General features: G+C 41.8%; 51 protein-coding genes, 2 tRNA genes and 1 pseudogene (2 of these 54 running past the window's edge). 19 read left to right on the top strand and 35 right to left on the bottom strand.

The window, feature by feature from the left end:
- From ACQY3F_RS23155 to ACQY3F_RS23130, 6 genes are all read right to left on the bottom strand, one after another.
- Positions 1-371, bottom strand: partial view of an SAM-dependent methyltransferase gene (locus ACQY3F_RS23155; protein ID WP_428357531.1) — the 5' end (the start) only. It extends 535 nt beyond the left edge of the window; only the first 371 of its 906 coding nucleotides appear in the window; its start codon is at positions 369-371; its stop codon lies beyond the left edge, outside the window.
- A gap of 95 nt (positions 372-466) precedes the next feature.
- Positions 467-1,240 (bottom strand): hypothetical protein, encoded by a 774-nt coding sequence (locus ACQY3F_RS23150; protein ID WP_428357530.1) that lies wholly within the window; start codon positions 1,238-1,240, stop codon positions 467-469.
- A 493-nt stretch (positions 1,241-1,733) separates the two neighbouring features.
- On the bottom strand, positions 1,734-2,147 hold the full coding sequence (locus ACQY3F_RS23145; protein ID WP_428357528.1) for a YqaA family protein: 414 nt from the start codon (positions 2,145-2,147) through the stop codon (positions 1,734-1,736).
- Positions 2,148-2,246: 99 nt separating this feature from the next.
- Positions 2,247-3,095 carry a copper oxidase gene (locus tag ACQY3F_RS23140; protein WP_428357527.1) on the bottom strand — a complete coding sequence of 283 codons (849 nt, stop codon included), beginning with the start codon at positions 3,093-3,095 and terminating at the stop codon, positions 2,247-2,249.
- Positions 3,088-4,824, bottom strand: coding sequence for a multicopper oxidase domain-containing protein (locus ACQY3F_RS23135; protein WP_428357525.1), 1,737 nt, complete (start codon positions 4,822-4,824; stop codon positions 3,088-3,090). The genes ACQY3F_RS23140 and ACQY3F_RS23135 overlap by 8 nt, the downstream gene beginning before the upstream one ends.
- A 29-nt stretch (positions 4,825-4,853) precedes the next feature.
- Positions 4,854-5,447, bottom strand: coding sequence for a hypothetical protein (locus tag ACQY3F_RS23130; RefSeq protein WP_428357524.1), 594 nt, complete (start codon positions 5,445-5,447; stop codon positions 4,854-4,856).
- Positions 5,448-5,707: 260 nt separating this feature from the next.
- On the opposite strand from ACQY3F_RS23130, the gene pgi reads away from it, so the two are divergent.
- From pgi to ACQY3F_RS23115, 3 genes are all read left to right on the top strand, one after another.
- Complete coding sequence (gene pgi, locus ACQY3F_RS23125; protein WP_428357522.1) at positions 5,708-7,333, top strand: glucose-6-phosphate isomerase; 1,626 nt, start codon at positions 5,708-5,710, stop codon at positions 7,331-7,333.
- Positions 7,334-7,362: 29 nt separating this feature from the next.
- Positions 7,363-8,937, top strand: a complete 1,575-nt coding sequence (mltF, locus tag ACQY3F_RS23120; protein WP_428357520.1) for a membrane-bound lytic murein transglycosylase MltF — start codon at positions 7,363-7,365, stop codon at positions 8,935-8,937.
- 279 nt (positions 8,938-9,216) lie between these two features.
- Positions 9,217-9,420 (top strand): cold-shock protein, encoded by a 204-nt coding sequence (locus tag ACQY3F_RS23115; RefSeq protein WP_428357519.1) that lies wholly within the window; start codon positions 9,217-9,219, stop codon positions 9,418-9,420.
- 27 nt (positions 9,421-9,447) lie between these two features.
- Here ACQY3F_RS23115 and ACQY3F_RS23110 read toward each other — a convergent pair whose 3' ends face one another.
- Positions 9,448-10,932: a cobyric acid synthase gene (locus ACQY3F_RS23110; RefSeq protein WP_428357517.1), complete on the bottom strand. Its 1,485-nt coding sequence runs from the start codon at positions 10,930-10,932 to the stop codon at positions 9,448-9,450.
- Between the two features lie 55 nt (positions 10,933-10,987).
- On the opposite strand from ACQY3F_RS23110, the gene cbiB reads away from it, so the two are divergent.
- Positions 10,988-11,905, top strand: a complete 918-nt coding sequence (gene cbiB / locus ACQY3F_RS23105) for an adenosylcobinamide-phosphate synthase CbiB (protein WP_428357515.1) — start codon at positions 10,988-10,990, stop codon at positions 11,903-11,905.
- The gene (gene cobD, locus ACQY3F_RS23100; protein WP_428357514.1) at positions 11,898-12,890 is read left to right on the top strand and encodes a threonine-phosphate decarboxylase CobD; all 993 of its coding nucleotides are present in this window, start codon (positions 11,898-11,900) and stop codon (positions 12,888-12,890) included. The genes cbiB and cobD overlap by 8 nt, the downstream gene beginning before the upstream one ends.
- A gap of 516 nt (positions 12,891-13,406) precedes the next feature.
- Here cobD and ACQY3F_RS23095 read toward each other — a convergent pair.
- The 6 genes from ACQY3F_RS23095 to ACQY3F_RS23070 all read right to left on the bottom strand — a co-directional run bounded on the left by ACQY3F_RS23095 (position 13,407) and on the right by ACQY3F_RS23070 (position 16,302).
- Complete coding sequence (locus ACQY3F_RS23095; protein ID WP_428357513.1) at positions 13,407-13,871, bottom strand: hypothetical protein; 465 nt, start codon at positions 13,869-13,871, stop codon at positions 13,407-13,409.
- A 295-nt stretch (positions 13,872-14,166) separates the two neighbouring features.
- Positions 14,167-14,421 (bottom strand): BrnA antitoxin family protein, encoded by a 255-nt coding sequence (locus ACQY3F_RS23090; RefSeq protein ID WP_428357512.1) that lies wholly within the window; start codon positions 14,419-14,421, stop codon positions 14,167-14,169.
- Positions 14,396-14,581 carry a BrnT family toxin gene (locus ACQY3F_RS23085; protein ID WP_428357800.1) on the bottom strand — a complete coding sequence of 62 codons (186 nt, stop codon included), beginning with the start codon at positions 14,579-14,581 and terminating at the stop codon, positions 14,396-14,398. The genes ACQY3F_RS23090 and ACQY3F_RS23085 overlap by 26 nt, the downstream gene beginning before the upstream one ends.
- A 69-nt stretch (positions 14,582-14,650) precedes the next feature.
- A complete protein-coding gene (locus ACQY3F_RS23080; RefSeq protein WP_428357510.1) occupies positions 14,651-14,842 on the bottom strand; it encodes a BrnT family toxin in 192 nt (63 codons plus the stop codon).
- 88 nt (positions 14,843-14,930) lie between these two features.
- Positions 14,931-15,353 carry a VOC family protein gene (locus tag ACQY3F_RS23075; protein WP_428357508.1) on the bottom strand — a complete coding sequence of 141 codons (423 nt, stop codon included), beginning with the start codon at positions 15,351-15,353 and terminating at the stop codon, positions 14,931-14,933.
- 13 nt (positions 15,354-15,366) lie between these two features.
- Positions 15,367-16,302: a response regulator gene (locus tag ACQY3F_RS23070; RefSeq protein WP_428357506.1), complete on the bottom strand. Its 936-nt coding sequence runs from the start codon at positions 16,300-16,302 to the stop codon at positions 15,367-15,369.
- Between the two features lie 177 nt (positions 16,303-16,479).
- Here ACQY3F_RS23070 and ACQY3F_RS23065 point away from each other — a divergent pair, with 177 nt between their 5' ends.
- The 3 genes from ACQY3F_RS23065 to ACQY3F_RS23055 all read left to right on the top strand — a co-directional run bounded on the left by ACQY3F_RS23065 (position 16,480) and on the right by ACQY3F_RS23055 (position 21,468).
- Entirely contained in the window at positions 16,480-17,796 is a 1,317-nt protein-coding gene (locus ACQY3F_RS23065; protein ID WP_428357504.1) for a CHASE domain-containing protein, read from the top strand.
- Between the two features lie 172 nt (positions 17,797-17,968).
- Positions 17,969-19,165 carry an ISAzo13 family transposase gene (locus ACQY3F_RS23060; RefSeq protein ID WP_428352931.1) on the top strand — a complete coding sequence of 399 codons (1,197 nt, stop codon included), beginning with the start codon at positions 17,969-17,971 and terminating at the stop codon, positions 19,163-19,165.
- Between the two features lie 71 nt (positions 19,166-19,236).
- The gene (locus ACQY3F_RS23055) at positions 19,237-21,468 is read left to right on the top strand and encodes an IS4 family transposase (protein WP_428357502.1); all 2,232 of its coding nucleotides are present in this window, start codon (positions 19,237-19,239) and stop codon (positions 21,466-21,468) included.
- 66 nt (positions 21,469-21,534) lie between these two features.
- Here ACQY3F_RS23055 and ACQY3F_RS23050 read toward each other — a convergent pair whose 3' ends face one another.
- The gene (locus ACQY3F_RS23050) at positions 21,535-22,269 is read right to left on the bottom strand and encodes a hypothetical protein (RefSeq protein ID WP_428357501.1); all 735 of its coding nucleotides are present in this window, start codon (positions 22,267-22,269) and stop codon (positions 21,535-21,537) included.
- A gap of 78 nt (positions 22,270-22,347) precedes the next feature.
- Between ACQY3F_RS23050 and ACQY3F_RS23045 the strand changes: the two genes are divergently transcribed.
- From ACQY3F_RS23045 to ACQY3F_RS23035, 3 genes are all read left to right on the top strand, one after another.
- Positions 22,348-22,599, top strand: a complete 252-nt coding sequence (locus tag ACQY3F_RS23045) for a PIN domain-containing protein (RefSeq protein WP_428357798.1) — start codon at positions 22,348-22,350, stop codon at positions 22,597-22,599.
- Positions 22,600-22,701: 102 nt separating this feature from the next.
- Complete coding sequence (locus tag ACQY3F_RS23040; protein WP_428353685.1) at positions 22,702-23,898, top strand: ISAzo13 family transposase; 1,197 nt, start codon at positions 22,702-22,704, stop codon at positions 23,896-23,898.
- Between the two features lie 21 nt (positions 23,899-23,919).
- Positions 23,920-24,138 carry a hypothetical protein gene (locus ACQY3F_RS23035; protein ID WP_428357499.1) on the top strand — a complete coding sequence of 73 codons (219 nt, stop codon included), beginning with the start codon at positions 23,920-23,922 and terminating at the stop codon, positions 24,136-24,138.
- Between the two features lie 331 nt (positions 24,139-24,469).
- Here ACQY3F_RS23035 and ACQY3F_RS23030 read toward each other — a convergent pair whose 3' ends face one another.
- Complete coding sequence (locus ACQY3F_RS23030; protein WP_428357498.1) at positions 24,470-24,829, bottom strand: MarR family transcriptional regulator; 360 nt, start codon at positions 24,827-24,829, stop codon at positions 24,470-24,472.
- 201 nt (positions 24,830-25,030) lie between these two features.
- Here ACQY3F_RS23030 and ACQY3F_RS23025 point away from each other — a divergent pair.
- Positions 25,031-26,226 (top strand): ISAzo13 family transposase gene (locus ACQY3F_RS23025; RefSeq protein WP_428352995.1). Its coding sequence is split into 2 segments (ribosomal slippage): positions 25,031-25,838 and positions 25,838-26,226, totalling 1,197 coding nucleotides; the frame shifts between segments, so codons are not numbered across the junction.
- 284 nt (positions 26,227-26,510) lie between these two features.
- Here ACQY3F_RS23025 and ACQY3F_RS23020 read toward each other — a convergent pair.
- The 6 genes from ACQY3F_RS23020 to ACQY3F_RS22995 form a co-directional block, all read right to left on the bottom strand.
- A complete protein-coding gene (locus ACQY3F_RS23020) occupies positions 26,511-26,927 on the bottom strand; it encodes a PIN domain-containing protein (RefSeq protein ID WP_428357496.1) in 417 nt (138 codons plus the stop codon).
- Complete coding sequence (locus ACQY3F_RS23015; protein ID WP_428357495.1) at positions 26,924-27,160, bottom strand: DUF6364 family protein; 237 nt, start codon at positions 27,158-27,160, stop codon at positions 26,924-26,926. Before ACQY3F_RS23015 ends, ACQY3F_RS23020 begins: the two co-directional genes overlap by 4 nt.
- 26 nt (positions 27,161-27,186) lie before the next feature.
- Positions 27,187-27,963, bottom strand: coding sequence for an IS110 family transposase (locus ACQY3F_RS23010; protein WP_428357493.1), 777 nt, complete (start codon positions 27,961-27,963; stop codon positions 27,187-27,189).
- 34 nt (positions 27,964-27,997) lie between these two features.
- Positions 27,998-29,731 (bottom strand): putative transposase, encoded by a 1,734-nt coding sequence (locus ACQY3F_RS23005; protein WP_428357491.1) that lies wholly within the window; start codon positions 29,729-29,731, stop codon positions 27,998-28,000.
- A gap of 59 nt (positions 29,732-29,790) precedes the next feature.
- Positions 29,791-30,255 (bottom strand): hypothetical protein, encoded by a 465-nt coding sequence (locus ACQY3F_RS23000; protein ID WP_428353027.1) that lies wholly within the window; start codon positions 30,253-30,255, stop codon positions 29,791-29,793.
- 182 nt (positions 30,256-30,437) lie between these two features.
- On the bottom strand, positions 30,438-32,669 hold the full coding sequence (locus tag ACQY3F_RS22995; RefSeq protein WP_428357490.1) for an IS4 family transposase: 2,232 nt from the start codon (positions 32,667-32,669) through the stop codon (positions 30,438-30,440).
- 152 nt (positions 32,670-32,821) lie between these two features.
- Here ACQY3F_RS22995 and tnpC (ACQY3F_RS22990) point away from each other — a divergent pair, with 152 nt between their 5' ends.
- Both tnpC (ACQY3F_RS22990) and ACQY3F_RS22985 read left to right on the top strand, forming a co-directional pair.
- A complete protein-coding gene (gene tnpC, locus ACQY3F_RS22990; RefSeq protein WP_428357488.1) occupies positions 32,822-33,844 on the top strand; it encodes an IS66 family transposase in 1,023 nt (340 codons plus the stop codon).
- Positions 33,841-34,698: pseudogene (locus ACQY3F_RS22985) on the top strand (Druantia anti-phage system protein DruA). The gene tnpC (ACQY3F_RS22990) and the pseudogene ACQY3F_RS22985 overlap by 4 nt, the downstream one beginning before the upstream one ends.
- A 114-nt stretch (positions 34,699-34,812) precedes the next feature.
- Here the strand turns inward: ACQY3F_RS22985 and tnpC (ACQY3F_RS22980) are convergent.
- Positions 34,813-36,222, bottom strand: a complete 1,410-nt coding sequence (tnpC, locus tag ACQY3F_RS22980; protein WP_428357487.1) for an IS66 family transposase — start codon at positions 36,220-36,222, stop codon at positions 34,813-34,815.
- 414 nt (positions 36,223-36,636) lie between these two features.
- On the opposite strand from tnpC (ACQY3F_RS22980), the gene ACQY3F_RS22975 reads away from it, so the two are divergent.
- The 3 genes from ACQY3F_RS22975 to ACQY3F_RS22965 all read left to right on the top strand — a co-directional run bounded on the left by ACQY3F_RS22975 (position 36,637) and on the right by ACQY3F_RS22965 (position 38,138).
- On the top strand, positions 36,637-37,338 hold the full coding sequence (locus ACQY3F_RS22975; protein ID WP_428357486.1) for an AraC family transcriptional regulator ligand-binding domain-containing protein: 702 nt from the start codon (positions 36,637-36,639) through the stop codon (positions 37,336-37,338).
- A gap of 268 nt (positions 37,339-37,606) precedes the next feature.
- Positions 37,607-37,834 carry a hypothetical protein gene (locus ACQY3F_RS22970; RefSeq protein WP_428357484.1) on the top strand — a complete coding sequence of 76 codons (228 nt, stop codon included), beginning with the start codon at positions 37,607-37,609 and terminating at the stop codon, positions 37,832-37,834.
- A complete protein-coding gene (locus tag ACQY3F_RS22965) occupies positions 37,821-38,138 on the top strand; it encodes a type II toxin-antitoxin system VapC family toxin (protein WP_428357482.1) in 318 nt (105 codons plus the stop codon). The genes ACQY3F_RS22970 and ACQY3F_RS22965 overlap by 14 nt, the downstream gene beginning before the upstream one ends.
- 233 nt (positions 38,139-38,371) lie before the next feature.
- Here ACQY3F_RS22965 and ACQY3F_RS22960 read toward each other — a convergent pair.
- From ACQY3F_RS22960 to smc, 11 genes are all read right to left on the bottom strand, one after another.
- A tRNA-Val gene (locus tag ACQY3F_RS22960) sits at positions 38,372-38,448 on the bottom strand.
- 24 nt (positions 38,449-38,472) lie between these two features.
- A tRNA-Val gene (locus tag ACQY3F_RS22955) sits at positions 38,473-38,549 on the bottom strand.
- Positions 38,550-38,613: 64 nt separating this feature from the next.
- Positions 38,614-40,617, bottom strand: coding sequence for an excinuclease ABC subunit UvrB (uvrB, locus tag ACQY3F_RS22950; RefSeq protein WP_428357481.1), 2,004 nt, complete (start codon positions 40,615-40,617; stop codon positions 38,614-38,616).
- Positions 40,614-41,069 carry a hypothetical protein gene (locus ACQY3F_RS22945; RefSeq protein WP_428357480.1) on the bottom strand — a complete coding sequence of 152 codons (456 nt, stop codon included), beginning with the start codon at positions 41,067-41,069 and terminating at the stop codon, positions 40,614-40,616. The genes uvrB and ACQY3F_RS22945 overlap by 4 nt, the downstream gene beginning before the upstream one ends.
- Entirely contained in the window at positions 41,066-41,350 is a 285-nt protein-coding gene (locus ACQY3F_RS22940) for a nucleotidyltransferase domain-containing protein (RefSeq protein ID WP_428357479.1), read from the bottom strand. The genes ACQY3F_RS22945 and ACQY3F_RS22940 overlap by 4 nt, the downstream gene beginning before the upstream one ends.
- Positions 41,351-41,445: 95 nt before the next feature.
- A complete protein-coding gene (acnB, locus tag ACQY3F_RS22935; protein WP_428357478.1) occupies positions 41,446-44,040 on the bottom strand; it encodes a bifunctional aconitate hydratase 2/2-methylisocitrate dehydratase in 2,595 nt (864 codons plus the stop codon).
- Positions 44,041-44,100: 60 nt separating this feature from the next.
- On the bottom strand, positions 44,101-44,790 hold the full coding sequence (locus ACQY3F_RS22930) for a DUF4276 family protein (RefSeq protein ID WP_428357477.1): 690 nt from the start codon (positions 44,788-44,790) through the stop codon (positions 44,101-44,103).
- Positions 44,783-45,865, bottom strand: a complete 1,083-nt coding sequence (locus tag ACQY3F_RS22925) for an AAA family ATPase (RefSeq protein WP_428357475.1) — start codon at positions 45,863-45,865, stop codon at positions 44,783-44,785. Before ACQY3F_RS22925 ends, ACQY3F_RS22930 begins: the two co-directional genes overlap by 8 nt.
- Positions 45,866-45,888: 23 nt before the next feature.
- Positions 45,889-50,058: a DEAD/DEAH box helicase gene (locus tag ACQY3F_RS22920; RefSeq protein WP_428357473.1), complete on the bottom strand. Its 4,170-nt coding sequence runs from the start codon at positions 50,056-50,058 to the stop codon at positions 45,889-45,891.
- 441 nt (positions 50,059-50,499) lie between these two features.
- Positions 50,500-51,219 (bottom strand): cell division protein ZipA C-terminal FtsZ-binding domain-containing protein, encoded by a 720-nt coding sequence (locus ACQY3F_RS22915; RefSeq protein WP_428357472.1) that lies wholly within the window; start codon positions 51,217-51,219, stop codon positions 50,500-50,502.
- A 2-nt stretch (positions 51,220-51,221) separates the two neighbouring features.
- Complete coding sequence (gene smc / locus ACQY3F_RS22910) at positions 51,222-54,731, bottom strand: chromosome segregation protein SMC (protein WP_428357470.1); 3,510 nt, start codon at positions 54,729-54,731, stop codon at positions 51,222-51,224.
- A gap of 93 nt (positions 54,732-54,824) precedes the next feature.
- Here smc and queF point away from each other — a divergent pair, with 93 nt between their 5' ends.
- Complete coding sequence (gene queF / locus ACQY3F_RS22905; RefSeq protein ID WP_428357468.1) at positions 54,825-55,214, top strand: preQ(1) synthase; 390 nt, start codon at positions 54,825-54,827, stop codon at positions 55,212-55,214.
- Between the two features lie 143 nt (positions 55,215-55,357).
- On the top strand, positions 55,358-56,227 hold the full coding sequence (asd, locus tag ACQY3F_RS22900) for an archaetidylserine decarboxylase (protein ID WP_428357467.1): 870 nt from the start codon (positions 55,358-55,360) through the stop codon (positions 56,225-56,227).
- Between the two features lie 908 nt (positions 56,228-57,135).
- Here asd and ACQY3F_RS22895 read toward each other — a convergent pair.
- Both ACQY3F_RS22895 and dbpA read right to left on the bottom strand, forming a co-directional pair.
- Positions 57,136-57,483, bottom strand: coding sequence for a YgiW/YdeI family stress tolerance OB fold protein (locus ACQY3F_RS22895; RefSeq protein ID WP_428357465.1), 348 nt, complete (start codon positions 57,481-57,483; stop codon positions 57,136-57,138).
- 17 nt (positions 57,484-57,500) lie between these two features.
- A protein-coding gene (gene dbpA / locus ACQY3F_RS22890; protein WP_428357464.1) for an ATP-dependent RNA helicase DbpA crosses the window boundary here: on the bottom strand, positions 57,501-57,671 show its 3' end. Its footprint extends 1,218 nt past the window's final position; the window shows 171 of its 1,389 coding nt (coding positions 1,219-1,389); its start codon lies off the right edge, out of view; its stop codon occupies positions 57,501-57,503.

The raw sequence follows: 57,671 nt of genomic DNA, 5'->3' as shown, positions 1-57,671 counted from the left end.
GCATGCTGCCCAGCATAGTAAGCTTGTTTTGCGCTAATGGTAATGGCTTTTAAATGGTTAGCATGATTTTTTGCCATCCAGATTGAGCTTCCCCCAATACCACAACCTGCATCCAGAACATAATCACCAGACTGGATATCAGCAGCCTCATAGAGCTTCTGGTTTTTATTTAATAATGACTCGCTATGTGAGCTTGTGTTTTCATCCCAGTAACCATAATGCAGCGCTAAATCGTTGCGGCTACTCCAGGCAAACAGGTAATCCCAATAGCAGGCATCATAATGTTTTATTGCGGCTTCTCGTAATGCATCTGCAGAGACATTTTCAGTGCTTTGGGAACGATAATCCTGATTGGGTTGTATATAGTGCATATTTATTTAATTTTCGATGATAAGGGAGCTGGTAATTAATAATCATCCAATATTGGGTAGAATTTTTGTTTCCATTTCCCTAAGTCTTGCGTCTATTATTTACTACTCACTCGGGCAAATTGTTTAAACTGCACTATACGAGTATTGATTTTTTGTATTAGGTGCAATGCCGGAGCAGCGCCTGCCATAGCAACAGCATCTACCAGACAATACCAGGCAGCGACGCCGCTAGGTGGATTGCCCTGAGTAAGCCCGGATGCAGGATCAACTGTCGCCCATGCCCAAGTGCCCGCAGTGGTGCCTACAAGTTCCAGCCAGGTAGTGATAAAAAAAGCGCCAAGATAAACCATGGGCGACTTCCCCTTAAACAGATAGAGCAAATACACACAAAACAGGATGGCTCCAATTTGATCGCTACGTTGCGCATAAGGAGTTAATCCCCAGACAGACCAAAGCCCACAGGCTATTACGGTAAACCAAGCAATACGACGCGCATGGCGCATAAAGAAACCTGAGCGGCCTAATACTACGGCCGTTAAATAAACCATGCCATGCCCCGCAGGAACATAAGGTGGCACGCTACCAAAGCGGTATATATAACCTTCCATATAGGGTGAAGCAAAAATTTCACCGGCTGTTGCAAATAGCAAAGCAACAACCACCTGCATACGTAGTAAGCTGGATTCCCCCGCCAATAGAACCACCAGAAAAGCATAGCCACAAAAGGCCAGTAGCCATTGCATTTCGCGACTACCGCTACCATCTATGGTCAAGCAAATAGCTGTGGCAACAAAAGTAAACGCTGCAATACTATAATCGCGCTTGTGGTCTGGGTATGCTATGCCTGCTACTGGAAAGTAACGTAACATTCTATTAATTCTCCTGATCAACTGTATTCAGTTTGTCGCTCTTTGCTTGCTGCATAAATTATTATTGGGTGTGGCTTCCGTGGTATTAAAAGCATCTAATAATACGTCTATACAACAGGTTTCGTACATTGGAGGGGCTTGGGAACTCAAACAATCAGGCATTTAAGTGACTTCAATTGTTGGGTTTCGTTCCTCTACCCAACCTACTCCTTACATCGTAAACTATATATACCTGTATGGGCCAATGCTGTTGACTTAAGTCCTCTCTTGCTGGAGAGGGTTGGGTGAGGAGGATAAAATCATGCATTTAAACCCCCTCATCCCAACCTTCTCCCTCTGGAGAAGGAGTTTATTCTCATTGCCTGTAGGGCGTGGCTTTAGCCCGCCTGCATCACTTTACGTATTTGGCGGGCTAAAGCCACACCCTACAAAGCCTTTTAGAAAAACCGAACGACGAATGCGCAACATTTTATCACAGCATGCCGTACTTATCTTATACAAACCAATAAGCAACAAATAGATAACGTAATAACTTACCGATAGCTATCAATATTGTTGATAAAAACAAGGGCAACTTCAACCATCCACCCGCGAAACATAAACCATCACCGACAACGGGTAACCACGAAAACAACAAACTCCAGTAACCCCAGTGCTGTACCCAGCGCAGAGCTTTTTGCTTGTTCTTATCCAGAAGGTGTTCGGCTGGAAATTTTTTTGCTGTTAAGCTGCCTAGCCACCAAGTGGTTAATGCGCCCAGTGTATTACCTATTGTGGCAACAATAACCAGTAACATAACCGGCTGCACCTTCTCAGCAACTAAATAAGCGAGTACCGCTTCAGAGCCTCCTGGCGCAATGGTTGATGATATAAAGGCGCTAACAAATAGTCCCCATAACTCTAACACTATAATCCTCTCTTAATTTTACGCATAAAAAAGCCCCTAATAACGAATCATCAGGGGCTTTAAGCTAGTGCAACACTAGCCAGCTTTAAACTTCTGCTGTTATTTTTTCACTAAACCAATTAACCAGCTAATGACTTTAACAATGACATCCACTACTTGTTTGACCAAGTCAAAGATATAAGTGATAACCTCTGTTGGGGTCATACCCTTAAATCTACGCGCTAACAAAGGCGCGAGTATCAAGCCTATGGCTAAACCAATAACGGTAAGTCCTGAAAAGAAAGAGTTATTACCGATAACCTGCTTTTTCATTTCAGTAATTTCGGCAACAACCGTATCAGTAATTGATTTATCAGCAGTGCTATCTGAATAATCATCCTGAATAACATACGCTGTTACCCCGGGAATACTGGGTAAATCACCATCACCTTTACCGATTTTCAGCTGCCCTTTCATTCCTTTTTCCATGTGCTGCGCGATATCGCAATGCACTAGATAGGTTTTATCACCCGGTGGAAAGATCAAAGTACCTGAAATTTTTCCAGGTCCTGTAAGTTCCATGTGGAACATACCTTTTGGATAAAGATATCTAGGTAAGCCATGCATCATCCACTGGTGACGCACATCATCATCATTGACAAAATTAACGGTTAATTTAGTACAAGGTTCGAATTGATATTCCTGCACATCAAAGGCAAACATCCGACCTGGAAATTTCTCCGCATATTTATGCCCTGCATGCACGGTAATTTCTTTAGTCGCGGCGATACGATCGCAACCACCGGGCAAAATATCAGTATTTTGCCCCATCACCATACCCCCGGTCATATCCATTAAATGGCCATCACCGTGGTCCATCATATTGTTATGATCCTCAAACTCTTTTTCAGCAAAAACAGGAGCGGATAATGCTAATGCTAGCGCTGCGATTGATAATTGTTTAAACATTATCTTTGCCTCCTTTAAATGCTGAAATCAAGGCAATAAGGTTTGCTCTATATATAATTAATAAATAGGCCATGATACCTAAAAACAGACCAAACATAAGATTTCTAAACGAATTGTCTACAGGTACTGGAATATCTGCTGAACCTGGCGTTACATCAGCTGCAGCGGGAACGCTCGCAGGAGGCGGGGTATATCCAGAAGCATCCACTTCACCCAGACTATTCCAGCTATCAATATTTTGCCAGACTGGCAACTTTCTATCCTGAAATTTCTTAGTAAATAAAGGAACAATACTCTCACCAATCGTTTTTGGCAAACCAATCTCGTTCAGGTATTTCTTATAAACCAAAGCACTGACATTACCACCAGGGTTTTGACCATTGGTTGTAATCCCTTTTTCTCTATGATCATGAAAAATCCATGCGCCTTGCCCATAACTATGCAAGCCATCATCGGTAGTATTAATTTTTAAGTCATTTCGCTGTGCAGGTGCAATATCATAAACATCACGCATAATCTGCGCGACGGGGTTATGTAATACTCCATCATAATGCGTAATAGTGGCTTTATGTCCATGAGTATGCAAAGCTAATTGCTCTCCGGCACTATTAAATACCCTTAATTTAATATTTTGATCAGGCTCAGCAACAATGATCGATTCCCTTAAAGTAAAAGGGAATGAGCGACCATTCAACGTAAAATAATCTTCCGTGGAATTATTCATCTCATATTCACGATTCATTTTCTTCGCGATTAAGCGAGGGTCATTAAATTCCTGAATAATACTATGTAATTCCTTATCTATCGCATGATAATGTAAATCATATTCACTATCATACTCTTCTAAAATTGCTTTCGAAGGGTGTCTGACTTGTCCTGCACCGACATTAAATGTCTGCACCCAGTTATTAGGACGATTTTCTTCTACCACAAACATCCCCACCAGGCCCATTGCTAAATGCACATGAGTTTGTACATGACAATGGTAAACGAACGTACCCGGCTGTCTTGGACGTATTTCATAAGTTTTAGTTTGTCCGGGCAAAACAAACTTATCACTGGTTTGTGGTACACCATCATTACCTTCACCCGAACTATCTACCCAGGGGTGATCCACTCCATGTAAATGAATCGTATGTGGGAAATAATGGGTATTTTCTAACTGTATCCAGATAATATCGCCTTGTTCCACACGAATAACCGGTGAAGGCGCTCTTAATAATGGATTAGCATCAGTACCAACAAAGCTGCTGGTTGCCATACCACGTGACTTCGGTGCGAATACCCACATACCAGGCTGTATGCCCGGCGCTATATCAAAAGTTGGTACAAACCCTGCAAAATCAGGTGAATGACCATTTAGTTCGGCAACTTCAAGTTTAATGATAATTAAATCAGGGTCGCCATCACCATCCATATCATTTTTTTTAATAATGCTATCCATTGCATAATGGGTATTCATCAATGTTTCCATTGATACATTATTTGTTCCTTTGACTTCTATTGCAATATTGTATGGGTTGTCAGGGCTGCAGCGTAGCGACTCCTGCATTTTGACACCCTCAATCGTTTGTGCCTTACGCCACTCTGGATCATTCTGATTACAAACCGGTTCTACTTCACCACGGTCTACTTCAACTGTTTTAGGCAAGCCTACTACAGCTGACGCCGAAAACGGCATCAGCATGACAGCAGCACCCAATAGCATTCCTAAAGGATTTTTCTGCATTATTTAGTATCCTAAATATTAGATTTAACTTACGCGTCTTTATCTTTCTTTAACAACCCATCCACTTTTTCTTTAAAGCCTGCGTGAGATAGATATAAAACATATAAACCCCCTAAGCCAAATAAGAAATACATAAATAAGGTAATCTTACTTGTTACCATACCTTTACCAGCCACAAAACTCATATGTGCATCTAGATTTTCAGCTTCAGTCGCCCCTTTAAGAGTGATATGAATTAAGTATTTACCCGGCTCTGGTACACCATTAGCTAACTTTAAAACAACCGTTCCTGATTTATGTTTTTTTGCTGCCTGAAAAAATACACGCTTGCCTTCAGGCTCTTTTGTTACTTCAAACTCTACCGCTCTATTACGATATCTAACATCTTGATAGTCAAAAACTAACTGTGTTAATGTATCGGTATTGGGAAGGTTTCCACAAAATTCTTCAGCTGGAAATGCCATCGGTTGATAAGCCGTGTAATGAATCCAATGCTCTGGCTCTAGTTCAAACTTACACTGATCGGTATCTGTACCTGCCGCCCCACCATGCGCCCAAAGTGTTGCAGAAAATAACATACCTAACACAGCGATAAAACCTTTTCTCATAGTATTATTTGTCATTGCTTCTTCCTCTTTCAGTTTATTTATTATAATTGTAAATGTTTCTCTCTCGTTACTGACTCAACGATACTCTAAAACAACCACAAACTTTATCATATTGAATTAGACAAAGATAGAATAACTCTATATTAGGCCAATAACTTCATGTCATTATATTATAATTTTCTAATATTGCTATTGCTATCGCGCGTCTATTTCCGTAAAATTTTGCATTTTGATGCATTACACTTCAACACACAACACACATCAAGGCTTTCAATATGTCTAATCTGATTAACTCTCCTGAATGGTTAACGCTAAAAAAACACCAGAAACGTATAGACCAACTTGATATAAGAGACTTATTTGAAGCAAACCCTAACCGGTTTACCAACTATACAATTCAGTTTGAAGATCTATTATTTGATTATTCAAAAAATAGAATTACTGATGAAACCATTGTCTTATTGCTAAACCTGGCAAAATCGCGCGGCTTGAAGTCGCATATTGAAGACATGTTTACCGGTAAGCGTATTAATAAAACTGAAAACCGGGCCGTATTACATACCGCGCTGCGTAATCGTAGCAATGAACCCGTTTATGTTGATGGTGTCGATGTTATGCCTGGGATTAATCAAGCCTTAGAAAAAATGCGCAAGTTTTGTGATCGCGTGCATTCCGGTGAACTAACTGGTTACACAGGCAAAGCCATTACCGATATTGTCAATATTGGCATAGGCGGCTCTGATTTAGGACCAAAAATGGTCACTAGGGCGTTAACACCTTATGCAATCAAGGGCATAGGCGTGCATTATGTCTCTAATATTGACCGTACCGATTTAAACGAAACACTGGAGCAATTGTCCCCTGAAACGACGCTATTCTTAGTCGCTTCAAAAACCTTTAGCACTCAGGAAACCATGGTAAATGCCAGAGCAGCACGAGCCTGGTTACTGGAACAAGCCAAAGATGATTCAGCTGTAGCCAGGCACTTTGTAGCGTTATCGACACATAAACAAAATGTCACTGAGTTTGGTATAGACCCTGACAATATGTTTGAGTTCTGGGACTGGGTCGGTGGCCGCTATTCACTTTGGTCTTCGATAGGCTTATCTATCGCCTTATATATTGGTATGGATAATTTTGAACAATTGCTCGAAGGCGCTCACGAAGCGGATAAACACTTTCGCCACGAACATTTCGCTACCAATATTCCGGTGATCATGGCATTGTTAGGTATCTGGTATAACAATTTCTATTATTCCGACTCGCATGCCTTACTTCCTTATGATCATCATCTGGAATTCTTTTCTGCCTATTTCCAGCAAGGCGATATGGAGAGTAATGGTAAGAGCGTTGATATGAACGCCTCTCGCACGGATTATAGCACTGGCCCTATCATCTGGGGAGAACCTGGTACTAATGGACAGCATGCTTTTTATCAACTGATTCATCAGGGAACCAAGGTTATTCCATGTGACTTTATTGCCCCGGCAAAAAGTCACCATGAAGATACTGACTGCCATGATATTTTGATTTCCAATTTCCTTGCCCAGACAGAAGCATTAATGACCGGCAAAACTGAAGACGAAGTCAAAGCTGACTTAGGCGATGATGCAAGCAAGTTGCTGGTTGCATCTAAAATCTTTTCTGGCAACAGACCAACAAATTCTTTTCTGTTTGAAAAGCTCTGTCCCTATTCTCTCGGACGTTTAATTGCTTTTTATGAACACAAAATATTTGTCCAGGGAAAGATATGGAATATTAACAGCTATGACCAGATGGGTGTGGAATTAGGTAAAGTGTTAGCTCAGGTGATCATTCCTGAGCTTAAAGGTGATCAACAGATTAGCTCACACGACAGCTCAACCAATGGCTTAATAAATTATTATAAGAGTTTACGCTAAGAGACCAGGATTTAATAATACCCGAAAGTATGACGCAGGATTTTGGCTGTACAGGCGTGCTAGAAACACATGCGCATAGTAAGCGACACAACTGTTTTTCTGGCGCGGCTGTACAGCCAAAAGACAAGTCAGACTCGGGTAGTATTGAATTCTCGTTCCTAACTTGGTATTTTTTCCAGCGACTTTTTCTCGGGTTTCTGCTTGCCTGCCTGAGTGCTTGTGACTCGCAAACTCAGCAGCCCCAGCGATCAGCCGAAAAAGTCGCTACCTATAAAAATCAACTGGAACGCATTAAAAAGTCCGGGGTATTAACGGTATTAACCCGCTACGACCCAACGACTTATTATGAATCCGCCAATGGTTTTTCCGGGCTGGAATATGACCTGGTACAATTATTTGCCCGACATTTGCAGGTAAAAAGTAAATTTATTGTACCCGATACTTTTGCAGCTATTCTGCAAAAAACTCAAGCTGGAATTGCTGACTTTGCCGCAGCAGGTATTAGCATTACCGAAGAACGTAAGCAACAGTTCTTATTCGCCCCAGCCTATCAAGAAATCTCCGAACAACTGATCTTTCGCTCAGGAACCAAGCGCCCCAGAGACGTCAATGACCTGACTAATGGCATCTTAGAAGTTGTCAAAGGTACCAGTCATGCGGAAAGCCTATTAAAACTACAACAAAAAAATCCACAGCTAGAATGGCTCACAAACGATAAGCTGAATACTGATGGCCTGCTATATTTAGTTAATCAAAGATTAATTGACTACACTATCGCAGATTCAAATCAAATGACTTTAATGCGTCGCTTCTACCCTAAATTAAATATCGCATTCAATATCAGCCCTAGCCGCCACCTTGCCTGGGCATTTAAAAAATCAGAGGATTTAAGCCTGTATAATGAAGCGCTCGTGTTTTTTAATAAAATAAAAAAAAATAAACAATTAGAACAATTAATTGAGCGACATTATGGTCATACCAGCAATATCAAATATGTCGGCAATTGCACTTTTCGCCTGCATCTTCGAAGTCACTTACCACAGTATCAAACATTATTTCAGGATGCTGCTGACACACATGCATTTGACTGGCGCTTATTAGCCGCCATTAGCTATCAGGAGTCACACTGGAACAAACATGCAGTTTCCCCTACTGGCGTAAAAGGGCTGATGATGCTGACTCAGGCAACAGCCAGTCAGGTTAAGGTTAAAGATCGCACTGACCCAAAAGAAAGTATATTTGGTGGTGCTTTATATCTAAAACAGCGTCTGAAGAAAATTCCTGCTCGTATCCCGGAACCTGACCGCACCTGGTTTGCACTTGCATCTTATAATATCGGTTTCGGTCATTTGGAGGATGCGCGGATTATTACCCAAAAACTCGGTAAAAATCCTGATAAATGGGTCGATGTTAAGCAATCCCTGCCCCTGCTAACTCAACAAGAGTGGTTTTCCAAAACAAAACATGGCTATGCGCGCGGCAAAGAGCCGGTTATTTATGTCGATAATGTGCGCAGTTATCTGGATTTATTAATCTGGTATACCAGCAATAAAGAAATCAATGAGAACTCAGCCATGCAGCCTATGGTTACTGCCGTGGAATAAGTATTATCAGGCAACCCAGAGTAGCTGATGGAGAATAATTAGCCTCCAGGGTTGTCATTTAGGCGAATTTATTTTCTTTGTCAGGGAAAACTCAAACATTGAAAAACTCAATTAATGCAATTTATGCCAGCTAATTAAGCAGTATTGATAGCATCTTTCACTAAATAGCGGTAAAATTCGCAATATCAGAAAGCAGTGTTTGAACTAGTGACCAAGTTCCTTGTTATCAGGTGTTATTCTGTTATCGCCATATATTTTTATTTTTTAAGGAGTTTTACAATGGCAACGGGTAAAGTAAAGTGGTTTAACAACACAAAAGGCTTCGGTTTTATTGAGCAGTCTGACGGCGGCGATGATGTTTTTGTACATCACTCAGTAATCCAGGGTGATGGATTTAAGACCCTAGAACCTAACCAAACAGTTACGTATGATGTAGAAACTGGCGAAAAAGGTTTATCAGCGGTTAACGTAAGTGCACAGTAACAAACAGCAGTTAAGAAAAAGGCTCCTTTAAGGGGCCTTTTTTTTGCCTGCAAGAAACGCCTGACACTTCTCTTCCAGCAGTGGCATGCGCATATATCGCTTAACAGTTGCCGCCATCAACTCGATGCCCTGTTCACTTAACACTTCAAAATCAACCACCTGAACATTAGTTGCACCCGCCCAATTCAATAAGGCAGTGCAGGTATCAGGCGTATCAAACAAGCCATGCAAATAAGTACCTAAGATTTGTTGATCTTGCGACAAGCACCCTTCCAGCTCTCCATTTTCCAGCTTAATCAGGGGATTTAACAAGGCCTGGCCTGTTGAAATACCGGCATGTATTTCATAGCCTTTAATAACTGAGTCAGTCATTAAAAGCCTGCCTGTGACCTGTTTCAACTGTTTCTCGTTAGTTAAAGTGGTTTGCAGCTCTAGCAACCCCAACCCCCTGCTTGACCCTGGCGTTCCTTCAACACCATCCCGATCATCAATCAAAGTCCCCAGCATTTGATAACCGCCACACAAACCAATAAGTTTCCCCCCATAACGCAAATGTCGCAGGATAACGGCTTCCCAGCCATTTTCTCTTAGCCATTCTAGATCATCGCGCACTGACTTACTTCCAGGTAAAATAATCAGGTCTGTATTATGTAGTGCATTGGGGTTGCTTAAAAACTGTATATCCACCGCTGTATTCAAACGTAATACATCAAAATCGGTATGATTACTCATCCTTGGTAATCGCGGCACGACAATATTAAAGGTATCTCTCTGTACTTTAGGCTGCTGCTGTACTACGCTATCTTCCGACTGCAGATATAAATCATGTAAATAAGGCAATACGCCGAACACCGGCTTCCCGGTTCTTTGCTCCAACCAGTCTATGCCAGGTTGTAAAATTTCTAAATCCCCACGAAAGCGATTAATCACAAACCCCAGAATACGCTGCTGCTCAGACTCACTTAATAATTCCAGAGTTCCCACTAAATGTGCAAACACCCCACCTCGATCGATATCTGCAACTAAAATAACAGGGCAATCCACCGCTTCGGCAAAGCCCATATTAGCAACATCACCCTCGCGTAAATTAATTTCCGCCGGACTACCTGCGCCTTCGACAATAATACGTTGATACTTCCCCTGCAATCTATAAAAAGAATCCAGCACGACCGGCATCGCTTGAGTTTTGTAGGCGTGATAAGCCTTAGCACCTAAATTCTTGAGCACCTTGCCCTGCATAATGACTTGTGCAGTTTTATCTGAATTAGGTTTAAGTAACACTGGGTTCATATCGGTATGCGCACTCAATCCACAAGCCTGAGCCTGTACTGCCTGCGCCCTGCCTATCTCTCCGCCTGCTGCTGTGACCGCACTGTTTAAGGACATATTTTGCGGTTTAAACGGTGCAACCAAATCACCTCGCTGCTTATAATAACGGCACAGTCCGGTTACCAACGCGCTTTTCCCTGCATCAGACGTTGTGCCTTGTACCATTAATGTTATTGCTTGCATTTATTGTCCTTTAGTGGCATTGTTGCTGCCTTTTTACTCTTAATACTCGAGGCTAATGACTGTTGCACTTGCCGTATTTATAGCTTTAATACTAGACGCGCTTTTAGGCGAACCTAAAAAAGCACACCCACTGGTGATATTTGGCCGCTGGGCTAGCACTTTAGAAAAGTGGCTTATTTTACCTAGGGACAGGGCAAATAGACATCAAAAGATAAATGGGCTACTCGCCTTAATACTCAGTGTGTTACCCATTTGTCTATGCATCTTTTACTTAACTCGGTTACCCGTATTCAATGATCTATTAAGCCCCGTAATTCTATATCTGTGTATTGCACCTAAAAGTTTATTACAACATACCCTAGCCATTTACCAGCCGTTACAAAAAGGTAATTTGGCCCAGGCGCGCCAGGCTATTGCGATGATTGTCAGCCGGGAAGCTGGGCAAATGGATACTCAGGCAATCCGTAAAGCAACGATAGAAAGCACACTGGAAAATGGTGCCGATGCGATTTTTGCGCCTATTTTCTGGTTTGTTATAGCAGGTCCTACAGGTGCGGTATTCTACCGTTTAAGCAATACTCTGGATGCGATGTGGGGCTATAAAAATCAGCGTTACACTCATTTTGGTTTCGCCGCCGCACGCTTAGACGATATTCTCAACTGGGTTCCAGCTCGTTTAACCGCCTTAAGCTATCTGTTACTCGGCGACATGCATCATGCATGGAGCAGCTACCGCCTACAAAGCCCGCTGTGCGAAAGTCCCAATGCAGGCATCGTCATGAGTACAGGTGCAGGATGCTTAAATGTAAACCTGGGGGGCGCAGCGATTTATCATGGTCAGCATAAAATCAAACCTACCTTAGGTACAGAGCGCAGAGCCACAAACCAGGATATACAGCGCGCCAACCTGTTAATTATACTCACTACCCTGCTCTGGCTTACTGTAATTGCATTAGGAGAATCGCTTGCTTAAACATGGCGGGCGCTTACTTGAAGCAGCACAACAATATCAAATCCCCTTACCTGAATGGTTAGACCTTTCCACCGGAATCAATCCCAATGGCTACCCCATTCCCGCTATTCCAGATGCCGTCTGGCAACGCCTACCGGAAGAGCAAGATGAGTTGATTGCCAGTGCTCAGGAATATTATCAATGCCAATCCATATTGGCTGTTGCCGGCTCACAGGCAGCGATTCAAAGCTTACCTTTGTTACGCTCGCCCGCCACAGTCGGCATAGTCACGCCTTCTTATGCCGAACATGCATACGCCTGGACAAAAGCCGGACATACAATACTACCTATTGCTAGCAACGAGATTGATCAATATATTAATCAGTTAGACACTTTGATTTTAGTTAACCCCAATAACCCGACTGCCTGTACATTTACCCAGCAACAATGCCAGGCCTGGCTAGAGAACTTAAATCAAAGACAAGGCTGGCTAATTATTGATGAGGCGTTTATCGATTGCACTCCGGAATTGAGTTTAAGCAAACTAGCGCCGTTAAAAGGCTTAATTATTCTACGTTCGGTAGGTAAATTTTTTGGATTGGCGGGGCTAAGAGCGGGCTTTGTTTTAGCTGAAGCTACTGTGTTAAATAGCTTGAATGAATTACTAGGCCCCTGGGCATTAAGTAACCCCAGCCGTTTTGTTTGCGCTCGCGCTTTACAGGATAAAGTCTGGCAAACTCAGACCAGACAGCACACACAACAGAAAAGCCAGCGCTTAAACGCGTTACTGAGTAAGTATCAGCTAGAGCCCACCGGATCCACACAACTGTTCCAATGGGTACAAACAGAACAGGCCGAACAGCGACACCAACAACTAGCTAATCTAGCCGTCTTTACCCGGCTTTTCAAGCGACCTAACAGTCTGCGTTTTGGTTTACCCGGCAATGAACCGGAATGGCAACATTTAGAATCTGCACTGCAACAGATTGTTATTGCAGAGCTTTAGGCACCTGGAAACAAATAACCACCCAACTTTTCTGGTCTTTTTGTCCGTCATTAGCACTGTAGCAATAGTTACGTAGCCAGCTATGCGCCTACTGCTACAGCACTAATGACAAACAAAAATCCTGCCCAAATATTGGACGCTTATTTATTTTCCAGGTGCCTTAGTATTTAAGCGGTTACAGAATCTTAGCTCCCGGATCAATGCTGTTGACTTAAGAATAAAGCTTTAAACATTTGCATGTTAAAAACCTCGTCATTCCCGAAGTCCTTTTATCGGGAATCTATGCTTCTCCGGCTAGATTCCTGCTTCAAGTATGCTGGAATGACAACGTATAGCTGAGGGTTATGAGTCATCAGGTAAAAGTTTAACGATTACATTTTTCTCTAGCACGTTCACGAGCCGTGGCTCTTTGCGGACCAAAGGGTAGACTTTCAACCTTAGCCCAGGCTTGAGCACAAGTTTGTCCCTGCGGATGTTTAGAATAACTCTCTGTTCCGGCAGACTGTCCACAGACCATCATTTCGCGTAATAACGCACGATGGCGCCCCAACCCAGGAGGCCAGGACATCGATTCTTTTCGCGCTTGTTGAGACAGGTGGCGCTAATGGCACCGTGGGCTTTGAGCGTACTTTTATGAGGCACCACTGCTGTCGTCGAATTAGCACACTGCTGGGATTCAGCGCGAGCCAGTGTTGTGCCCTTACCTTTGCCGACCACGGCGACACAATCACCCACCAGAAATGAAACATTCAAGCTATCAATTTCCAGACGACTGGAAAACTGTACCAACGAAACGATATAAGCCATTCCAGACGTTTTTCCCATCCCAAACAGGCCACCGCTAATCTCTGTCGGATGCCGCCCCTCAATCATACCGTAACGGACTTCTTTAACGTCATCACCCAAAGCAGGTAATGGCAAGCCAGATCCAGCAAATAAGACGACTAAAAACAAGCACCCGTTAAGGAACCGTCTATGCAAAATGTTATTCATTCATCCTCTCCAAAATTTAGCGGCTAATGAGTAAGGGATTGTAAGGTGCATTGATAAAACTGCAAAGTACTGTTTTCAATTAATCTGAATTCAGGCAAGATAAATGAGAAAAGGAGTCAAAGGGAATCGAGAGATCACCCTGAGCCTTCTATTTCTCTATGCAATTGCAACCGGGTGTAATTAAAAGTTAAGTAAATATAAATTACATTGTTGTAGAGCGGACTTCACTTTTAATCACACCCCTTGCAATCCGGAATAATAGTTAAACGCTAAGAAGATGATGTTATACTTCATGTTTATGTGCTTCATAGAAGCTTTTTAAAACAGCATTCATTCGGGTTTGATAACCTTTTCCCTGTTGCTTGAACCATTGCACAACGTCAGCATCAAAACGCACCGTTAAACGTTCTTTTTTGCCAGGATGTACAAGTACCGCATTACTCCAAAATGACTCATCAAGCTCTGGAATATCACTGAAATCAATATCTTTCTCCTTAATTGCATTGATTTCTTTAATGCGCTGTTTTGATATGTTCATGATATATTCCCCTTTCTTTTCTATTAGCCGTTCTTGCTGAAATAATACGTGTCGTATCATTCGCATCGGTATGAGCAACAACAATTATAAGTTTCTCACCTAGCATTCCTATGCTTATTTCCCTCGTTTCCTTATAATTTCTTCGCTTAGGAGCGAGAATTCAATAATACCCGAGTCTGACTTGTCTTTTGGCACCACAATCGCACTAGAAAAACAGTTGCGTAGCCTGCTATGCGCCAGTTTTCCTAGCACGACTGTGATGCCAAAATACTGCGTCATACTTGCGGATATTATTAAATCCTCGCTCCTTATCAATCCATGTCAAAACATCTCGATCGAAAATATGGCTGGCTTCTTCAAAACTAAGCCCGTGCTTTTCAATATTTGTTTTATTCTTCTCAACATTCCATTCAAAGCCCATAAGTTATACGTACAATACGTACATACATCTGTCAACAAAAAAACTATCCGAAAATACAATCTTGCAACACCTGGACTCCTCTATCTCCCTATTCCTCAAAGTAATTTTCATGCCAGACTATTTCCCACAAATTACCCTCGGGGTCTTTAAAATAGCCACAGTATCCACCCCATTCCGGCTGAAAAGGTTGACGGGTAATCTTTGCTCCTAATGATGCTGCCAGATCCAAAGTAACGCCTACCTGATTTTTATCTGCAACATTTAATGACAGTGACATTGCCGTATTTTGACCTGAAATGATGCAATCGGCCTGCTTAGCTAATAAGCTTTGCGGATATAAAGCCAGTATCACATCACCCATAGAAAACATTGCAAAGGGGTGTTCAGGGTTCTTACTCAACTTATGCACGGGAAAGCCAACGGACTGATAGAAAGTAAACATCAGGCTGAAATCAGTCACCGCTAAAGTAATATAGGAGAGTCTTAGTCTTAGTGTTATTGCTTCACTCATGTCCTTTTAGCGATTAGTGCTTACTATCCTCACGCTGATCAAGATAGGCAATGACTTCGCTGGGTTTAAGCTGGTTAGTGCCGTTACCGGTGCGTACATAAAATATCTCGTCATTATCACGACGAAAAAACACCGGTTTTGATGAACGCAAACATTGCACTAATAAAATACGCTGACCACCCAGGTCATTGATCTGTGAACGAATAAGCTGCATAAATTCCACACCTAGATGTGTTTTTATCAGGCTGTTCCAATGCAATAGCAGCTTGTCTTCATTGGCAAAACCGTCTTGCTTCAGCCCTAATACATGCCCATTATCATCAACGCCGACCAGTAATACCCCGCTATCACTATTTAGAAAAGCTGCGACTGTTTTAAGACAGGCATTTTCTATTTTTTTATCGGCTTTATCAGTATGCAGATTCCAGCGTAGTGTTGATTTAAATTCAGTTCCATCACTTTCACCGACTTGCAGGATACTGACGATTTCCGGTTCTATATACTCACTAAATTCACTCGCAATACGGTGTTTTAATTCTTTGTTTTCAGCGTGTAATATTCGCTGTTGCGCATATAATTCTAAATGTGTGCGCACTCGGGATTTGACTATATCAGGATTGAATGGCTTGGTGACATAATCCACAGCCCCTAATGCAAACCCTTGTTGCTCGTCTTCCGCCCCGGTTTTCGCGGTAATAAAAATAACCGGTATTCCCGCTGTGAGCGGTGAAGACTTAAGTTGTCTGCAAACTTCATAGCCATCCATTGCTGGCATCATAATATCCAGCAAGATAATATCGGGTTGCGGCTCTGTACGCGCAATTTTAAGCGCCTTTTCGCCATTAGTCGCAGCTTTCACCTTATATTGTTCACGTAGCATGCTGTTTAATAGTTGAATATTTGTTGGTGTGTCATCCACTATTAATACAGTCGTTTGTACGTCATTCATAATGCCATTCCTGGTTGCGGTTAACATTATTGCACTGCGGCTTATCTTTGATATTTAAGACAGTCATATTAGAATAGATTTAGATTTTACTGATCGGGCTTTTCCCAATGCGTCGATTATAACCTGCCAACTGTTTAGATATAAACAATCAGGACTGAATAAAGGTATTTGATACATATGCAAACAAAACTACCGCCCCAATCTTTTTCGTTTTTCTGTGTACTACTATCAAGCGCCCTTTCCTTGCTGCTAGGCCTGGTTGTTCTGACCGGGTGGTACATGCATAACATCGATTTAATCCAGGTTAACCCCGCTTTTGTACCTATGCAGTATAACACCGCTCTGGGTTTTGTTATGGCGGGATTCGGACTGCTTGCTCTGGCATACACCCGCCTTATTATTGGAGTCCTAACCGGGTCATTAACACTATTACTTGGCCTGGCAACACTCTTTCAATATATAACAGGCGTAGATTTATCCATAGACCAGATATTTATGCAGCACTATGTCAATGTCGAAACCTCTACCCCGGGGCGCATGGCTCCTAATACTGCATTATGCTTTTCTTTAACAGGTCTGAGTATTTTGCTAGCCAGCTTTATTAAATTGAAAAAACACACCCACGGTGCAATAGGTTCTTTGGGAGTCATAATACTGGGTTTAGGCATTGTTGCTTTTACCGGCTACTTTGCAGGTATGGAAACAGCTTATGGCTGGGGACATTTAACCAAGATGGCCATCCATACCGCACTGGGATTTATCATTCTTGGCCTGGGATTTTTTGCCTTTGCCTGGCATCAGGAACAACAATTTTATCAGGGCACGCCAAAATGGCTTTATTTACCGATTGGTATTGCGGCAACGACAATAACCCTGGCTTTTTGGCAAGCGTTGGTTGCCCAGCAACAGGCTCAGATGTCATTCACAGATTACAGCTCCCTGGCTGATGAGAGTGTACTTTTATTTGGCACCCTGCTTTCCCTTATTTTAGTCTATGTAAGCCGTTCAATTCTCCTCAAAGATAGTTACAAAAAATCATCCACATTAACCTATGCTCCCCTGATCGCAGTAGCGACAGGACTTTTCCTTGGGCTTTCGTTATTTAGCGTGTTACACCATAATTTTCAGGAAACCGTCTATACCAAATTCAAGGCAGCAGTACAAAGCCATGTAAAATCCATCGAATACGGGATTACACCTTACCTGGAATCTTTATACAGTATCCGTGCGGGGTTTGACGCTTCCAGTTTTATAGACAGGGGGGAATTTCATAATCTGGTGGCACGGTTAACCCGTCAATATCCCGGCATCATAGCTCTGCAGTGGGTACCTAGAGTAGCCAAAAGCCAGCGCGCACAGTTTGAAAAAAACGCAACTGATACACTGCAAATGGATTTCTCATTTGTCGAGCAGAATAAACAAGGGGAAATTATAAGCGCACAGCCACAGGACCAATGTCATTCACTTAAATACAAAAATAACAAAAAAAAATAAAGTGATTAATACTCATAAGCTTAAGCAACGCTTTCCTCAGTTACTTTTTGCCTTGACTATATCCATCTAAGGGAGATGGAAAGAAATAATCATCCAAACGAAGTAAGCTTGTGTCTCAATAATTTATAATAATGAATTCTGAATTTATTCTCACACTAGGCAGATAAGCTTGTTGATATTAACAGATAGCATTATAGGTTGGATTATAAATACAGCCCATCGTTTAAAAGGCTCGGTACGTCGTATATTCATGGCTGAAACGGTGGAGCTACTAGGCTCAGGTGGTGCAAGTATTGCTGAAGAAAAACTAGGATGGAATAGAGGCACTATCCGAAAAGGACAATATGAACTTGAAACTCAGCCCATAGAAGATAATTTTTCAGCGAGAGGGCGTAATAAAAGTGAAGAGCATTTTCCTCATCTACTTGATGACATAAAAAAAATTGCTGAACCGGAGTGTCAAACGGATCCCTCTTTTAATTCCTGTCGATTATATACCCGGCTAACGGCTAAAGAAGTTAGAAAACGTTTACTGGAGATTGATTATTACGATGAAAAAACATTACCTTGCTCAAAAACTATCAATACAAAATTAAATGACCTGAGTTACCATCCAAAAAAGGTACAAAAAACAAAGCCTCATAAGAAAATCAAGGAAACGGATGCAATTTTTGAACAAGTTCATTCAGTCAATGGAATGGCAGATATCAACCCAAAAGAGATTCGTATATCAATTGATGCCAAAGCAAGAATGAATATAGGAAATTTTTCACGGGGAGGACGAAATCGGGTTTTAACAAAAGCAGAGGATCATGATTTAGATGTTAAGGAAAAGTTAACTCCTTTTGGTTTTTATCTGCCTGAACATGATGATTTTTTCCTTTTCTTTACAGCAGGCTATGCCAGCAGTGATTTCATCGTTGACCGATTGGAAGAAATTTGGCCAGAAATTCAAGAAAAATATGGAGTAGATATTCTGACAATTAACGCTGACAATGGTATGGAGAACAGTAGCTCCAGAACTCAGTTTATAAAAAGGCTTGTGGAGTTTGCTGAAAAAAGCAACATAAAGATAAAACTGGCCTACTACCCTCCTTATCATAGTAAATATAACCCAATTGAACGAGTATGGGGAGCCTATGAAAATCATATTAGTGGCGACATAATGGATACAGTTGAAACAACTTTAAAATTTGCCAAAAGTATGACCTACAATGGCAAAGCACCTATTGTTAAATTAACAGAAAAAATATATGAAACAGGAGTAAAGGTAGGTAAAAAAGCAATGAAGACGTATTATCAGTTTGTTGACCGAATGCCATCGTTGGAGAAATGGTTTTTGACCATTTCTCCTGGTTGTTCTGGATGATTATTTCTTTCCATCTCCCTAATCTGCCAACATAAGCATGGATAATTTAATTTTTGCAGGCAGGCAACATAATGACAACAGCTATTACCCAACCCCTTACACTTTCTGCTCGTTATTTTTCTAAAAAAGAACTCGCCTACGTTCAGCAAACCGTTAACACGTTCCCCAACTTAAGCCTGACCGAACTTGCCGAAACGCTATGCGAACATTTGCACTGGGTCACGGCAAAAAAACGCAATAAAATTAATGCCTGCCTAAGCGCCTTAGCTAAGCTGGAAAAATTGGGCTATATCAGCTTACCGGTAAAACGCGTTCAAAAGAAACGCGAATCAAAACCGATCATCTGGACATCACAATCGGTTCCTGGTGTACCTATTGAATGTGAGCTCAGTTCCTTGGGGCCTATAGAATTAGAGGTTGTCACAGATAAGGCGGATGTCGCGCTTTGGAATGAGCTCGTTGATCGGCATCATTACCTGGGTTATCGTCATCCTATCGGTGCGGCCTTAAAATACTTTATCATCTCCAATACACCGACACGACAAATCCTGGGTTGCCTGCAGTTTTCAGCCTCTGTCTGGCACCTGGCTGACCGTGATCACTGGATTGGCTGGCAAACGAAAGATAGGGAGCAACGCTTAAACCTGATCATTAATAACACCCGTTTTTTGATTTTACCCTGGGTCAAAGTCAAAAATTTAGCCAGTCACGCCTTATCTATCGTGACTCGTCAAATTGCAGATGATTGGGATAAAACGCACGCTTACCGTCCCGTCTTGATTGAAACCTTTGTGGACACCACGCAATACCACGGCACCTGTTATCTCGCTGCTAATTGGTCACATATCGGTGAAACCAGTGGCAAAGACTGGCAAAAAGCGACGGATAATAAAGAGGGCACCATTAAGAAGTTGTTTGTTTTTCCGCTTAATCCACACTTTAGAGCCGTATTGAAAAATGAACCTGTCAGCCAAAAAAAATCGATCATTGATGACGACTTTTTAAACTTATGGGGCAAGGTTGTCAATATCATCTCTGAGGTGGCTCTTGCCTACGATGCCACCTGGCAAAAACGCAAACGGGTGATAGACTCATTATTACTGGTTTTTCTTATTTTTCGCCTGGTTTTTTCAAAAAACACACAGAGCTATGGCACCACCATTACCGAATTCTGGCACAATTGCCATCGGATGAAGTTTCCCTTGCCCCAAAAACAAGCCATTTCAGCCTCATCCTTTACCGAGGCACGTAAAAAACTGAATGAATCCATTTTTATCGAGTTGAACCAGCGCATTATCCAGGCCTGTCCTGAGAAAACATCAGAACGCTGGTTGGGACATCGCCTGTTTGGAGTGGATGGTAGCAAGATCAATCTGCCCCGAGAATTAATCAAAGCAGGTTATGCCACACCACAACAAAACAGCCATTACCCACAAGGCCTGCTCAGTTGCTGCTATCAACTTAAATCAAAAATCCCCTATGATTTTGATCTGGTCAGTCATGGCAATGAACGCAAGTGTGCTTTGGCGCATTTACAAACACTAGAGCCAAATGACGTTTGCGTCTATGATCGCGGTTATTTTTCTTACGCCTCTTTATTCCAGCACATTCAAGCGGACGTACACCCTGTTTTTAGAATGAAGAGACACGCAGGAAAAGCGATTGATGAATTTATCGACAGTGATAAAACGGATGAGATCATTACCCTGATGCCAACAAAAGCGCGCCAGAGAGAGATCAAAAAAGAATTTCCTCAGATGATCTTTGTACCGCTAAAGATACGTCTCATCAAATATGTCATTGATGGCACGAGTTACTGTATTGGCACCACGCTAATGGATAAGCAATACACCATTGATGCGTTGAAATCGGTCTATCATGATCGCTGGGGCATTGAGGAGCTTTATAAAGTGAGTAAAAACCTGATTGAGGTTGATGATTTTCATGGGCGCAGTGAGCGCACGGTCAAACAAGAACTGTACGCTCACTTTGTGTTGATCACCATGAGTCGACTCTGCGCGAGGGCCTCTGAGCATTTACTGGCGAGTTTGCTGAATCTTCCTGTCGATGAAGAATCAGATGCAGAGCAAACCATTCAGGTGAACTTTAAAAATACATTAACGACCGTAGCCCGACATCTTGAGGAGATTTTGTATGCACCCAGTATTTACATCAATCAGGTGATGACTGAGTTGGTTTGTTCAATTTCACGTTACTATCACAAGAAAAGGAAGGGGCGTCATTACGCAAGAGAATCGAAACAGTCAGCACAGCAATGGAATACGCGGAGAAATAGCGCTTGATTTTTTAACATAAGAATGTGGGTTGGGTTGAAGTTTATCTGATTCTTAACCGAATAGGAGTGTTTCTTAAACGAATGACATTGTGAGTGTGCCAGGGGCAATGCATAGACCTCGATGTGTGTAATCTGTACACAAATTATTGAGTGCTCGTGAGAACAGAAACTTGTTAAGCAGAACTTCTCTCCATACCGAGATGCCAATACCACTTTTGGGGATAAGACGTGGTGCAGGAGGAGCCGTAATCAATCCGGTGACTCCCTCGCATTGACAGCCCTGAACATACATCTTTCGTTTGACACGACGAATATAGCTTTTAACCTTTATTTCAACAATATTTGAATCCTCTGTCTGTGACAGAAGCTTGTAGGGTTTTGTGCAAACCGGGCGCAACTTATCTTCCGCTGCAACATCATGCTCTTCTTCAATCACCGGTAAGTCAGGACGGTGCGTCCGTCCATGTCCCTTGCTACCTTGTTGCTGACCACGAGGCCGAGGTGTATCAGTATGACGATACCTTCCAGAGCGATCTCTTTTGGCAACGCCTTTTTCTGTTTTTTTGCCATAGAGACGTTGCTTCAAGTCTCGAATGCGTGCCTGTGCAGATTCAAGCTCTAGCTTAAGATCTTCATGTTTCTGTTTGACCTGGTGATACTGTCCCTTCCAATAGTTTGCATCCCATTTGAGCTGTATATACTCTGCTTGTGTCAGTTCAATGACAACATGAGTAAAGGGAGCTTTTGTGATTCCTCCTGTCTCTATGAGTTGCGGACATGCTGCTGAATGTTGGGGGGCGCTTTCCATGAACATCTTTATACAGGGTTTTGTATAATGTGTACCGTACTCTTTTTATTTATTTTTGTATAGATGGGTTAGTCGAATATTTACCAAACTTCTGTTACGCTGACGGAGTTTCTTGATGATTTTGCTAGTATTTGTATGCCTGTTGAAGTCTGGTTTCTGTGGCGGCCTAATTTGGGCGATGAAGCGGATAACCATATTGTTGAATTAGCTCTCGCAGCTAATGCTACCTATATCGTGACTAATAATATTTCAGACTTTGCACACGCAGAGTTAAAGCAGGTGGGGTATAAGGTCATTACCCCTCCCGATTTATTGAGGTTAATTAACTAAGGGAGATGGAAAGAAATAATCATCCAAACGAAGTAAGCTTGTGTCTCAATAATTTATAATAATGAATTCTGAATTTATTCTCACACTAGGCAGATAAGCTTGTTGATATTAACAGATAGCATTATAGGTTGGATTATAAATACAGCCCATCGTTTAAAAGGCTCGGTACGTCGTATATTCATGGCTGAAACGGTGGAGCTACTAGGCTCAGGTGGTGCAAGTATTGCTGAAGAAAAACTAGGATGGAATAGAGGCACTATCCGAAAAGGACAATATGAACTTGAAACTCAGCCCATAGAAGATAATTTTTCAGCGAGAGGGCGTAATAAAAGTGAAGAGCATTTTCCTCATCTACTTGATGACATAAAAAAAATTGCTGAACCGGAGTGTCAAACGGATCCCTCTTTTAATTCCTGTCGATTATATACCCGGCTAACGGCTAAAGAAGTTAGAAAACGTTTACTGGAGATTGATTATTACGATGAAAAAACATTACCTTGCTCAAAAACTATCAATACAAAATTAAATGACCTGAGTTACCATCCAAAAAAGGTACAAAAAACAAAGCCTCATAAGAAAATCAAGGAAACGGATGCAATTTTTGAACAAGTTCATTCAGTCAATGGAATGGCAGATATCAACCCAAAAGAGATTCGTATATCAATTGATGCCAAAGCAAGAATGAATATAGGAAATTTTTCACGGGGAGGACGAAATCGGGTTTTAACAAAAGCAGAGGATCATGATTTAGATGTTAAGGAAAAGTTAACTCCTTTTGGTTTTTATCTGCCTGAACATGATGATTTTTTCCTTTTCTTTACAGCAGGCTATGCCAGCAGTGATTTCATCGTTGACCGATTGGAAGAAATTTGGCCAGAAATTCAAGAAAAATATGGAGTAGATATTCTGACAATTAACGCTGACAATGGTATGGAGAACAGTAGCTCCAGAACTCAGTTTATAAAAAGGCTTGTGGAGTTTGCTGAAAAAAGCAACATAAAGATAAAACTGGCCTACTACCCTCCTTATCATAGTAAATATAACCCAATTGAACGAGTATGGGGAGCCTATGAAAATCATATTAGTGGCGACATAATGGATACAGTTGAAACAACTTTAAAATTTGCCAAAAGTATGACCTACAATGGCAAAGCACCTCTTGTTAAATTAACAGAAAAAATATATGAAACAGGAGTAAAGGTAGGTAAAAAAGCAATGAAGACGTATTATCAGTTTGTTGACCGAATGCCATCGTTGGAGAAATGGTTTTTGACCATTTCTCCTGGTTGTTCTGGATGATTATTTCTTTCCATCTCCCTAATGAGTACATTATCTGTTCGCTTACCTGACGACATTTCTGATAGATTAAAGTCATTGGCAAGTAGTCGTCATATCAGTTTAAATAAGTTGATGTATGAATTATCGACTCGGGCTTTAGTCGAAGAAGAAGCTAAACAGCAGTTCTTAGCGGCTCAATTACGTGGCAGCCGGAAGCGAGGTTTAAAATTATTGGATAAACTTGATGTATTGGGTCTATAGCTATTATTGTGGCATCAAAATTGGAAAAAATAGGATCAGGTCTTTGATTTAGGCTCTGTCACCGTTAAGTGTGGAATTTAGAAAACTGCTATTATTTTAAGGACTTATAAAGGCAGAGGAATTCTGCCTAAAGCCTTATGTTTTAGGGCATTAAGAAATTGAATTGTATTTTTCCACACTTAACGGTGACAGAGCCTTGATTTATGACTATATCTCAAGCAGTGGTATTGTTAAGAATCATAAATCAAAGACCTACCCCTTTTATCCTGGTAATGTTTTCCAATCCTGCTCTTTTATTAGTTGCATTATTGCTCTCTTTAAAATTATCTACTTAGGCAGCTAAAATTTCAAATTCAACAGCTTTGGCAATCGGCTTAACTTGACGGCTTTCTTTAATTAGCTCAACTATTCCATAGCCGGATAAAGTTTTCAAGGTTCTGGATAAGTTACTGGCTTTTCGACCTGACATTTCAGCCAGCTCATTAATAGAGTTGGGTTGATCCTCATAAATAATATGTAATAAGGCACGGTTTTCATCACTTAAAACCTCGGCTAATGAGCGCATAGAAGTAAACCATATTTTAGGTTCATTTTCTGCTACTTGATAACGTCCTTGCGCGATAAGTAGTACTCTTTGTCTGATTTGTTCTTGTGGCATAATGCCAACACGTATTTTAGGGGCTTGGTTCATTTAGGATACCTGCTGTTTTAATATCTCATCCACTTTGTTAAAAAAATCCTGCATGAGCTGATAAGTATTTTGGAACTCATAAGTACCCAAGCAGAATTAGGGAGATGGAAAGAAATAATCATCCAAACGAAGTAAGCTTGTGTCTCAATAATTTATAATAATGAATTCTGAATTTATTCTCACACTAGGCAGATAAGCTTGTTGATATTAACAGATAGCATTATAGGTTGGATTATAAATACAGCCCATCGTTTAAAAGGCTCGGTACGTCGTATATTCATGGCTGAAACGGTGGAGCTACTAGGCTCAGGTGGTGCAAGTATTGCTGAAGAAAAACTAGGATGGAATAGAGGCACTATCCGAAAAGGACAATATGAACTTGAAACTCAGCCCATAGAAGATAATTTTTCAGCGAGAGGGCGTAATAAAAGTGAAGAGCATTTTCCTCATCTACTTGATGACATAAAAAAAATTGCTGAACCGGAGTGTCAAACGGATCCCTCTTTTAATTCCTGTCGATTATATACCCGGCTAACGGCTAAAGAAGTTAGAAAACGTTTACTGGAGATTGATTATTACGATGAAAAAACATTACCTTGCTCAAAAACTATCAATACAAAATTAAATGACCTGAGTTACCATCCAAAAAAGGTACAAAAAACAAAGCCTCATAAGAAAATCAAGGAAACGGATGCAATTTTTGAACAAGTTCATTCAGTCAATGGAATGGCAGATATCAACCCAAAAGAGATTCGTATATCAATTGATGCCAAAGCAAGAATGAATATAGGAAATTTTTCACGGGGAGGACGAAATCGGGTTTTAACAAAAGCAGAGGATCATGATTTAGATGTTAAGGAAAAGTTAACTCCTTTTGGTTTTTATCTGCCTGAACATGATGATTTTTTCCTTTTCTTTACAGCAGGCTATGCCAGCAGTGATTTCATCGTTGACCGATTGGAAGAAATTTGGCCAGAAATTCAAGAAAAATATGGAGTAGATATTCTGACACACACGCTGACAATGGTATGGAGAACAGTAGCTCCAGAACTCAGTTTATAAAAAGGCTTGTGGAGTTTGCTGAAAAAAGCAACATAAAGATAAAACTGGCCTACTACCCTCCTTATCATAGTAAATATAACCCAATTGAACGAGTATGGGGAGCCTATGAAAATCATATTAGTGGCGACATAATGGATACAGTTGAAACAACTTTAAAATTTGCCAAAAGTATGACCTACAATGGCAAAGCACCTATTGTTAAATTAACAGAAAAAATATATGAAACAGGAGTAAAGGTAGGTAAAAAAGCAATGAAGACGTATTATCAGTTTGTTGACCGAATGCCATCGTTGGAGAAATGGTTTTTGACCATTTCTCCTGGTTGTTCTGGATGATTATTTCTTTCCATCTCCCTTAATCCAACATTTTACGTAACTACTCAGAGTATCTGAGTAGTTTTCTCGTTCCCACGGTCTCCGTGGGAATGCATGCGGGAATGCTCTGCGTTCCATGACGCAGAGCGTCATTCACTGCATTCCCACGCGGAGCGTGGGAACGAGGTAATGAGTGAATAGACACTATTTTCCGACTGAGTGGCGTTATCGTGTATAGCCTGCCAATGTGTTAAAAAGCTAAAGTTTGAGATCCGCATCTCCAAGCTTTGAGTAAGACTTAACCTTTATTGTAAGCCAATAATACCCCAAAGTTCTTGAGGCGTATAAACAGGTAACAGGGCTTGTTTAAAATCTTTAGGGTTACGCGTTACTAGCCCATCCATTGCAATACTTTCCCCTGAATAGTATTGCACAGCATCTTCAAAATCTTTAAAGTCGGAATGGATGGCCAACTCAAGCACGACGGTGTTAACGCTAGCAATTTGAAAAAGGGATAATAATTTACAGATTTCAATACGTGCTTTTTCTCTATTTTTTGCCTTTGTTAGCAAGTAATCCAGTGTGGTAATTGTGGTTGCACACAAAAAACCTTCAATTTCTTTATTTTCCACTGCGCCCACTAATCGGGCAGAAAGATCAACAAAACCGGTTCTATTTAACAAAACATCAAGAATAATGTTGGTATCAAACAGGACTTTCAAAGGTATTTATCCTCTAAATGACGTTTGTAATCGCTCTCATCAAGCGTGCTCTCTTTTAAAATACCAATCAAAGACTGAGTAATGGGGGCATTTTTAATCGGCTGGTTTGGTTGGTTTAACGCTTGAAAATAATCAGCAACCATTTGAGATAGTGATTTTTCATGTTGTTTAGCATATATTTTGGCCTGCTGAATTAAACTTTCATCCAGCCGCAGGGTAAGTTTAGTTTGCATAATAAAGCACCTGACGTATTTAATTATTAATCATTGTACGTATCAAAAGCATAAGCTGCAAACATTGCTGGGCTTGCTCCCATTAACGTTGCATCAGGTAGCACGTTTCTGATATTTTTAATTTCACTACAGACCGCCGATAAAGTGCTGTCCTCTTCTCGATTAAAATTAAAGGCAATACGCCCTTGTAGCCCAATCCCTATTAATGCACCATCACAGGTAGCTTTTGCAAAGCGTTCACCATAACTTTCTGGGTCGATTGCTTTATCAGCAAGACTAAATTTTAATGTGAACCTCGGGGGTCGGGTCTTTGATTTATGATTCTTAACAATATCACTGTCGGAGGTGTAGCCATAAACCAAAGACCCCGCGTTGTTGGAGATACATTTGACACCACCGGTAATATCCAGCAGAGTTGGGCAGGTCGCGTGTAGTTCGGGCTGTATACGGTTTTGCAAGGCAACCTTTTCGTTGATCAACTGGCGGTGCCGGCGAGTGAGGCGTTTTAACCGTCGATTGGCATCGGGTACGGGCAACACGGCCTGTAGAACACCTTTGGCGAGTGGCAAATGATCCTGAAGCTGAAACAACTCTAGGATTTTGTGAGCATCGATCGGATCGGATTTTGCGGGTGCAGGAAAGATTTCTTTAAAGCGAGCGAGCTTGAGGGTATTGACATTGTAAAGTTGGTATCCGTGCTTCTGGACCTGGCTATCCAGCGGGCGAGCCCAGCCATTGTAACCCTCCATAGCGACATCGACTGGCAAACCGTATAGATGCTCTTGCCGCTCAATATCAGACATCTTGATTCAGACGAAACTAATTTGAGACCATTTCCTAATTTTTTGCGGATGAAGTCAGCTCATAAATTAAGCGCAGATCGGTTCCTGGATAATTGAGTTCCGTTTGATTGAGTTGTTCAAATAACTTTTCTATTGCTTTATTACTTGCAGGTCGGGAAGTACTATGCACACGTATCCGAAGTTGTTTTTTTACTTCATCGGGTAATATATCTGCTTCTGTCACAAACAGCGTTTGTAATAGTTGCCTTGCCATCGGAAAGTCGATTGTCGGTGAGGTTAGCAGAGCGGCCATTGCTGTTTCTGCCCGATAAGCGATCATGTTGACAGTATCTATCAGCCGCTTTTTCCCTGGCAGAAGCTGTTCGAACTTATCTTCGTCTCTCAACTCTTGCCAGGTAATGTGTTTGGGCGTTTGGCTTAGTTGTTCCTTGATGGTTTTTAGTTCATTTTCATAATGCTCTATTTCTTCGAGTAATTCTGCTCGTTTTCTTTCCCATTTCTTGTATTTCACATCTTCCGTTTCATCTTTTTTAATCACCGGATGAAGTTCCATCGCTGCAAATCGAGATAGACGGTAATTGAGTTTGGATTGTATCGAATTACGCTGTCCTTCCTGTTGGCGCCTATCAGGGTTGACCACCTTTTGGGTATCGGATAGTGGCTCTATTCCATGCTCCTGTAGCATATCTAGCCCATAGTGGTGCTTCATATATCTAAAAAAGTTCTCTTGGCACCACCGGCTAAACATTCGCCCAGAAACAGCCGTCAATTCTAGTTCATAGGCTGTGGTAATAATACTGGTTTGGTGACCAGAATCAGTCAACTTGCGCACTTCTCTCATCCACATCGCCTGTTTTCCAGTTCCAACCAGACTGCCTCGTTCGGCGAGTTTCATGATGACTTTTTCACCACTCGGTAGGGTGATCTCCTGACTGGAAAAATTGTCCAGTGGCCAATTTTCGGTGGGAAATTTATGATAGGTCATGCAAGCGACACGATGCTTGTCCCACATCTTTCTAAAGAATGCGGGGCTATAGCCTTCTCTATCAAACACCAGGATAAAACGACAGGCTTGTTTGTTTTGCTGTAATGCTTGTGCACTCGGTTGATTCGGAATGTCTTTGAGTAATCGGGGGACGATATCTTCTTCCAGCGTTTTTAGTAAGCCCGGATCCACCGTTTTTTCAACGACAAAGAAGGGACGCCCCGTACCATCATTAACCCAGTAGTCGGTGATACCCCGTAAGCAGAGTTTTTCGCGTGAAACATGCCGTTTGGGAAGTTTAGTCAAGTGTCCATGATAGACACGGACATGACCATCTATGTAGAGTGTTCCTGCTGCCTCTGGTTCATTTTCCATCCATTGTCGACTGAGGTCGGCCGCCCAGCTTTCGACTGATTTTGGTTCAGCCAGTCCTTTTACTTTGGATCTTAAACAACGCACTTCGGGAGCCCGATCCAGGCCAAGTAGTTTTCCGAATTCACCCGGTGCATGCTCGCGAAGTTGTTCAGCATTTTTGATGCGACATAGCCCCATAAAGGCGAGTAGCAATAGAATATGAAAGGTTTGATAGTAACCTGTCAGTTTGCCCAGGTGGCGCTCAATGTCATTTAATAAGCCATTGCCAAGTAACGCGGGCAATGCACATAACACACCGCCTTTAGGAACATCTAAACAGGATTCGAATTCGATTGAGGCTCCCTTTTCCTGCTCACCCAAAGCAGCCTGGATTCGCTCTTCTACTCGAGTGCAGGCCGTACCAAGCACATCGGCTGCATTGGCATCTATAATATCACGGGCTGATTTGGTACTGCCATCATTGGGGTCTATTGATGCGGCAGACTTTTTTTTAAACGTCCATCACTGATCGCCTTGCGAAAGGTATCTGCCCGGATGCCTAATTCTTTAGCGGCTTCGTTAGGCGTCATACCTTGATCCAGATATTCCTGAGCTTGCTGCAAAACCTCAAGCGTAAAGAGTGGTCCTCCCTTGCGAGTCGGGCGAGGTTCAAAAAACGAATCAGCCCCTTTTTCTCGTAGTTGCCTTAATGAGCGCATAACACTACTTTTAGAGACACCAAAGGTTGTAATAATATCGATTGAACGACAGGAACCGGTATTGATGAGTTGAGAGGTGTGAAGTCTAAATAATCTCTTATTGTCAGCCTGGTGAGAATAGATCGGGATACCGCCGAGGAAATAAAACCACTCATCATTTCGGTTATCAACACTGACCTGACCATTTATAATAGTCGTACCCTGAGGAATTATTGGGAGCATGAGTTGCTGCATTAATTGAATACCTCGTATGATATGAGGGCTTAGTTTAACCTAAATGAGTACCATTTTCATTTCTTTAGCTGAAAATATCAATCATTTGACAATAATTCCCTAACCCTTTAATTATATTGCCTAGTTTAAGTTTTAATGGATTTCTTTCAGGATAGCGAATCAAGATGTCTGATGTTAAAAAATCAAGCGCTATTTCTCCGCGTATTCCATTGCTGTGCTGACTGTTTCGATTCTCTTGCGTAATGACGCCCCGTCCTTTTCTTGTGATAGTAACGTGAAATTGAACAAACCAACTCAGTCATCACCTGATTGATGTAAATACTGGGTGCATACAAAATCTCCTCAAGATGTCGGGCTACGGTCGTTAATGTATTTTTAAAGTTCACCTGAATGGTTTGCTCTGCCTCTGATTCTTCATCGACAGGAAGATTCAGCAAACTCGCCAGTAAATGCTCAGAGGCCCTCGCGCAGAGTCGACTCATGGTGATCAACACAAAGTGAGCGTACAGTTCTTGTTTGACCGTGCGCTCACTGCGCCCATGAAAATCATCAACCTCAATCAGGTTTTTACTCACTTTATAAAGCTCCTCAATGCCCCAGCGATCATGATAGACCGATTTCAACGCATCAATGGTGTATTGCTTATCCATTAGCGTGGTGCCAATACAGTAACTCGTGCCATCAATGACATATTTGATGAGACGTATCTTTAGCGGTACAAAGATCATCTGAGGAAATTCTTTTTTGATCTCTCTCTGGCGCGCTTTTGTTGGCATCAGGGTAATGATCTCATCCGTTTTATCACTGTCGATAAATTCATCAATCGCTTTTCCTGCGTGTCTCTTCATTCTAAAAACAGGGTGTACGTCCGCTTGAATGTGCTGGAATAAAGAGGCGTAAGAAAAATAACCGCGATCATAGACGCAAACGTCATTTGGCTCTAGTGTTTGTAAATGCGCCAAAGCACACTTGCGTTCATTGCCATGACTGACCAGATCAAAATCATAGGGGATTTTTGATTTAAGTTGATAGCAGCAACTGAGCAGGCCTTGTGGGTAATGGCTGTTTTGTTGTGGTGTGGCATAACCTGCTTTGATTAATTCTCGGGGCAGATTGATCTTGCTACCATCCACTCCAAACAGGCGATGTCCCAACCAGCGTTCTGATGTTTTCTCAGGACAGGCCTGGATAATGCGCTGGTTCAACTCGATAAAAATGGATTCATTCAGTTTTTTACGTGCCTCGGTAAAGGATGAGGCTGAAATGGCTTGTTTTTGGGGCAAGGGAAACTTCATCCGATGGCAATTGTGCCAGAATTCGGTAATGGTGGTGCCATAGCTCTGTGTGTTTTTTGAAAAAACCAGGCGAAAAATAAGAAAAACCAGTAATAATGAGTCTATCACCCGTTTGCGTTTTTGCCAGGTGGCATCGTAGGCAAGAGCCACCTCAGAGATGATATTGACAACCTTGCCCCATAAGTTTAAAAAGTCGTCATCAATGATCGATTTTTTTTGGCTGACAGGTTCATTTTTCAATACGGCTCTAAAGTGTGGATTAAGCGGAAAAACAAACAACTTCTTAATGGTGCCCTCTTTATTATCCGTCGCTTTTTGCCAGTCTTTGCCACTGGTTTCACCGATATGTGACCAATTAGCAGCGAGATAACAGGTGCCGTGGTATTGCGTGGTGTCCACAAAGGTTTCAATCAAGACGGGACGGTAAGCGTGCGTTTTATCCCAATCATCTGCAATTTGACGAGTCACGATAGATAAGGCGTGACTGGCTAAATTTTTGACTTTGACCCAGGGTAAAATCAAAAAACGGGTGTTATTAATGATCAGGTTTAAGCGTTGCTCCCTATCTTTCGTTTGCCAGCCAATCCAGTGATCACGGTCAGCCAGGTGCCAGACAGAGGCTGAAAACTGCAGGCAACCCAGGATTTGTCGTGTCGGTGTATTGGAGATGATAAAGTATTTTAAGGCCGCACCGATAGGATGACGATAACCCAGGTAATGATGCCGATCAACGAGCTCATTCCAAAGCGCGACATCCGCCTTATCTGTGACAACCTCTAATTCTATAGGCCCCAAGGAACTGAGCTCACATTCAATAGGTACACCAGGAACCGATTGTGATGTCCAGATGATCGGTTTTGATTCGCGTTTCTTTTGAACGCGTTTTACCGGTAAGCTGATATAGCCCAATTTTTCCAGCTTAGCTAAGGCGCTTAGGCAGGCATTAATTTTATTGCGTTTTTTTGCCGTGACCCAGTGCAAATGTTCGCATAGCGTTTCGGCAAGTTCGGTCAGGCTTAAGTTGGGGAACGTGTTAACGGTTTGCTGAACGTAGGCGAGTTCTTTTTTAGAAAAATAACGAGCAGAAAGTGTAAGGGGTTGGGTAATAGCTGTTGTCATTATGTTGCCTGCCTGCAAAAATTAAATTATCCATGCTTATGTTGGCAGATTAGATGGATATAGTCAAGGCAAAAAGTAACTGAGGAAAGTGTTGCTTAAGCTTATGAGTATTAATCACTTTATTTTTTTTTGTTATTTTTGTATTTAAGTGAATGACATTGGGCACACTCACGGGTGGATTACAGAAGATAGCTCCGCTATTCGAACCGCTCGTCAATGAACTGGTTAAAAAACAACTCACCAAAGATCTATTCCATAATGATGAAACCGGCTGGAAAGTGTTTGAAATCATAGAGGGAAAAACGGGCTACCGCTGGTGGTTGTGGGTCACTCAGTCCCGTTCGGTAGTCTATTACATACTTGCACCTAGCCGTAGTGGTGATATACCCATCAAGTATTTTTCCGGACTGGATAAACACCTGGAACAGGTCATTGTGGTCTGTGATCGTTATAAAGGTTACATTCGGCTGGCACGGGAAATTCCACAGATCATACTGGCTTTCTGCTGGGCACATGTCCGCCGTGACTTTCTGGATGCCGCCAGAAGCTATCCGAAACTTGAAGCATGGATGCTTGATTGGGTCGAACTCATTGCCGAACTCTATCATCTTAACAAGCAACGCCTGAAAGAGTGGGACGAAACAAAAAGCCTGGAAACCCAGAATCAAGACTTCAAGCAACACCATCAAGCCCTTGCACAGGCAAGCCAAAAGATGAAAGAGCGCTACGCGCATTTACTGGAAGCGGAGAAAGAGAACAAAAACCTAGAGCGCATTCAATGCAAGATCCTAAACAGCCTGAATAACCACTGGAAAGGATTGATGGTATTTGTGGCTAATCCCCAGGTGCCCATGGACAACAATATCGCCGAGCGGCGTATGCGTAATCCCGGTATGGGGCGTAAAAACTATTATGGTTCAGGGAGTCAATGGAGTGCCAGACTGGCAGCCATGATGTTTTCACTGTTTCAGACAATCCTGTTATGGGGATTGAACCCACATCACTGGCTTCACGACTATCTAGATGCCTGTGCGAATAATGGTGGGCAGCCTCCCTCAGACATCCGCCCGTTTATTCCCTGGATGATGAGCGAGTCGCGCAAACAGCAGTTGAGCAAACCCTTGCCTGAACTGACTGCGACTCCACTCGAGTCAGAACAGCCCCAATCACCATGACACGGTATTGTGGACGAAACTTTAGCGAGCAGGAACTGGAACAGATGCGGAAATTGATTGCCGAGGATGCTGGGCGCACGCGTGCCGAACTTTCGCGCCTGACCTGCAGGATGCTTGATTGGTACAAGCCTGATGGGGGGCTCAAGGATATGTCATGCCGTGTTGCCATGCTGCGCATGGCAGAAGATGGACTTATCGCTCTGCCGCCACCACGGCGCAAACCACCCCCGCGACAGAAACTCAACTTTACTGAACAGACGGACCCGCAACCAGCGATCCTCCGGCCTGTTCATGAACTTGCGGCCATCCAGCTTTGTCCAGTCATCACCCGTGATCATTCACGACTATGGAATGAGTACATACATCGCTACCACTACCTGGGGCACAAACCGCTACCCGGCGCACAGCTTCGCTACTTCGTCATCCTCGACGAGCAAATTATTGCAGCGCTCGGTTTTAGTGCGGCCGTCTGGCAAACGGCACCACGTGATCAGTTTATTGGCTGGAGCCACGAACAGCGGCAAAAAAACCTGCCGTTAGTCGTGAACAATGCCCGTTTTCTGATTATGCCCTAGGTGAAATCCAAAAATCTTGCTTCCACTATTTTATCCATGATAGCTCGTCGCCTTCCTACACAATGGGAAGAGCGTTATGGCATCCGTCCGGTGTTACTGGAAACTTTTGTTGATACCGAGCGATTTGCAGGGACTTGTTACAAAGCCGCCAACTGGATCTACGTAGGTAAAACCAAAGGGCGCGGCAAGTTGGGACCTGCTGGTAAACAAAGCGTACCCATCAAAGACTTATGGCTTTATCCGCTGTGTCGTCAGTTTAGAAGCCACCTAACTCGCTGATTCTAGGTAGTATGTGTTGGTCGAATATTTACTATATTTCACTCATAAGTGATTGAAAACAAAATAATCCATACTATTACGTAACTACTCAGTGAAATTGATAGCCTAATGAAATTATAAAGCAAATTCAGGCAACTTTCCCTCAAACACAAGCGTCATTGCCAAAGTTGCACTGACACCTTGTTTACGGCACGTTGCTAAATAACCTCTGACGCGACAAAATATTTTAGCACCATCGGTACTCCGAAAGCAGCCCGATATTTTCTGTTGAACTTTGGTCATCCGAATCGAATTTTCAGCAGCATTATTGGTAAATGGCACGCAGGCATTTGTCATGAAGCGCAATACATCCTCTTCAAAATCAATAAGCCTTTCCAGTAAATTTCTCGCCTTACTGCGTTTTGTTCGTCCCCGTTTCACTTCTTTTGGCTTGTCGGGTGGTGGGCATTCTATTTCTGCCTTACCGAGTAATTCCCTGTAGTGTATTTTCCATGTCTCTGCTTCTTTATCCGGTAATATGCCGCCTGCGTCATTGACTGCAGTATTCATTTTTTCAAGCAGTTGTTTCATTTCATGAGCCCATGCCTGTTTGTCTTGCTCCCTGGCACGCGTCAATTCTCTTATATGATGCGCATTACAAAGTGAATGAGTGCAGTCATATTTATAGTAGGGCTTCCAGTGATCATGACATAAAATGCCATGATAACGAGGTAAAATCCTAATGTCATTCATTGCCTCCGTGCCACGCTTGGCATGGGGAAAGAAGTGTGTCCATTGATCATTGGAAGTTCCATGTAGCCAATGGCGCTTACCGTTTATATTAATGCCGGTTTCATCCGCGTGAATACACGGGGATGCGACTAAGTGCTCTTTACTGATCGCTTCAAACTCAGCCAATTGCTCATAAGCCTGCTTATTGAAATTATAGATGGAGCCTTCGCTAATCGGCATGCCTAATTGATCAGTAAAATATTCCTGAATTCGATTGTAAGGTAATAACTGGTATTGCGATAGATAAACGATATGGGCTTTTATCCCATTCCCATATTGCACTGCCTTGGTAATATTATCTGGAAAAGGGGCGATAAAACATTGTCCTTTTTCATTGATCAATCGTTGGGCCTGATACTCAGTCACGACCCGTGAAATATCAATATCGAATACTTGACGTGTTTCAAAGCCATCTTCTGTGTATTGCCCTTTTGGCAAGGTACGGCGATCAAGGGTGATCACCTCGATTTCATCAGGGTTTTCTATTTTTTGCAGTGTCGTACCGACATGTGACTTTTGGCCACCTGAAGGTTTGTCTGATTTTTTGCGACTGCCCTTTTTACGGTTGGGATCGCTTGCGGGTGGTTTGCTGCTGTTTTTACTGTTTAGCGTGACTCGATTTAATAACACCGTCACTAATAATAGAATCATTTCCAGTGCTGATTTGAGCGCAGGCGATATGTCACGTTCAGCCTCAAGTAACTGCTGGGTATTTTTGACTGCAGACTCAACATCAATGTTATCTATTTTCAACGGGAAACCTGTATTTCTATAAGGACAGGTCTATTATCTCATGGGTTTTAAATCCCGATTTTTCCTCGTTGTAAGCGGTTTTTAGACGATTAAAAAAGTTGTTCAGGGTCGTCGGCATTTAAAGTACATCTTGCGACTCACTATAAAGACAGGGGCAATGAACAGCCTATTTGATCTCTGGTATGCAGGTGACTAAAAAACACAAATTTAGGGCTAAAACCCTGTCAAGAACTTTTTTATTTATTTACGCTGAGTAGTTACACTATTACTATAATTAGCTTTATCACTTATTGGGAAACTTCAAATGCTAATTATCTCATTATAATAATGCACTTTCTTATCTTTTTAAGCCAATTGTCAATATTGCAAAAGCAAGGTATTATTTATTTATCCTATTTCAATTAAGGCCAATTCATGCATCAACAATCAACACTTCCCCTTATTAGGGTAGCTTTTCTGGAGCCGTTTTATCTACTAGCAAAAAATATTGGTTCACCTGTTGAAAGTATAATGCCGTCACTGTATTTGCCGGCACAAATGCCTAATGAAAAAGATTTACTACTACTTGAAACATCGTGCTGGAAATTTGTGCAAACAATCGCTGAACGAGAGGGGCATACACTCTTTGGACTAGAGGCAACCACTAGAAACCCCTGGACTGAATTATCAACTATGCAGCCTTTGTTTAAGGACTGCGCAAACCTATATACGCTATTAAAACGCCTTGTTTACATTGCTCCTTTGCAAAGCAAGACTAGTCTTTTTGCGCTTGAAGAAGAAAGAGACTTTATATGGTTTATTGACTACTCCCCCTGTTTATTACCTGAGCAAGATTGTACCCAGGTCATGACCAGTACATTATTGGGTATGATGCAATTAATTCAGACTGCCGCTGGCGACAAGTGGAGACCAGCAGAAATTCATATGACTATAGGGCATTCCCGTGAAATTGAATATGCAAAACAACTTAACCCATCCCGGATATTGTTTTCTCAGCCTGTGATGAAGTTCTCTGTCCCTCGCTCCTTACTAGCGTTGCCACTTTCTAATTTCGTTAAAAAAAATCATGTAGAAGAAAGATACTTAATGACATTGGGGTCAGACTCGATTGAATAATGACATTGGGGTCAGACTCGATTGAAAATAATAAGTTATTATAAAAAACATCGTGGGCTGGTTTTTATTTTTGCACTTTGTATATGAAACGCCCTAAAAGACCCCGACGTCTGCTTTTAGGGCGCAACCACCTGAATATTATATGGGTTGCTGTTAGTTTCTATCAAGCTATAATGATGAAGGCATAACAATGTATGTGTCTAAATATTGTTTGGAATAAAAAACCGTGAATTACCCTACCCAATAACTAAATTAACGTAATATCACTATGCAAACACTAAAACTAAAAGATGATGTTGCCACTCAGCTTCAACAGGTGGCAGAACAGACCCACTTATCAGCAAATGACCTTATCAAGAAATTACTATGTAAATATGCCGTCGAAGAACCCCCAAAAAAAACACTCAATGACTTTTTTGGCATACTCAAGGACTCACCTACCTTTAGAGGTGATCCTATAGAAATTCAAAGAAAAATGCGCGATGAATGGGATTAAATGCTTATTGGACACCAATATTATTTTAGGGCTTATTAAAGGTAATCTTGACGCAGATACAAAGCTAAAGGAACTAAACCTAAAAAACGGTGCATTTAGTTCAGTAACACGTATGGAGCTATTAGGTTTTCCTGGTATTACCCAGCAAGAAATAAGCATAATATCTGCATTGCTTAGCCAAATGACTCAATTTAGCATTGATCGTATTATAGAAGATAAAACTATTGCACTGAAGCAGAAACACAAACTTAAGCTACCTGATGCAATCATCCTTGCTACTGCCATGAACAATAATATTGAATGACTAACGCTAGACAAGAAACTAGCTAATAAGAACAATTACAAAAACTAAGCTACAATTAACACGCTAATTTAGGTTTAGCCGCTACAAAGCGATCAGAGCTTAGAGCTTCTGATTTTTTAATGAGAGTAATGATCAGTCGATAATTTTTCTGAATCCTGCATGGATCAGAAATCTGAATAGATAAATCGGGGAAAAACGCCAAGAATCCAACTTACTGCTTTTAAACAGGAAATTGGTAGGCACGAGTGAATTCGAATCACCGACCCCCACCATGTCAAGGTGGTGCTCTAACCAACTGAGCTACGCGCCTAAAGAATCTTAAATCTGAGATTATTGGTAGGCGCGACTAGATTCGAACTAATGACCCCCACCATGTAATGGTGATGCTCTAACCAGCTGAGCTACACGCCTATATAATCTTAATCAAGACAAATAAGAGCTGGTATTATAGCTGAGGTGACTTATTTTGCAACTGTTATATCAGCATTTCTGCCTGTAATTGCTTTATTTCATCCCTGACTCCCGCCGCTTCTTCAAACTCCAGATTTTTTGCGTGTTTATACATTTGATCTTCTAGTTGCACTAATTTTTTCTCTTTCTCTTTAGCGGACATTCCTTTGTAACTGGCACCTTCTTCAGCTACTTTGCGTCTGGACGTTTGATTTAACCCTGCACCAGGTATTGTTAGCTCTAATATATCAGTGACAGATTTAATAATTGTCGTCGGCGTTATGCCCCGCTCCCGATTATATTCTATCTGTTTTTCGCGTCGGCGCTGGGTTTCGTCTATTGCCTGTTGCATAGATTTAGTCACTCTGTCACCGTATAAAATCGCTTTTCCATTTACATTTCTAGCGGCTCGACCGATGGTCTGAATCAATGAAACCACTGAACGCAAAAAGCCCTCTTTATCGGCATCCAGAATGGCAACTAAAGACACTTCGGGGATATCTAACCCTTCCCGCAATAAGTTAATTCCCACCAGTACATCAAATTTCCCCAGACGTAGGTCACGGATAATTTCGACTCGTTCAACGGTATCCACATCAGAATGTAAATAGCGCACCCGCACCCCGTGTTCCATAAGGTACTCAGTGAGATCTTCAGACATTCTTTTGGTGAGTGTGGTGACTAAGACCCGTTCTTTGAGTTCCACGCGCAAGCTTATTTCAGAGAGTAAATCATCAACCTGAGTGGTCGCTGGGCGTACTTCGATTTCCGGGTCTAGTAAGCCTGTCGGCCTGACTACTTGTTCGACGAATTGTCCTGTATGCTCTTTTTCATACTTACTCGGGGTCGCTGAAACATAGATTCTTTGCCCTATCTGTGCTTCGAATTCATCAAAGCGCATCGGTCTATTGTCTAGAGCTGATGGCAGTCGAAAACCATATTCCACTAGTGTTTCTTTGCGCGAGCGATCGCCTTTATACATTGCACCGATCTGCGGCACAGTAACATGGCTTTCATCGATAATCACGACTGCATTTTTGGGCAAATAATCAAACATGGTAGGTGGCGATTCGCCATACTCTCGCCCGGATAAGTAGCGCGAGTAATTTTCTATGCCTGAGCAATAACCTACTTCATAGATCATTTCTATATCGAATAGCGTGCGCTGTTCCAGACGTTGCGCTTCGACGAGTTTATTCATTGACCTTAATTGCTCTAAGCGCTCTTTTAATTCGATTTTAATTTTTTCTACGGCTTCCAGCAATCTTTCGCGGGGAGCCACATAATGACTTTTGGGATAAACCGTATAACGTGCGACACGATGTAAAATCTCCCCAGTTAAAGGGTCAAATAATGATAAACGCTCAATCTCATCATCAAACAACTCGATACGTAAAGCGGCTTCATCTGATTCAGCGGGAAATACATCAATAACATCGCCGCGAACACGATAGGTTGCTCTGCGTAATTCAATATCATTACGCGTATACTGCATGCTCGCTAAACGGCGCAGTAAATCACGCTGCTTAATGATATCTCCACGCACCAAGTGCAAGACCATCTTGAAATAAGACTCAGGCTCGCCCAGGCCATATATAGCTGAAACTGTCGCAACCACTATAGTGTCCTTGCGCTCTAGCAGGGCTTTGGTCGCTGACAGGCGCATTTGCTCTATATGCTCGTTACGCGACGCATCTTTATCGATAAAGGTATCCGACGCTGGCACATAGGCTTCGGGCTGATAATAATCATAATAAGATACAAAGTATTCGACGCTATTTTCCGGAAAAAACTCTTTCATTTCTCCATAGAGTTGAGCTGCCAGAGTTTTATTCGGCGCCATAATCATCGCCGGGCGCTGTACCTCATTAATCATACTGGCTATGGTAAAGGTCTTCCCGGAACCTGTTACCCCCAATAAAGTCTGATGCACCTCACCATCCGCCAGGCCTTCGACTAATTGCTTAATGGCTGCTGGCTGGTCACCTGCCGGTTGGAATGGGCTTCGAAGCTTAAATAGTTTACTCACTCTGGTGCTTCTTTAACCTTAGTGTAGCGCTGAGCATAGCGCAAAGTGTTATGCCCAATTTCTATCAACTCAGGACTTGTACTTAGCACATCTGCAAACACAGCTTGTAATGCATCATCCAAGTATTCATGCACGATCTCATTACGAATATCTTTGATATCTCTGATGACCTTTATATCGTTAAACAATCCTCTTTTATGTGCATTATTCACCACATCAATCAGCGTTCCCTGATTTTCAAATTCTACATCATCAAGCGAGCGGAAATATTTACGCACTAAAAAATCAATAGTACGCGCATAGCGACTACACAAATTTTCAAACTGATTAAATTCCTCAATACTAAAGCCTGCCGGATCAGTTAGCTCTTTCACTTGTTGATAAGAATAATCTAGCCAGAATAACTGTTTTTCCAAGGCTAGACTAAGTTCTTTTAGGTAATCTAGACTCATAATTTAATGGCTTCTGGCTCTATCATATTTATAAAAGCATTATTTGAATCACCGGCATCGAGGACTAGATCCACTTTCTGTTCGCCAAAGCTATCAAAAAATTGCCCACGAATTGTTCTTAAGTCACGCCGAGTCAACTTAGTCGATTTGATTAACAGGTCTATATCACCGCCACGTTTAGTATCATCAACGCGACTACCAAACAAATAAACATCCGCGTCAACATCGAGTGTCAGTACGCTGTTTTTTATAGTGGCAATTTCTTCGTTTGTTAAACGCATAAGCTTTGCAAAGTCTAAGATCTTGTAGGACAAGGAACAGTTGAGTTAAAGGCGGGCTGAAGCCACGCCCTACAAAAAAATATTGATTTTCCGATCTAAACTTCTACCGAATCCGCTTTATCTTGATAACTTTTGATCTGGTCAAAATTCAGATAACGATAGCTATCTTCAGCTGTTTCATCAATCTGATGCGCATACGTCATGTACTCTTCTGCCGTTGGAATCTTGCCTAAAATAGAACACACAGCTGCGAGTTCTGCAGAAGCCAGATAAACAAAAGCACCATTACCTAGACGGTTCGGAAAGTTACGGGTCGAAGTCGAAACCACGGTAGCACCATCTGCAACTCGCGCCTGGTTTCCCATGCACAGTGAACACCCGGGCATTTCCGTACGCGCCCCTGATTTACCAAAAATACTGTAATACCCTTCTTCGATTAATTGCGCCTGATCCATTTTAGTGGGCGGAGCAACCCAAAGCTGTGTCGGTAATTTTCCCTCAATTTTGTCTAATAATTTACCTGCGGCACGGAAATGACCAATATTGGTCATACATGAGCCTAGAAAGACTTCGTCAATTTTAGTGCCTGCGACATCAGACAGAGTTTTCACATCATCCGGGTCATTCGGACAGGCCATAATAGGCTCTTTAATAGCGCTGATATCAATGTCCAGTACGCTATGATATTCCGCGTCAGCATCCGGCTCCATTAGCACAGGTTTGTCTAGCCAGGCTTGCATTTCTTTAATTCGACGCTCAATGGCACGTACATCACCATAGCCTTCGGATATCATCCATTTCAGCATGGTAATATTGGAATTGATGTATTCACGAATGGGTGCTTCGCCTAAGCGAATGGTACAGCCTGCTGAAGAGCGTTCTGCCGATGCATCAGACAGTTCAAATGCCTGCTCTACTTTTAAGTCAGGTAATCCTTCAATTTCTAAGATACGTCCAGAAAAAACATTTTTCTTGCCTTTTTTCTCAACCGTTAATAAGCCTTTTTTAATCGCTGCCAACGGAATCGAATTTACCAGATCACGCAGAGTAATCCCTGGCTGTAGAGAACCTGTAAAACGCACCAGAACAGATTCCGGCATATCAAGAGGCATCACGCCGGTTGCGGCTGCAAAAGCCACTAGACCCGAACCTGCTGGAAAAGATATACCAATCGGGAAACGCGTATGAGAATCACCACCTGTTCCCACTGTATCAGGCAATAACATCCGGTTTAACCAGGAATGAATAATGCCGTCGCCTGGGCGCAAAGAGACACCGCCCCGATTCATGATAAAATCGGGCAAACTATGCTGCATAGCCACATCAATCGGTTTTGGATAAGCTGCTGTGTGACAGAAAGACTGCATCACTAAATCAGCAGAAAAACCTAAACAAGCCAAATCTTTTAACTCATCCCGAGTCATTGGCCCAGTAGTATCTTGAGAGCCCACGGTTGTCATATGCGGCTCACAATAGGTATTAGGACGTACACCCGCAACACCACAGGCTTTGCCAACCATTTTTTGTGCTAGAGTAAAACCTTTTGTGCTATGTTCTGTATCGCCAGGTCTACGGAAAACGGTAGAAGGCTCTAAGTTTAACGCAATACGAGCACGATCAGTTAAGCCACGACCAATAATTAAAGGGATACGACCACCGGCTTGTACTTCATCGAGAAGAATCTCGGTTTTTAGCGTAAATTCACATACGACTTCATCGCTATCATGGCGTTTGACCACACCCTGATAAGGATAAATATCAATAACATCACCCATCGCCATATCTTCTACATCACACTCGAAGGGTAATGCCCCCGAGTCTTCCATGGTATTAAAGAAAATAGGGGCAATTTTGCCACCGATACACACCCCGCCTGCTCGCTTATTAGGGACATAAGGAATATCGTTACCGGTAAACCATAGCACTGAATTGGTCGCTGATTTGCGTGAAGATCCTGTCCCCACTACATCACCTACATAAGCAACCGGAAAACCTTTTTCTTTTAGTGCATTAATTTGTTCTTCGGTATTGGTAATTCCTTCTCTGGGAATCTTTAGCATCGCCTGAGCATGCAAGGGAATATCAGGGCGCGACCAGGCATCTGGCGCAGGCGATAAATCGTCGGTATTGGTTTCACCAGTCACTTTAAATACGGTAACCGTTAATTTCTCTGGCACTTCATTTTTACTGGTAAACCAGTCTGCATCTGCCCAGGATTGAATGACTGACTTGGCAAATTTATTACCTGCATCAGCTTTTTCCTGAACATCATGAAAAGCATCGAACACCAGTAGAGTATGTGACAAGGCTTTAACTGCAATCGGTGCCAATGCCTCTACATCCAGCAAATCAACCAGTGGCGCAATATTATATCCACCTAACATGGTGCCGAGTAATTCAGCCGCTCGTGGCGCATCAATGATCGGCGATGAATCTTCACCTTTAGCAATGGCGGCTAAAAAACCGGCTTTAACATAAGCCGCCTCATCGACACCAGCAGGTACACGGTAGGCCAATAGTTCAAGAATAAAATTTTCTTCACCTGCTGGAGGTTGTTTGATAAGTTCAACTATTGCTGTTACTTGCTCAACATTCAGGGGTTGCGGAACCACGCCTTGCTTCTCTCTTTCCGCAACATGCTGACGATATTGCGCTAATACTTCAGTCGCTTTTATTGTATTTTCAGACATTTAATATCCTATAGCTTTATATAAAAATTTTGTGGAATCTAACTTTATTTTTTAGATATTTTATTCCGTTAATTTCTCTAATCTTTGTAGCCAACTATCAAAATGCAAACATTGTTGGCGTATTCTCGTAATGCCTATAGACTCTGAAATGACCTTACCCATAATCACTTTTTTATAGCCTATCATCAATTTTTCCAGTCGTTTTGATGGGGCTTTTAAGGGATCACTATTAATTTCTTCAGGACTATTATAATTCGCAAGAACCGATTGAATTTGATTAATGGGCACATTTATTTTCTCTGCCAAAACAGTTACATCACTAAATAATAGCGCTTCAAATTCATGCATTTCTATATAAGGGATAAATCTCTTTGCTATACTATCCTCAGAAAGCAATGCTGTCATTTTAGTTAATGTTGCCACTTCTAAAATGCCTGCTTTATCTATGCCAGAAAGTGTTATACCCGCTTTAATTTTCGTATTAATGAGCTCTTGCCCTGGCCAGTTACTATCAATACGAAAATAATCAAACATAGTGGAAATATAAGTATCTGAGCGTTGCTGTATAAGCCGTTCAATATCTTTATGAGCACGTTCAAATTTAACGTTTCCGCCTTTATGCCCAGCAATGCCAATACGTATTGCAATAAGATAAATACCTTGAACAGCCATATAAGGCGCTAAAACATCTCGTACAAATGTTTGCTCTGTTTGCCCTTCAACAACAATATAAACCTCTATATTACTCATGATCAGGACTAGCTGAAATAATATTTTTTCGCCAAAGATCACCCAAAGAATAATCCTCTAACCAGCTTGAAAGCTCATTTTTCTGCAAGCGTTTAAAATCAGACGCGCCATCAACTCGATTAACAACAATAATATCTTCTAGCTGAAAACAATCCACTAGCGCTGGTGATTGCGTTGAAATAATCACCTGCATACGCTTAGAGGCTGATTGAATAAGTTCAGCCAAAATTTCAATTGCATAAGGGTGCAAGCCTAATTCTGGCTCATCAATCACAATAATTGAAGGCGGCTTAGGTTGCAATAAAGTCGTTGCTAAACAAATAAAACGAATTGCGCCATCTGATAATTGAGTTGGGCGCATTGGGTAATCACTTAAGCCTTTTTGTCGCCAGTTTAAGCGTATATTTTCATCCTTATTAGGGCTTAAGATAAAATCGTCAAAAAAGGGAATAACCAGGCTAATTGTTTCTCTAATAGCTTGGTATACCTCGGGATTATTTTCTGCCAAATGAAATAAAAAGGGGGCAATATTAGCCGCATCTGTCAACAGAACTTCATTATGCCCCATATCATGAAAGCGTCGCATTCCTGCTTGTTCGGTCGTATCGTGAAAATGATAAATCTTCAATGCACAAAGTGCATCATAGGTTACCCCTGATGCATTTTTCATATTTTCTATTTCATCACTATATTTTAATAACTTAGGATTAAAGTTACCACTACCTAAAACTTTAAAAGTACCTAAAGTTAAATAATGTTTTTTTTCATTATTAATTAGAAAAAAACCTTGTTCCGTTGGAGCTAATTCAAAATCATACCCATTTTCGCCAAATTCCATTTTTATGCTAATGTGCTGCGTCTCTTTAGCCCCGCCAAATAAATAAATATCGGCATTACCCGCAATAAATTGCTTCAAGCCATCAGGCTTCATCATTGCCGAAATGAGCCGAAAAAACTCTATAAAGTTACTTTTACCTGCTCCATTTCCACCAATAAGCACATTAAGCTTATTCAGCTTAAACCTTTCTAATGACTTAATTGATTTAAAGCCTTTAATCGTTAATCTATTTAACATACCGCTCTATATCACACATTTTCCTAATCTTCAACTTCCCGTATCAACGACATCATTTCATTAACCGACATCTTACCACTAACTTCGCCGCCTTCTAATAAGCTACTCGCTAAATCACGTTTATGCGCGTGTAAATCGACGATTTTATCTTCAATGGTATCTTTAGCGACTAAACGATAAATGGTTACTGGGCGCTTTTGCCCCATACGATGCGCTCTATCCGAGGCCTGATCTTCAACCGCAGGATTCCACCAGGGATCCATATGAATCACATAATCTGCAGCGGTTAAATTTAATCCCGAACCACCGGCTTTTAAGCTAATTAAAAATACGTCCCCTTCACCCGCCTGAAATGCATTGACGGCTTTTTTGCGCTTGGCAATAGGAGTGCTACCATCCAGATATTGATACGAGATGCCTTTGCTATCTAATAGCTCTTTTATTATCGCCAAATGTCCAACAAACTGACTAAACACCAGAGCCTTATGGCGGTTAGAAATCAGTTCGTCCACCAATTCTTCAAAGGCCTGCAACTTAGCGCTACTCAAAGGGCTGTCTTGCATCACTAGTTTAGGGTGACAACAAGCGCGGCGTAATTTCATAATCTCCGCTAACACTTTAAGGTGCTGCTGTCCTGCCTGCTGACCTTGCTCTTCTGAAGACTGCATGGCTGCTACCGCATTGCGACGCATGGCTTCGTAAAAAGTGCGTTCTTCTGGGCTTAGTTCTACATGGATAGTTATTTCTGTTTTAGCCGGTAATTCTTTTAGCACATCGTTTTTAAGCCGGCGGAGAATAAACGGTCTAAGTAACTTTTTTAAGCGTTGCTGAGCGCCATGATCCTTATTGTTTTCTATCGCCTGGGCGTAACGTTCATTAAATTTTTTCAGAGAACCTAACAATCCAGGGTTTATAAAATTAAATAAATTCCATAGTTCACCTAGGTGGTTTTCAATAGGTGTCCCTGTTGTGATTAATTTAAAATCGCCCTGCAATGCCATTGCTGCTTTTGAACGTTTGGTTAAGCCATTTTTTATCGCTTGGGCTTCATCGGCAACAATGGTGTTCCAATGTTTATCTATCAATAAATCTGCTTCGGATTGCAGTAAACCATAACTACACACAATGACATCAAATGCAGCCGCGTCGGCAATAATCTTTTGTCGATTACCGCTGCCAAACTGCTGCACATTTAAGGTCGGGGCAAAATGCTCCGCTTCTTCTAACCAGTTCATACAGACTGAGGTCGGCGCTAATATCAGCGTCGGCCCCTGAGTTGCACGCGAGAGAATTAAACTAAGTGCCTGTATGGTTTTACCTAGGCCCATATCATCCGCCAAACAGGCACCTGCACCCCAATGTGCCAAACGCGCCATCCATTGATAGCCTTCCAGCTGATAGTCTCTTAACTCTCCTTGCAAAGTAGAGGGGAGTTCAGGCTCTAATTCTGCCATAGACTCCAGTTTTTTAAGCTGATCTTTCCATTGCTTGCCTGCTTTAACATCCATGCCTTCCATTGCTTCATTTAAGGCCGGTGCGGCTAGCGCATGGAAGTGTAACTTATTGCCTTTTTGCTCGCCTAAACCCGCGACATCATCTAAACGCTGGCGCAATTCGTTGGTCAGTGCAATAAATTGCCCATCTTGCAGTTTTAAAAATCGCCCTGAAGTTGCCTGTAATAAATTGATCAAGCGTTGCATATCGTAGACTTGCTCGTCATCGATCTGCACTTCGCCTTCGACACTAAACCAGTCTTTTTCTTTACGTACTGAAAAATGCACCTGTTGTAGTCCCGCTTCACGACTGACTTTAATTTTCTTCCCCTTAGGCCATTCCATAACCACAAACTCAGCCATAGACTGTATTTGTAATAGTGCTTCCAGTGCCATTTCAGGGTCATCTAAGGTCCATTTATAGTCTTTTGTTTGATAAAGTTCAGGGCAGTGCTCTTGCAGTTGATCTAAATGTTGTGTTTCGACTGCAAAATCACGCGTCGTTTGTACTTGTTTACCCTCAATTTCAGCTAAAACGGTTGTCCCTCCCGTTGCGGGTTTATAAATAGGACCTGCATCCGTAAAGGGCTGGATAAAGACTTCAATTTGCAAGCCCTCACCCACTGGCTGAAGATGTACGTGTAAACGGGCATCGGCATCAACACTTTCGATATTCTGCGCGAGTGCTCCTATACCAATATCTGATTGCACTGTCAGCGTAGATGCAATAGCCGTTATTGAATCAATCACTTGCTGCTTCGCCTTAAGAGGGACAGTTAAGCCCTTTTTACCTAATATTTCAGCGACCTGACGGTGCTGTGAACTGATTTGATAGATCTTTAACTCATTATCTGCTGTTTTTTGAGCAATTAATGTTTCCTCATTTATCACTGGATATAAGGAAATCAATAAGCTTCTTGCTTTACTGGTCACAAGTAATTGTGGCTCTGCTTTAGTGATTGTGATTGGGGTATCATATTTATCCGCACTCGCCCAATAAACATGAGGATGCCCTATCGCTTCAATAAGCGCATTATTTCCTACAGAATAATATTCTGTGCGCCCATAACCGTAATAGCTTTGTTCATATTCAACTTCAATCTGATTACAAATACGATTATCCTGATCAGTTAAATATTCAAAAGTATCCCGCTCATGCAGCAACCTTTTTAAAGCGATAGGACGACCTTTAGTCCAGCGGCCTGATTTACCGATTTTTTGTTCACGCGGTTCTAATTCTGCAAAGTTACCATTAAGCGTTAATATCCAGACCATACGTGATTCGTCATAAACTGCGTTTAAGTTGGCATCAGTATCTGGAGTATTAATTTGAGTCAAGGCTTGTAAGGCTCTTTCCCATTTTTCCACACGTGGCACTAAATCAATCATATGGATACAGGGTGATTTATTATACTTAACTGCCAATCGTTTAATTTTACTATCTGTAGACCCAAGCTTATGCAGCAGGGTTGCACCCACTGCAGCATAAAATAATGCGCCGACTTTCTCTGCCTGAAAACAAAATTTTGTTAATTTATCTAAAAACTTTTTATCAGCGTCCACGCTAAGAGAAAGCAAATCACACCAATGTAAAATCAGGCTATAAAATAGTATTTCGTAAGGATTAACTGATTGCTGAAAAAATATAGGTTTATACGTTAAGCTTTTTTGCTGACCCTGAATAACATTTATACCTTGCTGCAAGCGAATCTGAGTATCTTGAAAATAATCATTTTCTTTGGACTTAACGATCAATGCTAATTGCTTTTTTAAATAACTTAGGTTTTCAGGCTGATTATTCTTGAGTAAAGCTAGATTAAAAAAATAACCATGTATGCCTGGCAAATAGACATTGCGTTTACGCGTTTGTTTTTTTAATTGCTGTACAGCAGACGCATATAATTCCAGCGCAGCATCATTGTGATTGTCTAAAAAGTATAGCGTCGCTCTAAGTGTTAAGCCACGCGCCGAATAGTCCTGTGTAATCAGGCTTTCTATCTGCTGGTCATATTGACCCAGAAGCATTTTATATTCTGCAAATAACTGCAGAGTCGCACTATCACTTGTACCATCTAGCTGAATACCCTCCTCTAAGACCTGTAGAGGAAGACTCATATCCTGTAGGCCTAGAAATTCATATTCAGCATAGTGAGATAAGGCAAACTCTTGAAAACCTTTTTTTATTGATGCAAACCAGACTTGGTCAAAAGGGACGAAAAAAAGCAATACCAGTGCTGACATTGATTCTTTAGGAAACTCATGTTCTATTTCCTGAAAGCATTTTTTAAACTGCTCAATATCTTTAAGATAAAGAAAAAATCGCAAGCGTCTAACCTTATCAATCAATTGCAACGGATGCGGCACATACTCTCTACTAGCCAGACTAAATTTGGCTAATTTGGCAAATATGTCCGGATATTCATCTAATGCTATGCGCATTAACACTTCACTAATGCCGCCCGTGGCACAGCGCCAGCCATGTGGATTCGCTTCGATTAACCCCAGCCCGACCAGTTTCTCTCTTAACGGCTTGGCAATTTGTTTATAAACTCTAGGCTCTACACAGTTTAATGCACGTAATATCTCTTGTAATCGTGTCTGACCTACCGGTGCAAACAAAACCGAAAGTGATAATAAAATTTGTTGCTCTGCAACTGGGAGTTTTGTGAATTTTTTTAATAAGGCTTCAGTACTTGACATCTGTTTCTATAAGCTAGGAAACTATTCGGAATAGGTATTTGGCTAACGCGTTCAAACAACCCGATTGTATTCATGGCCGAGGCCTTGGTCAGCTATTCGGTTTACATATACTTCGCGCGGTCACGACTGCGGATTTCTAGCGGCTGATTTTTTGCCAATAGCTATGCGCCAGTTTCAGCGCCCCCGTATCAAGTACGGGGCAGGCTTTGCTATCGACAAAAATCAGCTCACTATATAACCGCAGTCGTGACCGCACGAAGCATAGACATCCTGATTACTTGTAAATTCAGTCTATTTCAAAACCCGCATTACGTAACAACATGCGGGTTACGCTAACCTATTACAATCAGGTCTTATTTGGGCGATAAGCAACACTGATTTCTTCTCGCTCCTTACAGTCACAGAATAGGAAAATAAAGACGAGTACAGCACGATGCTGTTCTAGCCCAGACTAACTTTAATCTTCTGTAAAGTGTCTTCTGTCAAACCCTGCTGGTTTTGATCTAAAACATCACCCTTAAGTACCGCTGATAATTCACCGATAGTGACAATCATTTCATCGAACACCTGAGCTGCGTCTTCTACTTCTCTGGGCTGCAGAAAAAATGTGATTCCCGGACATACATAATTTTCCCAACCATCCTCAGGAAAAGTACCTGGTTCGGCCATGCTGGCAACCGCATAATCAACCTGGTTTAAATCATCCAGCTTTTCAAAAACCTGCACACTTCCATATACCAAGCCCACATCTTCCAGAGCGTCTAACAATTGAATTCCAGAAAATCCCGGTGCAGATTTAGCAACGATACTCAACTGTAATAAGCTAGGTAATGGTTGTTTTGTAGCTGGTTTGGCTGCAACAGCATGGTGCTCACTTGCAGTCACGTCAGTCTGCTGTACTTCCTGGATATATTCAGTATTTAAGCGAGTTGTTACCTGCGGCTCATTATTCTCTCCCGTGCTTATCGGGACAATATCAAAATCATCATCTTCGGTACTCACAACCAGGCTTGGGTCGATATTTTCCAGGGGATCATGATTATCATAAAAATTGATTTTTTTACGTTTTGATCCGTCACTAAACATGCCCCATATAATCATGCCTAATATAACCACGGCACCGACCGCGATAATAACTATTCTCAATAAATCTTTATCCATATTTAACTCTCTGCCATTGCTACTGCTTCTTGAATATCCACCGCTACCATCCGAGAAACACCGGGTTCTTTCATGGTAACACCTGCTAATTGCTGCGCAATTTCCATCGTCACTTTATTATGTGAAATATATAAAAATTGTACGCTCGCTGACATTTCCTCCACCATCTCGGAAAAACGCCTTACATTCGCCTCATCCAGAGGCGCATCTACCTCATCCAGCAAACAGAAAGGTGCTGGATTGAGATCGAAAATAGAAAAAACCAGTGCCACTGCGGTTAATGCTTTTTCACCACCCGACAACAAGTGGATGGAGCTATTCCGCTTACCGGGAGGCTGGGCAATAATATTTACGCCACTTTCCAGCAAATCATCATCGGTTAATGATAGATAAGCTTTGCCACCACCAAACAGCTTAGGAAACTTGGTCTGCAAACCGGTGTTTATTTTATCAAAAGTCTGCTTAAATCTCTGCCGGCTTTCTTCATCAATTTTAGCGATTGCTTGCTCTAAAGTCTGCAATGCTTCTAATAAATCCGCATTTTGTTCATTTAGAAAATTCATCCTCTCAAATTGCGCTTTATATTCTTCTATCGCAGTTAAATTGATCGTGCCTAATCGATCGATCTGTCGCGCTAAATCATCTACTTTGATTTTCCATGTTGACTCATCCGCATGAGCAGCGATGGTTTGTAGAATCTTCTCTGCATCTGCCTCTAACTCGTCTAATTGCTCGGTAACGGTTTGCTGACGTACCTGGCTTTCCTGCTGCTCAAAACGAATGCTATCCAGCAATTCTTTTTTCTTTTCTAGATGCTGTTGTACTGCTGCATATTGCTCAGAAGATTCAGTGATTTCAGATTCTAAAGCTTCTTGTTGTTCACGAACCCGCTTTAATTCCAGCTCTAATGTATCTTTATCCAGGCGTAACTTTTCCAATTGATCACGCTCACCATCCATTGGCTCTAATGTTGAATGCAACTTTTTATTCAGTTCAACTATCCGCTCCTGAGCATGTTCACTTTGTTGCTGTAAACGCTCGATCTGTTTTGCGGTTGAAGCATCGGATGATTTCAAGCTGGCAATTTTAGCCTGCAAAGCATGAACTTGCTGGCGACTCTCATTTACTTGCCTATCGCTTTGCTCGCTTTGAGTTTGCAGGCTATCGCTATTTTGCTCTAATTGCAACCTGACTTCTTCAAGCGCCTGCATTGCATCTTCCGCCTGCTCTTTAATCATTGCCGCTTCTTCACGCGTCTCTGTATTATCACGCAATTCGCGGTTAATATCAGTCATTTCATTCATTACTTGTGTTAGCCGCTGTTGTTGCTCTTCCACACGTGCAGAATGCGCACTAAACTCAGAGCTTTTTATAGATAATTCCTGACTGACGGACTTATATTTTTGCTGACACTCTTCGCGCCGACTTTCACCTTCCTTTAAATAATCTTCAGCCGTTTCCAACTGATCTTCAGTCACAACGACCCGCGCCTGTAATTCTATCTGCTCTTCTTTTAACACGCGTAATTCTTTTTCTCGCTGTAAAACACCCGACTTTGCATCATGATCATGTGTCACTTTCACCCAGCCATAACCCATCCAGGTGCCTTGCGTGGTTATCACCGACTCATAGGGCTTTAACTGACCCACTATCTGCCGGGCTTGTGCTGAATTATCAGCACAATATATGCCCGATAGTAAACCATGTAAATTCCACGGGGTTTTAATCTTATCTATTAGGCGCACCAGGTCATTAGCTGAGGGCTCTTGTAAAGGGTGCTGTGTTTCAAATAAAGTAATTGATTCATCACTGAGTGAGGACAATTCATTAATCAATTGGTCAGCATTATCGATACACACAGCTTCCAAATAAGTGCCTAAAACTGTTTCTACTGCACCATCCCAGCCCGATTCTACATCGATAAATTCAGCCAGACGTTGATTATCAGTTAATGCCATACGGTCTAGCCAGTGCGTTAACTTTTGATTATCTTTACCCATTGCATGTTGCTGCAACAGCTCTAGTGAAGTCACCTTACCTTTAATGGTTTGCAACTCAGAACGGTCGCGGTGCAAGATGTCGTGGTATTGCTTTATTTGCCGCCTTAATTCAGTAATCGATAAATATACGCTATCAAGTTCAATTTGCAGCTGATCTCGTTGCTCTTCAATTAGCTTAATCGACTGATCCAGACTCTCAATTTCTTCCTGCAAGCCCTTTTCATTCAAATCATCATGCTCGCCTTGCAAGCGCTGTAAGCGGCTCTGCATCTGAAAAGTCTGGTTTTCCAGTTGCGCAATCTGCATGCGTTTAACTTCTGCCTGTTCGCGGTAATTTGCATGCTGGTTTTTATACGCCTCCCATTCCTGCTGCCAGGCTAGGCGTTGTTCCTGCGCTGCACGTTGTATTTCTAGTAACTCATCTTCTCGTTCCTGCGCAACCAGCAAAGACTCTTCTGTTTCCATTAAAGATTCTCTGATTTCATCTAGTTGCAACAAGTCTTCGTCTAAAGTTCCCTGCAGGTGTTCAGCTTGCTCTCGCAGACGAGTCAATTCTAATTCAGTTTCCTCATGCGATTGTTCATTATGCTTGATGATTTGATCCAGACGACTCACTTCAGCAACCACATGATAATATTCACCTTGCTGCGTGTCCACAGCTTGTTGCTGAGTCTTATGCGCAACCCGCTTTTGTTCTAGTGATAGCTCTAGCTCTTTGCGCTCCATAAATAATTGGTTATGCGCGGTGGCTGCATCCTGCAATTTAACTTCCAGTTGCTCGGCAGTTTGCTGATGGGCACGCCAGCGCATAGCTAATAATTCAAGCTTAAATTCTCGTTCCTGCGTTTTTAGAGTCGTGTATTTTTCTGCTTTTTCTGCTTGCTTGTGTAGATGATTAAGCTGTTTTTCAACCTCTTCACGTACATCATCGAGGCGCTCCAGATTTTCACGCGAATGACGGATACGCATTTCTGTTTCATTACGCCGTTCTTTATATTTGGAGACACCGGCGGCCTCTTCTATATGTATGCGTAATTCATCCGGCTTTGCCTCCACTATCCTGGAAATAGTTCCTTGCTCAATAATCGCATAACTACGCGCGCCCAAACCGGTACCTAAAAATAAATCTGTAATATCTTTACGCCGACATTTAGTGCCGTTGAAGAAATAAATCGACTGACCATCCCTGCTGATCTGGCGTTTAATCGCCAAGGTATTATATTTGGCAAACTCACCGCCCGCGCGACCGTCAGAATTATCAAAAATCAGCTCAACCGTTGCTGTATTGACAGGCTTGCGCCCTGAAGATCCATTAAAAATAACATCCGCCATACTACCGCCACGCAAATGCTTAGCGGAGCTTTCACCCATCACCCAGCGTACGGCATCAATAATATTTGATTTGCCACAGCCATTTGGCCCAACCACACTGACTAAGTTGCCTTTAATAGGAATTGTCGTGGGATCGACAAATGATTTAAAACCTGAAAGTTTAATTTTTTCCAGCTTCATTACTGGTAAAATGACCTGTTTTTAAAATAAACGGCCATTATACTTTATGCAACATAATGTATCAGGCTAAATAATACTTACCCGTACGGGATTATGGCTACAAAACCCAGTAAAGATTTACAAGCATTCGATAACCCGCAACCCGGCCGTGATTTTACTATCCGCATAGATACACCGGAATTCACCTGCCTTTGCCCATTAACAGGCCAGCCTGATTTTGCCGAAATCACCATTGAATATGTACCAGATAAATTGTGTATAGAATTAAAAGCCTTAAAGCTTTATTTGTGGACTTTTCGTGATCGCGGCGCTTTTCATGAAGCTGTTACTAATGAAATTCTGGACGATATTGTTAAAGTCGTGCAACCCAATTTTATGCGCGTTCGCGCTGACTTTAATGTACGTGGTGGTGTTTATACCTCAGTGATTGTCGAGCATCGCAACCCTGGCTGGCAGGCACCTGAGTTAGTGCAGCTGCCATAATCCTAGAAAAATCCAGACAATTCTTGCAAAGATACACGCAGCACATGACTTCACCCCCGCATTAAATCAACCATGCAATGCGGGCTGAAACCACGCTTTACAGTTAGAAGACTGTTAATCAAGCTATAAACCAAATCACCATCATGACTTTTAAAGAAAGCCTGACTACCCTACCCCAGTACATATTACCGCATCATCCTCTATCAAGAATGATGCGCCAGCTAACCCACAGCAGAAACAAAACCTGGAAGAATCTGTTTATTAAGCAGATAGCCCGTCACTACGGGGTTAATATGGATGAAGCAATAGATTCCGATATCAATGCCTATCCCAGCTTTAACCATTTTTTCACTCGTGAACTTAAAGCAGGTGTACGTAGCATTGCCAATACTACTGGCGATATCGCCAGTCCTGCTGATGGCACAGTTAGTCAGGCTGGAGATATTACTGACGGAAATATTATCCAGGCCAAAGGTAAAAGCTACACAGCCACTGATTTATTAGGCGGAGATGAAGAACGCGCAGCGCCCTTTAAAAATGGGAAATTCACCACGATTTATTTATCGCCCAAAGACTATCATCGCCTGCATATGCCACTAGATGGCAGATTAAAAGAAATGGTTCATATACCCGGGCGCTTATTCAGCGTTAATGCTGCAACTGCAAATTCAGTCCCGGGATTATTTGCCAGAAATGAACGCGTGGTCGCAATTTTTGATACCGAAATTGGCCCTATGGCATTAGTCTTAGTCGGTGCTATTTTTGTTGCCAGTATTGAAACGGTATGGCATGGAGAAGTAACACCACCAACTACCGAGGAAATGCGTAGTTGGGAATATACTAGAAATAAAGCACCTAAATTAAAACGCGGCGAAGAAATGGGACGCTTTAATATGGGTTCAACGATTATTGTTCTTTATGGCAATGATGTAATGAACTGGGAAGATGGGTTTGCCGCCGGAAAACAAGTTCAACTGGGTGAAAAAATCGGTCAAACGACAATTCAATCATAAGCGTTATACAGTTTCAGACCACCTGAACTCTAGGATAATAACTTGATGCCAATGCTTGATATGTTGGCGCTGAGCTTGCGAAGCCCAACAATCACTGTGCAATATCATGTTGGGCTTCGTATACTCAGCGCCAACCTACGCACTTTAGTATCCCCTAATTATCTTGTGAAAACGGTAAGCTTTTGATTTCTTTATGTCGAGATCAGGTGTTCTGAGTTTAAGCTCCTGGAAATAAATAAGCGTCCAATCTTTGGGCAGGGTTTTTGTTTGTCTTTAGTGCTGTAGCAGTAGGCGCATAGTTGGCTACAGAACGATTGCTACAGTGCAAATGACGGACAAAAAGACCAGCAAAGTTGGATGCTTATTTGTTTCTAGGTTTAAGCACAGCATTATCCTAGAAAAATCAGTTGCTCACGTTTTCTAGCACAAGCTCTTGATTCCACCGCACTTCCAAAAAATGTCCGCTTAACCTATGAGTGAAGCTAAAATTTTTTGAAAGTATTATATAAATTCAATATCTTGCACTATAAATTCGCGCTCAACTGCTTTTTCTAGGATTATTCTCTCAAAGGGTAGACTAAAACACAGTTTTCATTTCCGGGTTCTTATAAACTATGAGCCACTTTAGGAGATATGAAAATGAGCAGATTGCAACGAAGACTTCAAGCTGAAATAACCTTATTGATGACGAGCAACCCTACTAAGACAGATAAACTTGCGAGGATGCAGGCTGAACTAGCCAGGTTAGAACTATCACAACGCCCCCCATCAGGCAACAAACAAGAACTGGCTCAGGCACATAAGTAACAAGTCCACCTTTTAAGGTGGGCTTGTTAAAGAAAATCTGTAACTACTCAGCGAAATTGATAGCCGAAACAAAAATAACTAGGCCTAGCTGGATTAAAAACTTAGTTAGCTATATATTCCACAGAATCCACATCAATCAAAATAGAAAACCAGTCCCTATCTACTTCTCCCCGAATTCTAATAAGCATATCAGGGGTTACTTTAAAATTATTGAGAATTTTATCATCAATCTCTACATCAATTTCGCCCGTTGAATCTTTAAAAACGTAGACTTCTTTCTGCACCTTACTGACTAAATAGCCCTCTAGAATCACAGTTTCATCATCTTCCAAGTCATAAGCTGCCTGAACAGTAACTAAATATGAAGAAGCGCCTGGTCCTACAAAATCCGCATAAGCACTGCTTGAAATCACCAAAGCCAATATTAATGTACTTATTTTTTTAAACATAAAAACTCCTTAAATTATTAAGCTATTTTACGCACCCGAATACTGCGTCCTTTTACTTTACCATTTTCGCTTTGAAAGTATTTTAATGCCTTGTTAACTACCGTCAGTTCCACAGCGACAAAGCTAAATAGATCATAAATATCGATTTTGCCAATCTGCGAGCCGGACAAACCAGCGTCGCCCGTTAG

Source organism: Methyloprofundus sp. (assembly GCF_965251085.1).
Lineage (GTDB): Bacteria > Pseudomonadota > Gammaproteobacteria > Methylococcales > Methylomonadaceae > Methyloprofundus.
This window is presented reverse-complemented; position numbering and strand designations above follow the sequence as displayed.

Bases quoted from the DNA above. Each gene is read 5' to 3' on its own strand.
- ACQY3F_RS23080 (WP_428357510.1), bottom strand. From the start codon at position 14,842: ATGGGCTTTGAATGGAATGTTGAGAAGAATAAAACAAATATTGAAAAG.
- ACQY3F_RS22925 (WP_428357475.1), bottom strand. From the start codon at position 45,865: ATGTTAAATAGATTAACGATTAAAGGCTTTAAATCAATTAAGTCATTA.
- ACQY3F_RS23135 (WP_428357525.1), bottom strand. From the start codon at position 4,824: ATGCAGAAAAATCCTTTAGGAATGCTATTGGGTGCTGCTGTCATGCTG.
- ACQY3F_RS23050 (WP_428357501.1), bottom strand. From the start codon at position 22,269: ATGGAAAGCGCCCCCCAACATTCAGCAGCATGTCCGCAACTCATAGAG.
- ACQY3F_RS23055 (WP_428357502.1), top strand. From the start codon at position 19,237: ATGACAACAGCTATTACCCAACCCCTTACACTTTCTGCTCGTTATTTT.
- ACQY3F_RS22970 (WP_428357484.1), top strand. From the start codon at position 37,607: ATGCAAACACTAAAACTAAAAGATGATGTTGCCACTCAGCTTCAACAG.
- ACQY3F_RS23115 (WP_428357519.1), top strand. From the start codon at position 9,217: ATGGCAACGGGTAAAGTAAAGTGGTTTAACAACACAAAAGGCTTCGGT.
- ACQY3F_RS23075 (WP_428357508.1), bottom strand. From the start codon at position 15,353: ATGAGTGAAGCAATAACACTAAGACTAAGACTCTCCTATATTACTTTA.
- ACQY3F_RS22915 (WP_428357472.1), bottom strand. From the start codon at position 51,219: ATGGATAAAGATTTATTGAGAATAGTTATTATCGCGGTCGGTGCCGTG.
- ACQY3F_RS23150 (WP_428357530.1), bottom strand. From the start codon at position 1,240: ATGTTACGTTACTTTCCAGTAGCAGGCATAGCATACCCAGACCACAAG.
- ACQY3F_RS22895 (WP_428357465.1), bottom strand. From the start codon at position 57,483: ATGTTTAAAAAAATAAGTACATTAATATTGGCTTTGGTGATTTCAAGC.
- ACQY3F_RS23035 (WP_428357499.1), top strand. From the start codon at position 23,920: ATGAGTACATTATCTGTTCGCTTACCTGACGACATTTCTGATAGATTA.
- ACQY3F_RS22920 (WP_428357473.1), bottom strand. From the start codon at position 50,058: ATGTCAAGTACTGAAGCCTTATTAAAAAAATTCACAAAACTCCCAGTT.
- ACQY3F_RS22995 (WP_428357490.1), bottom strand. From the start codon at position 32,669: ATGACAACAGCTATTACCCAACCCCTTACACTTTCTGCTCGTTATTTT.
- ACQY3F_RS23070 (WP_428357506.1), bottom strand. From the start codon at position 16,302: ATGAATGACGTACAAACGACTGTATTAATAGTGGATGACACACCAACA.
- ACQY3F_RS23140 (WP_428357527.1), bottom strand. From the start codon at position 3,095: ATGTTTAAACAATTATCAATCGCAGCGCTAGCATTAGCATTATCCGCT.
- acnB (WP_428357478.1), bottom strand. From the start codon at position 44,040: ATGTCTGAAAATACAATAAAAGCGACTGAAGTATTAGCGCAATATCGT.
- ACQY3F_RS23130 (WP_428357524.1), bottom strand. From the start codon at position 5,447: ATGACAAATAATACTATGAGAAAAGGTTTTATCGCTGTGTTAGGTATG.
- ACQY3F_RS23110 (WP_428357517.1), bottom strand. From the start codon at position 10,932: ATGCAAGCAATAACATTAATGGTACAAGGCACAACGTCTGATGCAGGG.
- ACQY3F_RS23065 (WP_428357504.1), top strand. From the start codon at position 16,480: ATGCAAACAAAACTACCGCCCCAATCTTTTTCGTTTTTCTGTGTACTA.
- pgi (WP_428357522.1), top strand. From the start codon at position 5,708: ATGTCTAATCTGATTAACTCTCCTGAATGGTTAACGCTAAAAAAACAC.
- ACQY3F_RS22940 (WP_428357479.1), bottom strand. From the start codon at position 41,350: ATGCGTTTAACAAACGAAGAAATTGCCACTATAAAAAACAGCGTACTG.
- ACQY3F_RS22975 (WP_428357486.1), top strand. From the start codon at position 36,637: ATGCATCAACAATCAACACTTCCCCTTATTAGGGTAGCTTTTCTGGAG.
- tnpC (WP_428357488.1), top strand. From the start codon at position 32,822: ATGACATTGGGCACACTCACGGGTGGATTACAGAAGATAGCTCCGCTA.
- smc (WP_428357470.1), bottom strand. From the start codon at position 54,731: ATGAAGCTGGAAAAAATTAAACTTTCAGGTTTTAAATCATTTGTCGAT.
- queF (WP_428357468.1), top strand. From the start codon at position 54,825: ATGGCTACAAAACCCAGTAAAGATTTACAAGCATTCGATAACCCGCAA.
- ACQY3F_RS23090 (WP_428357512.1), bottom strand. From the start codon at position 14,421: ATGAACATATCAAAACAGCGCATTAAAGAAATCAATGCAATTAAGGAG.
- ACQY3F_RS22965 (WP_428357482.1), top strand. From the start codon at position 37,821: ATGAATGGGATTAAATGCTTATTGGACACCAATATTATTTTAGGGCTT.
- ACQY3F_RS23010 (WP_428357493.1), bottom strand. From the start codon at position 27,963: ATGTCTGATATTGAGCGGCAAGAGCATCTATACGGTTTGCCAGTCGAT.
- mltF (WP_428357520.1), top strand. From the start codon at position 7,363: ATGACGCAGGATTTTGGCTGTACAGGCGTGCTAGAAACACATGCGCAT.
- ACQY3F_RS23030 (WP_428357498.1), bottom strand. From the start codon at position 24,829: ATGAACCAAGCCCCTAAAATACGTGTTGGCATTATGCCACAAGAACAA.
- ACQY3F_RS23015 (WP_428357495.1), bottom strand. From the start codon at position 27,160: ATGCAAACTAAACTTACCCTGCGGCTGGATGAAAGTTTAATTCAGCAG.
- cbiB (WP_428357515.1), top strand. From the start codon at position 10,988: ATGACTGTTGCACTTGCCGTATTTATAGCTTTAATACTAGACGCGCTT.
- asd (WP_428357467.1), top strand. From the start codon at position 55,358: ATGACTTTTAAAGAAAGCCTGACTACCCTACCCCAGTACATATTACCG.
- ACQY3F_RS22930 (WP_428357477.1), bottom strand. From the start codon at position 44,790: ATGAGTAATATAGAGGTTTATATTGTTGTTGAAGGGCAAACAGAGCAA.
- ACQY3F_RS23000 (WP_428353027.1), bottom strand. From the start codon at position 30,255: ATGCAGCAACTCATGCTCCCAATAATTCCTCAGGGTACGACTATTATA.
- ACQY3F_RS22945 (WP_428357480.1), bottom strand. From the start codon at position 41,069: ATGAGTCTAGATTACCTAAAAGAACTTAGTCTAGCCTTGGAAAAACAG.